At 63.8% G+C, this 56,737-nt stretch carries 53 protein-coding genes and 1 pseudogene (1 of these 54 cut by a window edge); 34 read left to right on the top strand and 20 right to left on the bottom strand.

Going from position 1 to position 56,737, the window contains the following annotated elements:
* Positions 1–615 carry the 3' portion of a quinoprotein dehydrogenase-associated SoxYZ-like carrier gene (locus IVA82_RS03300; protein WP_247382753.1) on the top strand. The gene continues 204 nt to the left of window position 1, outside the view, so the window shows 615 of its 819 coding nt (coding positions 205–819); the start codon falls outside the window, past its left edge; it ends in the stop codon at positions 613–615.
* A gap of 211 nt (positions 616–826) precedes the next feature.
* Here IVA82_RS03300 and IVA82_RS03295 read toward each other — a convergent pair whose 3' ends face one another.
* On the bottom strand, positions 827–1,186 hold the full coding sequence (locus tag IVA82_RS03295) for a hypothetical protein (RefSeq protein WP_247382752.1): 360 nt from the start codon (positions 1,184–1,186) through the stop codon (positions 827–829).
* Positions 1,187–1,273: 87 nt separating this feature from the next.
* On the opposite strand from IVA82_RS03295, the gene IVA82_RS03290 reads away from it, so the two are divergent.
* The 5 genes from IVA82_RS03290 to IVA82_RS03270 are packed head-to-tail and all read left to right on the top strand — an operon-like array spanning position 1,274 to position 4,939.
* Positions 1,274–2,254, top strand: a complete 981-nt coding sequence (locus IVA82_RS03290; RefSeq protein ID WP_247382751.1) for an ABC transporter substrate-binding protein — start codon at positions 1,274–1,276, stop codon at positions 2,252–2,254.
* A gap of 1 nt (position 2,255) precedes the next feature.
* A complete protein-coding gene (locus IVA82_RS03285) occupies positions 2,256–2,993 on the top strand; it encodes an ABC transporter permease subunit (protein ID WP_247382750.1) in 738 nt (245 codons plus the stop codon).
* Positions 2,983–3,723 carry an ATP-binding cassette domain-containing protein gene (locus tag IVA82_RS03280; RefSeq protein WP_247382749.1) on the top strand — a complete coding sequence of 247 codons (741 nt, stop codon included), beginning with the start codon at positions 2,983–2,985 and terminating at the stop codon, positions 3,721–3,723. The genes IVA82_RS03285 and IVA82_RS03280 overlap by 11 nt, the downstream gene beginning before the upstream one ends.
* Positions 3,724–3,770: 47 nt before the next feature.
* Positions 3,771–4,565, top strand: coding sequence for a pentapeptide repeat-containing protein (locus IVA82_RS03275; protein WP_247382748.1), 795 nt, complete (start codon positions 3,771–3,773; stop codon positions 4,563–4,565).
* Positions 4,566–4,591: 26 nt separating this feature from the next.
* The gene (locus IVA82_RS03270; RefSeq protein WP_148738562.1) at positions 4,592–4,939 is read left to right on the top strand and encodes a hypothetical protein; all 348 of its coding nucleotides are present in this window, start codon (positions 4,592–4,594) and stop codon (positions 4,937–4,939) included.
* A gap of 10 nt (positions 4,940–4,949) precedes the next feature.
* On the opposite strand, the gene IVA82_RS03265 is transcribed toward IVA82_RS03270, so the two are convergent.
* The 3 genes from IVA82_RS03265 to pqqA all read right to left on the bottom strand — a co-directional run bounded on the left by IVA82_RS03265 (position 4,950) and on the right by pqqA (position 6,484).
* On the bottom strand, positions 4,950–5,159 hold the full coding sequence (locus tag IVA82_RS03265) for a hypothetical protein (RefSeq protein ID WP_148738561.1): 210 nt from the start codon (positions 5,157–5,159) through the stop codon (positions 4,950–4,952).
* A gap of 139 nt (positions 5,160–5,298) precedes the next feature.
* Positions 5,299–6,168 (bottom strand): hypothetical protein, encoded by an 870-nt coding sequence (locus IVA82_RS03260; RefSeq protein ID WP_247382747.1) that lies wholly within the window; start codon positions 6,166–6,168, stop codon positions 5,299–5,301.
* A 235-nt stretch (positions 6,169–6,403) separates the two neighbouring features.
* Positions 6,404–6,484, bottom strand: coding sequence for a pyrroloquinoline quinone precursor peptide PqqA (gene pqqA, locus IVA82_RS03255; RefSeq protein ID WP_008562446.1), 81 nt, complete (start codon positions 6,482–6,484; stop codon positions 6,404–6,406).
* 634 nt (positions 6,485–7,118) lie between these two features.
* Here pqqA and IVA82_RS03250 point away from each other — a divergent pair.
* The 5 genes from IVA82_RS03250 to IVA82_RS03230 all read left to right on the top strand — a co-directional run bounded on the left by IVA82_RS03250 (position 7,119) and on the right by IVA82_RS03230 (position 11,836).
* On the top strand, positions 7,119–8,783 hold the full coding sequence (locus IVA82_RS03250) for a methanol/ethanol family PQQ-dependent dehydrogenase (protein ID WP_247382746.1): 1,665 nt from the start codon (positions 7,119–7,121) through the stop codon (positions 8,781–8,783).
* A 13-nt stretch (positions 8,784–8,796) separates the two neighbouring features.
* Entirely contained in the window at positions 8,797–9,153 is a 357-nt protein-coding gene (locus IVA82_RS03245; RefSeq protein WP_247382745.1) for a cytochrome c, read from the top strand.
* Positions 9,150–10,079 carry a transporter substrate-binding domain-containing protein gene (locus IVA82_RS03240; protein ID WP_247493159.1) on the top strand — a complete coding sequence of 310 codons (930 nt, stop codon included), beginning with the start codon at positions 9,150–9,152 and terminating at the stop codon, positions 10,077–10,079. The genes IVA82_RS03245 and IVA82_RS03240 overlap by 4 nt, the downstream gene beginning before the upstream one ends.
* Before the next feature lie 205 nt (positions 10,080–10,284).
* On the top strand, positions 10,285–11,274 hold the full coding sequence (locus IVA82_RS03235; RefSeq protein WP_247382743.1) for a tripartite tricarboxylate transporter substrate binding protein: 990 nt from the start codon (positions 10,285–10,287) through the stop codon (positions 11,272–11,274).
* Between the two features lie 136 nt (positions 11,275–11,410).
* Positions 11,411–11,836 carry a hypothetical protein gene (locus IVA82_RS03230; RefSeq protein WP_247382742.1) on the top strand — a complete coding sequence of 142 codons (426 nt, stop codon included), beginning with the start codon at positions 11,411–11,413 and terminating at the stop codon, positions 11,834–11,836.
* Between the two features lie 57 nt (positions 11,837–11,893).
* Here IVA82_RS03230 and IVA82_RS03225 read toward each other — a convergent pair whose 3' ends face one another.
* On the bottom strand, positions 11,894–12,862 hold the full coding sequence (locus tag IVA82_RS03225) for a helix-turn-helix domain-containing protein (protein WP_247382741.1): 969 nt from the start codon (positions 12,860–12,862) through the stop codon (positions 11,894–11,896).
* Between the two features lie 513 nt (positions 12,863–13,375).
* Between IVA82_RS03225 and xoxF5 the strand changes: the two genes are divergently transcribed.
* The 4 genes from xoxF5 to gfa all read left to right on the top strand — a co-directional run bounded on the left by xoxF5 (position 13,376) and on the right by gfa (position 17,554).
* Positions 13,376–15,181, top strand: coding sequence for a lanthanide-dependent methanol dehydrogenase XoxF5 (gene xoxF5, locus IVA82_RS03220; protein ID WP_247382740.1), 1,806 nt, complete (start codon positions 13,376–13,378; stop codon positions 15,179–15,181).
* 110 nt (positions 15,182–15,291) lie between these two features.
* On the top strand, positions 15,292–15,786 hold the full coding sequence (locus IVA82_RS03215) for a c-type cytochrome, methanol metabolism-related (protein ID WP_247382770.1): 495 nt from the start codon (positions 15,292–15,294) through the stop codon (positions 15,784–15,786).
* Between the two features lie 61 nt (positions 15,787–15,847).
* Positions 15,848–16,957 (top strand): S-(hydroxymethyl)glutathione dehydrogenase/class III alcohol dehydrogenase, encoded by a 1,110-nt coding sequence (locus IVA82_RS03210; RefSeq protein ID WP_247382739.1) that lies wholly within the window; start codon positions 15,848–15,850, stop codon positions 16,955–16,957.
* Between the two features lie 33 nt (positions 16,958–16,990).
* A complete protein-coding gene (gfa, locus tag IVA82_RS03205; RefSeq protein ID WP_247382738.1) occupies positions 16,991–17,554 on the top strand; it encodes an S-(hydroxymethyl)glutathione synthase in 564 nt (187 codons plus the stop codon).
* A 13-nt stretch (positions 17,555–17,567) separates the two neighbouring features.
* On the opposite strand, the gene IVA82_RS03200 is transcribed toward gfa, so the two are convergent.
* Complete coding sequence (locus IVA82_RS03200) at positions 17,568–17,708, bottom strand: hypothetical protein (RefSeq protein ID WP_247382737.1); 141 nt, start codon at positions 17,706–17,708, stop codon at positions 17,568–17,570.
* Positions 17,709–18,204: 496 nt separating this feature from the next.
* Between IVA82_RS03200 and IVA82_RS03195 the strand changes: the two genes are divergently transcribed.
* Positions 18,205–18,657, top strand: a complete 453-nt coding sequence (locus tag IVA82_RS03195) for a (2Fe-2S)-binding protein (protein WP_247382736.1) — start codon at positions 18,205–18,207, stop codon at positions 18,655–18,657.
* A gap of 1 nt (position 18,658) precedes the next feature.
* Positions 18,659–20,971, top strand: a complete 2,313-nt coding sequence (locus IVA82_RS03190; protein ID WP_247382735.1) for a molybdopterin cofactor-binding domain-containing protein — start codon at positions 18,659–18,661, stop codon at positions 20,969–20,971.
* 266 nt (positions 20,972–21,237) lie between these two features.
* Here the strand turns inward: IVA82_RS03190 and IVA82_RS03185 are convergent, their stop codons facing one another.
* The 4 genes from IVA82_RS03185 to IVA82_RS03170 form a co-directional block, all read right to left on the bottom strand.
* On the bottom strand, positions 21,238–22,965 hold the full coding sequence (locus IVA82_RS03185; RefSeq protein ID WP_247382734.1) for a methanol/ethanol family PQQ-dependent dehydrogenase: 1,728 nt from the start codon (positions 22,963–22,965) through the stop codon (positions 21,238–21,240).
* Positions 22,966–23,072: 107 nt separating this feature from the next.
* The gene (locus IVA82_RS03180; RefSeq protein WP_247382733.1) at positions 23,073–23,720 is read right to left on the bottom strand and encodes a Rieske (2Fe-2S) protein; all 648 of its coding nucleotides are present in this window, start codon (positions 23,718–23,720) and stop codon (positions 23,073–23,075) included.
* Between the two features lie 248 nt (positions 23,721–23,968).
* A complete protein-coding gene (locus tag IVA82_RS03175; protein WP_247382732.1) occupies positions 23,969–24,433 on the bottom strand; it encodes a group III truncated hemoglobin in 465 nt (154 codons plus the stop codon).
* Between the two features lie 193 nt (positions 24,434–24,626).
* Positions 24,627–25,478 (bottom strand): 3-hydroxybutyryl-CoA dehydrogenase, encoded by an 852-nt coding sequence (locus tag IVA82_RS03170; RefSeq protein WP_247382731.1) that lies wholly within the window; start codon positions 25,476–25,478, stop codon positions 24,627–24,629.
* A 513-nt stretch (positions 25,479–25,991) separates the two neighbouring features.
* Here IVA82_RS03170 and IVA82_RS03165 point away from each other — a divergent pair.
* The gene (locus IVA82_RS03165; protein ID WP_247382730.1) at positions 25,992–26,690 is read left to right on the top strand and encodes an ABC transporter permease; all 699 of its coding nucleotides are present in this window, start codon (positions 25,992–25,994) and stop codon (positions 26,688–26,690) included.
* Here IVA82_RS03165 and IVA82_RS03160 read toward each other — a convergent pair.
* Positions 26,664–27,473 (bottom strand): extracellular solute-binding protein, encoded by an 810-nt coding sequence (locus tag IVA82_RS03160; RefSeq protein ID WP_247382729.1) that lies wholly within the window; start codon positions 27,471–27,473, stop codon positions 26,664–26,666. The two genes, IVA82_RS03165 and IVA82_RS03160, sit on opposite strands and share 27 nt — an antisense overlap.
* A gap of 230 nt (positions 27,474–27,703) precedes the next feature.
* Here IVA82_RS03160 and IVA82_RS03155 point away from each other — a divergent pair, with 230 nt between their 5' ends.
* Positions 27,704–28,810 (top strand): hypothetical protein, encoded by a 1,107-nt coding sequence (locus IVA82_RS03155; protein ID WP_247382728.1) that lies wholly within the window; start codon positions 27,704–27,706, stop codon positions 28,808–28,810.
* 63 nt (positions 28,811–28,873) lie between these two features.
* On the top strand, positions 28,874–29,158 hold the full coding sequence (locus IVA82_RS03150) for a TonB-dependent receptor plug domain-containing protein (protein WP_247382727.1): 285 nt from the start codon (positions 28,874–28,876) through the stop codon (positions 29,156–29,158).
* Between the two features lie 98 nt (positions 29,159–29,256).
* Here IVA82_RS03150 and hutU read toward each other — a convergent pair whose 3' ends face one another.
* The 3 genes from hutU to hutI are packed head-to-tail and all read right to left on the bottom strand — an operon-like array spanning position 29,257 to position 33,723.
* Positions 29,257–30,927: a urocanate hydratase gene (gene hutU / locus IVA82_RS03145; protein WP_247382726.1), complete on the bottom strand. Its 1,671-nt coding sequence runs from the start codon at positions 30,925–30,927 to the stop codon at positions 29,257–29,259.
* 25 nt (positions 30,928–30,952) lie between these two features.
* Entirely contained in the window at positions 30,953–32,512 is a 1,560-nt protein-coding gene (gene hutH, locus IVA82_RS03140; protein WP_247382725.1) for a histidine ammonia-lyase, read from the bottom strand.
* Positions 32,509–33,723, bottom strand: coding sequence for an imidazolonepropionase (gene hutI / locus IVA82_RS03135; RefSeq protein WP_247382724.1), 1,215 nt, complete (start codon positions 33,721–33,723; stop codon positions 32,509–32,511). The genes hutH and hutI overlap by 4 nt, the downstream gene beginning before the upstream one ends.
* An 85-nt stretch (positions 33,724–33,808) precedes the next feature.
* Between hutI and IVA82_RS03130 the strand changes: the two genes are divergently transcribed.
* From IVA82_RS03130 to IVA82_RS03090, 9 genes are all read left to right on the top strand, one after another.
* On the top strand, positions 33,809–35,167 hold the full coding sequence (locus tag IVA82_RS03130; protein ID WP_247382723.1) for a formimidoylglutamate deiminase: 1,359 nt from the start codon (positions 33,809–33,811) through the stop codon (positions 35,165–35,167).
* Positions 35,164–35,892, top strand: coding sequence for a histidine utilization repressor (gene hutC / locus IVA82_RS03125; protein WP_148738535.1), 729 nt, complete (start codon positions 35,164–35,166; stop codon positions 35,890–35,892). The genes IVA82_RS03130 and hutC overlap by 4 nt, the downstream gene beginning before the upstream one ends.
* 115 nt (positions 35,893–36,007) lie before the next feature.
* Entirely contained in the window at positions 36,008–36,946 is a 939-nt protein-coding gene (locus tag IVA82_RS03120) for an ABC transporter substrate-binding protein (protein WP_247382722.1), read from the top strand.
* 74 nt (positions 36,947–37,020) lie between these two features.
* Complete coding sequence (locus IVA82_RS03115; RefSeq protein ID WP_247382769.1) at positions 37,021–37,794, top strand: ABC transporter permease; 774 nt, start codon at positions 37,021–37,023, stop codon at positions 37,792–37,794.
* Positions 37,791–38,576: an ABC transporter ATP-binding protein gene (locus IVA82_RS03110; RefSeq protein ID WP_247382721.1), complete on the top strand. Its 786-nt coding sequence runs from the start codon at positions 37,791–37,793 to the stop codon at positions 38,574–38,576. The genes IVA82_RS03115 and IVA82_RS03110 overlap by 4 nt, the downstream gene beginning before the upstream one ends.
* Positions 38,569–39,801 (top strand): Zn-dependent hydrolase, encoded by a 1,233-nt coding sequence (locus tag IVA82_RS03105; RefSeq protein WP_247382720.1) that lies wholly within the window; start codon positions 38,569–38,571, stop codon positions 39,799–39,801. The genes IVA82_RS03110 and IVA82_RS03105 overlap by 8 nt, the downstream gene beginning before the upstream one ends.
* A gap of 93 nt (positions 39,802–39,894) precedes the next feature.
* Positions 39,895–40,578: a phosphoribosyltransferase gene (locus IVA82_RS03100; RefSeq protein ID WP_346658686.1), complete on the top strand. Its 684-nt coding sequence runs from the start codon at positions 39,895–39,897 to the stop codon at positions 40,576–40,578.
* A gap of 261 nt (positions 40,579–40,839) precedes the next feature.
* Positions 40,840–42,015: an MFS transporter gene (locus tag IVA82_RS03095; RefSeq protein WP_247382719.1), complete on the top strand. Its 1,176-nt coding sequence runs from the start codon at positions 40,840–40,842 to the stop codon at positions 42,013–42,015.
* A 168-nt stretch (positions 42,016–42,183) separates the two neighbouring features.
* Entirely contained in the window at positions 42,184–45,027 is a 2,844-nt protein-coding gene (locus IVA82_RS03090; protein WP_247382718.1) for a winged helix-turn-helix domain-containing protein, read from the top strand.
* Between the two features lie 121 nt (positions 45,028–45,148).
* On the opposite strand, the gene msrA is transcribed toward IVA82_RS03090, so the two are convergent.
* The 6 genes from msrA to IVA82_RS03060 all read right to left on the bottom strand — a co-directional run bounded on the left by msrA (position 45,149) and on the right by IVA82_RS03060 (position 50,347).
* Positions 45,149–45,664 (bottom strand): peptide-methionine (S)-S-oxide reductase MsrA, encoded by a 516-nt coding sequence (gene msrA, locus IVA82_RS03085; protein WP_247382717.1) that lies wholly within the window; start codon positions 45,662–45,664, stop codon positions 45,149–45,151.
* 181 nt (positions 45,665–45,845) lie between these two features.
* The gene (locus IVA82_RS03080) at positions 45,846–46,268 is read right to left on the bottom strand and encodes an OsmC family protein (protein ID WP_247382716.1); all 423 of its coding nucleotides are present in this window, start codon (positions 46,266–46,268) and stop codon (positions 45,846–45,848) included.
* A 104-nt stretch (positions 46,269–46,372) separates the two neighbouring features.
* Positions 46,373–47,221 carry an enoyl-CoA hydratase/isomerase family protein gene (locus IVA82_RS03075; protein WP_247382715.1) on the bottom strand — a complete coding sequence of 283 codons (849 nt, stop codon included), beginning with the start codon at positions 47,219–47,221 and terminating at the stop codon, positions 46,373–46,375.
* Positions 47,222–47,283: 62 nt separating this feature from the next.
* Entirely contained in the window at positions 47,284–48,597 is a 1,314-nt protein-coding gene (locus IVA82_RS03070) for an epoxide hydrolase family protein (protein ID WP_247382714.1), read from the bottom strand.
* A 323-nt stretch (positions 48,598–48,920) separates the two neighbouring features.
* On the bottom strand, positions 48,921–49,607 hold the full coding sequence (locus tag IVA82_RS03065; RefSeq protein ID WP_247382713.1) for a VOC family protein: 687 nt from the start codon (positions 49,605–49,607) through the stop codon (positions 48,921–48,923).
* Positions 49,608–49,675: 68 nt separating this feature from the next.
* Positions 49,676–50,347 carry a sensor histidine kinase gene (locus IVA82_RS03060; protein ID WP_247382712.1) on the bottom strand — a complete coding sequence of 224 codons (672 nt, stop codon included), beginning with the start codon at positions 50,345–50,347 and terminating at the stop codon, positions 49,676–49,678.
* A 342-nt stretch (positions 50,348–50,689) separates the two neighbouring features.
* Between IVA82_RS03060 and IVA82_RS03055 the strand changes: the two genes are divergently transcribed.
* The 5 genes and pseudogenes from IVA82_RS03055 to IVA82_RS03035 all read left to right on the top strand — a co-directional run bounded on the left by IVA82_RS03055 (position 50,690) and on the right by IVA82_RS03035 (position 55,687).
* Entirely contained in the window at positions 50,690–53,533 is a 2,844-nt protein-coding gene (locus IVA82_RS03055; protein WP_247382711.1) for a winged helix-turn-helix domain-containing protein, read from the top strand.
* Between the two features lie 118 nt (positions 53,534–53,651).
* The gene (locus tag IVA82_RS03050) at positions 53,652–54,359 is read left to right on the top strand and encodes a hypothetical protein (RefSeq protein ID WP_249815093.1); all 708 of its coding nucleotides are present in this window, start codon (positions 53,652–53,654) and stop codon (positions 54,357–54,359) included.
* Positions 54,360–54,540: 181 nt separating this feature from the next.
* Positions 54,541–54,876 (top strand): annotated as a pseudogene (locus IVA82_RS03045) (alpha/beta fold hydrolase); the annotation flags it as partial.
* A 78-nt stretch (positions 54,877–54,954) separates the two neighbouring features.
* A complete protein-coding gene (locus IVA82_RS03040) occupies positions 54,955–55,302 on the top strand; it encodes a hypothetical protein (protein ID WP_247382709.1) in 348 nt (115 codons plus the stop codon).
* Positions 55,283–55,687, top strand: a complete 405-nt coding sequence (locus IVA82_RS03035; protein ID WP_247382708.1) for a hypothetical protein — start codon at positions 55,283–55,285, stop codon at positions 55,685–55,687. Before IVA82_RS03040 ends, IVA82_RS03035 begins: the two co-directional genes overlap by 20 nt.
* Positions 55,688–56,737: the final 1,050 nt, after the last annotated feature.

The following is a 56,737-nucleotide window of genomic DNA, read 5'->3' as shown; positions in this document are numbered from 1 at the left end:
ACCTTGCGCAGCAAGCTGTCGCCCGGCGATAGCCGCAGCATCCGCGCGATCACGCTGGTGATCGACCGCAACCCGGCGCCGATGGCGGCGAAGTTCGAGCTTGGGCCGGACGCCAACGTCACGGAAATCTCAACCCGCGTACGCGTCAACAACTACACCGACGTCCATGCCGTGGCAGAGCTCAGCGACGGCCAGCTCTACGTCTCCAAGACCTATGTGAAGGCATCCGGCGGCTGCTCCGCTCCGGCGGGGAAGAACGCCGAGGAAGCCGCGAGCCGGCTCGGCCAGATGCGCTATCGGCAGTTCGCGCGTGAGGCTGCGCCGGCCAGCCGCGTCCGCGAAGCACAGATCATGATCGGCCATCCCAACAATTCCGGCCTCCAGATGGACCAGGTGACGCAGCTCTATATCCCGGCCTTCTTCGTCAACCAGCTCAAGCTGACGCAGGACGACAGCCTTGTGCTCGGGATGGAGGGCGGCATCTCGATCTCGGAAGATCCCAATCTGCGCTTCACCTATGTCTCCAACGGCGCCAAGCGCTTTCGCGCGGAAGCCAAGGATACGGACGGACATATGTTTCGCAACGAGTGGGACGTGGAGAAGCCGGGGACGTAGTGACCCTCGCGCTGAATTTCCCTCTCCTCTTGTGGGCCCCTAGTGGGAGAGGGTGGATCGCCCGCGTAGCGGCGAGACGGGGGTCTATCCGCGCGCGTCTCTCACGATTGAGTACGCCGAAACAACCCCTCATCCGGCGCTTCGCGCCACCTTCTCCCGCAAAGGGGAGAAGGGACAGCACCGTTCGCGCGTCAACAGCTAACGTCAATAGCTAGAAGCACCTCACCTCGGCTTCCGCTTGCGCGCGCCTGAGATCATTCACAGCCGAGTTCGCCTGCTCGGAGGTGCGAAACTGCGTGCCGAGATTGCCGCGCACCTGGGACATGCTGAGCGCGGTCTCCGCGGTGACGTAGCGCTCATAGGGCACGATCGAGGCCACCACGTCGATCGAGCAGGAACATTGCTCGATCGACTGCCGGCTCTCGCCATTGGCTTTCATGCAGCCATAGACGTATTCGGCACGCGCCGAGGTCGGATAATCATTGACCTCGTCGGCTCGCGCCACGCACGCGGTCGCCGCCAGTGCTGCCAATACGGCGACAATCGGTCGTAGCCGTCCCGCCAGATTCATGCGCGTCCTCCTGCTGGTTGCGATCAAAGCTATGCTATGCGTATTGTCCTGAAAAGCATTCCTTCGAGGGAAACGGCTCACAAGGTGATGAGACTTCTTGGTCGAACTTTTGCGCTCGCGATGACGCTGGCGCTGACGCAGGTCGCAACCGGCCGTGCTGCGGATGCGATCCGCCTTGCGGTGCAGAAGACCGGAACATTCTCATGGGAGCTGGCCGCGATCCGCGCCAATGGGCTCGACAAGGAAGCCGACCTCTCGCTCGAGGTCGCCGAGCTCGCAAGTCCCGAGGCCGGCAAGATCGCGCTGCGCGCCGGCAATGCCGACATCATGCTGTCGGACTGGCTCTGGGTGTCGCGCGAGCGCGCGCTCGGCGCCAAGCTGACCTTCTATCCCTATTCCAGCGCTCTCGGCGCAGTAATGGTGCCGGCCGCCTCGCCGATCAAGACGCTTGCCGACCTCAAGGGACGCAAGCTCGGCGTCGGCGGCGGCCCGATCGACAAGAGCTGGCTACTGCTGCAAGCGCGGATGAAGCAGGACGGCATCGACCTGAAGTCGGAGGCAACCATAGCCTACGGCGCGCCGCCCCTGATCGCCGCGAAGGCACTCGACGGCGAGATGGATGCGAGCCTCAACTTCTGGAATTTCTGCGCGCAATTGGAGGCCAAGGGCTTCCGGCGCCTCGCCGGCATCGAGGACATCTTGCCGAAGCTCGGCGCCAAGGGCGCGGTCTCCGCAGTCGGCTATGTCTTCGACGAGAGCTGGGCGGCCAGCCATCGCGAGGCGGTGGCGCGTTTCATTGCGATGACCCGCAAGGCCAAGCAGCTGCTGGCCACGTCAGATGCAGCCTGGGAGAAGATCGCGCCGCTCACCGGGACCACCGATCCGGCCGTGCTCAAGACCTACCGCGAGCGCTATCGCGACGGCATTCCGCGGCGGAGCATCGCTGACGAGGAGGCCGATGCGCGCGTGCTCTACCGCGTGCTGGCCGAGACCGGCGGCCGTGATTTGGTTGGGCCCGCGGCCGAACTCGATCCGGGCACCTTCTATCACGCAGTTCCCGGAGATTGAGGTGCTGCGTCTGGTTTCGTTTGCCCTGTTCCTCGCCGTCTGGTGGACCGCCGCGCTGTTCGTCGGCGGTGCAAAGCTGCCCTCCCCGCCCGCCGTGCTCGACGTCATGATCGCGGAAGCCGCGAGCGGCGCGCTGTTCCTGCATCTCGGCGCCACGCTCGCGCGGGTCGCGCTCGCCTTCGTGCTGGCGATGTCGCTCGGCAGCGCCATCGGCTATCTGATGGGCCGGGTGAAGCTCGCCGACCGGCTCGGCGATCCCTGGCTGATCCTGCTCTTGAACCTGCCTGCGCTGGTGGTGATCGTGCTCGCCTATATCTGGGCCGGCCTGACCGAAGCGGCCGCGATCGCGGCGATCGCCATCAACAAGCTGCCGACCGCGGTCGTCACCTTGCGCGAAGGCACCCGCGCGCTCGACCGCTCGCTCGACGAGATGGCGACCGTGTTCGCAATGCCCCGCTGGCGCGCGTTCCGTCATGTCGTGCTGCCACAGCTTGCGCCCTATGTCGCTGCCTCCGCACGTTCCGGACTGTCGCTGGTGTGGAAGATCGTGCTGGTCGCCGAGCTTTTGGGGCGGCCGAATGGCGTCGGCTTCGAGATCGGGGTTGCGTTCCAGCTGTTCGACACGCCCCGGCTGCTCGCCTATTCCCTGACGTTTGCCGCCGTCGTGCTCGTGATCGAGACAGCACTGGTGCAGCCGTTCGAAGCCCATGCAAACAGGTGGCGGCCCCGTGCGGCTTGAAGTCGGTATTACAGGCAAGACGTTCAGGAGTGCCGCGGGCGGAACGCACGAGGTGCTGGCACCGATCAAGTTTGCGCTTCAATCGGGCGAGGTCGGGGTGCTGATCGGTCCGTCCGGCTGCGGCAAGAGCACAATGCTGCGCATCATCCTCGGGCTCGATCGCGACTTCGCCGGACAGGTCGCGCGCCCGCCGGAGGCGCGGATCGGGATGGTGTTCCAGGAGCCCCGGCTGTTGCCGTGGCGCTCGGTCGAGCAGAACGTGCGGCTCGCGGCCCCCGGTATCAGCGAAGCGAAGCTGTCCGAGCTTTTCAGAATCCTGGAGCTGGAAGCGCATCGCAGCCACTTTCCCGGCGAATTGTCGCTGGGGCTTGCCCGCCGCGTCGCGCTGGCCCGCGCATTTGCGGTCGAGCCCGATCTGCTCGTGCTCGACGAGCCCCTCGCCTCGCTCGACGACGCCCTTTCAGGCCGCCTGCGCGACGAGATCGCGACGCTGGTCGCAAGCCGCCCCGTGATGACGCTGCTCGTCACTCACAGCATCGACGATGCAGTGCGTCTCGGCGATCGACTGTTCTTCCTGTCGCCGCGCCCGGCGCGCATTCTGGCCGAGGTGCCCATTGCCATCGCGCGCGATGCGCGCGGCGACGCCGCGATTGCAGCGATCAAGGCTGGGCTTGCGCGGCAAGTCCAGGGTGAACAGGGCGACGATGACGCCGGGCCGGTTGTCTCATAGGCAGCCGTGCGCCAGGTGTGCTAGACTAGCCGCAGCGGAGTCTGCTGATGACGCGAACAATCGCCCTGACGACGCTTTGCCTCGCTCTGCTCGCGACAACGACGCGCGCGCAGGACATGATGCGCGGCCTCGATCTGACGTCACCCGCCATGGTCTCCGCTGAAATGAGCCGGCAGGAGGTCGAGGCCATGCTGGCCAAAGCGAGCGCTGGCGCGCCTGCCGATTTGACCGGCAAGCGGCTGTCGGGGCTCGATCTTAGTGGTCTTGACCTGACCGACGCCATTCTCCGCGCGGCGCGGCTCAACAAGACGAAACTCGCCCGTGCCCGGCTTGATGGAGCGATCCTCGATCAGGCATGGCTGCTGGATGCGGATCTGACAGGCGCGAGCCTGAAGCGGGCCAATCTGTTCGCGTCGCAGATGGCACGCGCTCGCCTCGACGGCGCCGATCTGACCGGTGCGCGCATCGCGGCCGATCTCAGCGGCGCAAGTCTGGTCGGCGCGTCGATCGCGGATGCGCATCTCGGCGCCGATATGCGCAACCAGTCGATGGGGTTGATGCGCGCCGTGCTGCGATCGGCCAATCTGGCACGGTTGAACGCGCGCAACGCCGACCTGTCGCGGGTCGATCTCGAGTTTGCCTCCCTCACGGGAGCCGACCTGACCGGGGCTTCGCTCAGGAACGCCCAGCTCGGCGGTGCCGACCTGACCGGGGCGACCGTCATCGACACCGATTTCGAGGGTGCCGATCTCACCTCCGCCAGGCTGATTGCACCGATCGGCCTTGACCGCGCCAAAAATTTCGACAAGGCAAAAAACGGCGAGCGCCTGATCAAGCAATAACGGCGCCGCCTTGGGAGGACGATTTGATGCGTTGGGGTCCGGTGTTGATCGCGTTGCTGGCGTTTGCCGGCGAAGCCGCCGCGCAAAGCAAGGGCAAGGGCATCCGCCTCTGGAATCTAACGACCGAGACGATCTCGGGGTTTCAGCTCTCGCCGGCCGGCAAGACCGACTGGGGTCCGAACCAGACCTTGAACGACAAGGACAAGGAGGTCGACCACGACGAGCGGCTGCGGATCACCGGCGCCGAACCCGGCCGCTACGACGCCAAGGTCAGCTATCCCAATTCACGGCAGTGCATCGTCCGCGACATCGAGATCAGGGCCGATGCGGTATTTTCGATCGCCGACAAGGATTTGAAGGATTGCACCAAGTAGCAGCGACGCTTCACGCTTTGTCATTCGGGTGCGGGTATTCGCAGCGCCAACGCACCGCATGCCACTTCGGGTGCTCGCCGATCCATTGCGCAATATATGGCGGCGCGGCCATCGCGCATTGCGTCGGCGACCCTGCATAGGAAAACACCAGATGCTGCTCCTCGCAAGTCGCAGGCGAGAGCACTGCGCACACAGTCACCACCAGATCAATCGGGTTCATACCGCCATCCTCGCGCAAAGGGCAATCAAGATTAGCATAAAGGGTTACGTGCAAGGCGAGCGGAAGTTTCAAACCGGCGTGAGGAATGGGGAACTGCCTCCTATCCTTCTCCCGCTTGCGGCAACAGGTTCGGCCAAATCTAGAAATTCACCCCGAACACCAACCTGGCCTGATGGCGTTCGAAATTGACGAGGTCGAGATTGGCGGCTGATCCGGTCGGGCGGCCCCAGGCCTGCATGCTCCAGCTCAGGGTAAGCCGCGAGCGTTCGGACAGCTGGAAATAGGCGGTGGGACCGACGAACAGCGCCTGGCCCGCGAATTCGCCAAGACCGATGCCATCGTACTGGCGGAAATAACGCAGCTCGCCGCCGAGCAGGATGTTTGGACGCACGCGGGCCATGCCGGCAAAAGCCACGCCGATGGTGGAGCTCTTCTCGGACTGCCCGGCTATCTCGAAGCGCGCCCATTCCGGCTGATAGATCAGGTTGAGCGCACCGATGGCGAAGTTCGGGATGAGTTCGCGGTCGAAGGCGAGCGTAAGGTCGGTGCCGTACATCCGGCCCTTTGCGCCGGAGGTCTCATCGATGCGGTCGCCATGGAACTCGGCGGCGACGGTCAGTCCGAACGGCGCGCGCTCGCGATCGAGCAGGCGATAGCGCAGGTCGAGCGAGGCACCCTGGAAGTTGAGCTGGCGGCGATCGTCGATGTCGGGGACGCCGGTGATGTCGTGCAAGGTGGTGGTGCCGCCGACCTCGATGCGGAAGTTCGGCAGCGGCACGACCTCGATCTCGATCTCCTGCGACAGCGCGCGGTAGGTCCCGCTGCCCTTGCCGAAGCGCCCGGTCGTCTCACTCTGGAGTTCGCGCTCGCCGGGAGTGCCGACATCGGTACCGATCATGAAGCCGAAGATGTGCTCGGTATCAAAGCCCTCTTCCGCGCCGGCGCGCGCCGAGGCAAGCGCGACGCTACAGGCAACCACCGTCCAAAAGCTCAAGGCTGCGACGCGCATCCCGTATCCCGAAGGCGCGCGCCGCCTTGATGCGGCAGCAGCGCTGACTGCCGTCAACGTAGCATACTGCGGACGAAGCGCGGATGAGATTTTGGAGGGAGAGTGCGCCCGACCCGGTGCGGCTTTGCATCGACCGCAAGCGAGAGCACAGGACGATGTCGGCGAAAGCGGTCCGAACACTGCCACGGCTTCGATGGAGTTTGCCATCGAAGCCGCGGCAGGTCGTCGCGTGGTCTTACTTGCGCGAAGCGCAGGCGTACATGTTGATTTCCATGCCGACCGGCACTTCCACGATCTTCGGAGCTTTCCAAGCCATTCGGGGTCTCCCAAGGGATAGAGCGCGACATCGCGCGACCGAAACCTAGGGCTGCGTCAAGTGCAGCGCAAGTCTGGAATCGAAGGCGGGAATGCATCTCTTGCGATTCTCACGCCGACACTTCTCTCTCGGACAAGAGATGTTCACTCTCGGGCAAGAGCCGCATCTTGTGCGATCACCGCCGCAGAATTTCGACTCACGCGCGACTCACGCGCGGCCGCCGCGTTAACAATCCTTGTCCGCAGCTTGCGGACTGGACTTCGCACCTTCCGCCCGATCCGCTGCGGTCGGCTGGCTCTGCATCTGCCGCTGCGCATCTTCGGACGATGCCGCCACTCCGCCGCTGGCGCGATTCATCGTGCTGGTCGGCGGATGCTGGCTCGCCTCGCTCGACGAACTCTGCGACTGCGCATGCGGCGCCGGCCACGCGAGGGCGGCGCTGCTTCGCGTCGCGGAATTTCGCCGGCCGCTCGACGCAAGTCGGAAAACACGGTCGTAAGGTTTCCGTAAGGTGACCGGCATTCGGCGTCCAACATATCGGCATGACGCTTACGACTTTCGTATTGACGGCTTTTGCTTTCCGGCGGAGTGTTACTCCCGCAGCGTCAAAAGGCGCGCATATTGGGAGGAACGGATGAAACGCTTTGCGATGGCCGCGAGCCTCGTCATGCTTGCATCGACGTGTGCAGACGCCCAGACCACCGAGCAACTGGTCAAGGGTGCGACCGATACATCGAACGTCCTCAACTACGGGATGGGGTACAACCTGCAGCGTTTCTCAACGCTGAACCAGATCAACAAGGACACCGTCAAGAACCTCGTCCCGGTCTGGAATTACAGTTTCAACGACGATCGCAGCGAGGAATCGCAGCCGCTGGTCTACCAGGGCGTGATCTACGTGACGTCGCACAACGCGACCATGGCGGTTGACGCCAAGACCGGCAAGCAGATCTGGAAGAGCAAGATCGAATATCCCGCCGAGACGCCGCGCATCATCTGCTGCGGCATCATCAACCGCGGCGCCGCGCTCTACGACGGCAAGCTGTTCCGCACTACGCTCGACGCCAACGTGATCGCACTCGATGCCAAGGACGGCAAGGAGCTGTGGCGGCAGAAGGCGGCCGACATCAAGGAGGGCTATTCGATGACGGTAGCCCCGCTGGTCGCCGACGGCGTCCTCATCACCGGCATCTCCGGCGCCGAGTTTGGCACCCGTGGCTTCATCGACGGCTGGGATCCGGCAACAGGCAAGCACCTGTGGCGCACTCATTCGATCCCTTCGCCGGAGGAGCCCGGCGGCGACACCTGGAAGGGCGACACCTGGAAGCTCGGCGGTGGCTCGACCTGGATCACGGGTTCTTATGATCCCGAGCTGAACACGGTCTATTGGGGCATCGGCAATCCGGGACCGTTCAATTCGGCGGTGCGTCCGGGCGACAACCTCTACACCTGCTCCGTGCTGGCGATGGATCCCAAGACCGGCAAGATCAAGTGGCACTACCAGTTCTCGCCGAATAATCCGTTCGACTACGACGCCGTGGCCGAGATGGTCCTCGCCGATATGAATATCGAGGGCAAGCCGACCAAGGTGCTGATGGATGCCAACCGCAACGGCTTCTTCTACGTGCTGGATCGCACCAACGGCAAGCTGCTCGCGGCCAACCCGTATGTGAAGGTCAACTGGGCCACCAGCATCGACATGAAGACGGGACGGCCGGTCGAAACCGACGTCAGCAAGGATGCGCGCGAGGGCAAGAAGGTCGTCGTCTATCCCTCGCTGCTCGGTGGCAAGAACTGGGAGCCGATGTCCTTCAACCCGCAAACTGGGCTCGCCTACGCCAACACTCTCGCATTCGGCGGGCACTACAAGACGGAGCCGGTGACGTACAAGGCCGGCGAATGGTATCTCGGCATGGACCTGACCGACCTTTGGGACTGGCCCAATGGTCCCCGCGGTCATCTCAAGGCGATTGATCCGCTCACGGGCAAAGCCAAGTGGGAAGCGCCAGCCGACATCCCGAGGTTCTCCGGCGTGCTGTCGACCGCGGGCGGCGTCGTGTTCACGGGTGCGCTGACCGGCGAGTTCGAGGCCTTCGACGCTGACAGCGGCAAGAAGCTCTGGCAGTTCCAGACCGGCTCGGGCATCGAGGGACAACCGGTGACCTGGCAACAGGACGGCGTGCAGTATGTCGCCGTTACGAGTGGGTATGGCGGCGTCTACTCGATCTTCTCCGGTGACGAGCGGCTTGCCACGGTGCCGGCGGGCGGCTCGCTGTGGGTCTTTGCGGTCAAGCAGTAGCCACAGGCAAGACGTGTTGAGGCAGGTAACTCACAAGACGGCGGCGATCCTCGCCGCCGTCGCGGTGCTGACGGTCGCGCTTGCGGCGACCGTTCGTGCCGCAGATGATTCAACTGGCAATCCCGTACAAGCGCAGATCGACCACGGCAAGTCGACCTATGCTTCGAAATGCTCGCACTGCCACGGCCCCAACATGATGAATTCCGGCACCATCACGCCGGATCTGCGCGCCTTCCCCGACGACAAGACGCGCTTCGTCACCACGGTGAAGAACGGCAAGAACAACAAGATGCCGCCTTGGGCCGACATTCTCAGCGACGACGAGATCGGGGACCTCTGGGCCTTCATCTCGAGCCGGAGGAAGCCGTGACGGCCTGGCGCACCGCATGGAGCGTCGCCGCAATCCTCGTGGCGACGGCAACGGTCGCTTATGCCGCCGACGATCCCTTAAGGATTTGTCTCGATGAGGACCGGCCGCCGCTCTCGGTGCATCATCGCGGCAAGCCGGACTCAGGTTTCGACCTGTTGCTGGCGCAGGCGATCGCGGAGCGGATGGGACGGCCGCTGGCCATTCAGTGGTTCGAGAGCAAGCTGGATGAGGATTCGAGCCCGCAGCTCGAGGCCAACGCACTGCTTTCCGACGGGCGTTGCGCGCTCGTGGGCGGCTACGCACTGACGCAGGATTCGCTGGTGGTCCCCGGCATGAAGACGGCCCGGCTGCCGGATTTCGCCGGCGCCAACCGCGATGACCGGCGGCGACGCGTCGCGCTCGGCGTGCTCGCGCCGAGCCAGCCCTATGTTTACTCGCCGATGACGGTGGTGCTCGGGCCGAAGGCGCAGGGCCGCAAGATCGGCGACATCGGCGATCTCGCCGGGCTTCGCCTCGCGATCGAGAGCGGGTCGCTGGGCGATGCGATCCTGATGACCTACGATAAGGGGCGCCTCATCGACAACATCACGCATCTCGTGCCCGGCCGCAGCAACCTGCTCGGGGCGCTCGAGCGCGGCGAGTATGACGCAACGTTGATCGACCTCGGCCGCTTCGACGCCCATCGTGCCGCGCATCCCGATACCGCGATCACCGCCTCCGGCTACTACTATCCAATCGGCGCCAATCGCGGTTATGTCGCGCTTGCGAGCGCGCCTGCCCTGATAGACGCCGTCAACAAGGCGCTGACCGGGCTTGCTGCCGAGGGTAAGATCGCCGAATTCGGCAAACAGGCGGGGCTGACCTATCTGCCGCCGCGCGAACCCGCGATCCTCGGCGACGCCTGGAAGCAGATTATTCAACGGTGATTCAATTGGTCATTCCGGGGCGCCCGAAGGGCGAACCCGGAATCCATGTCTCCGCAGCACATGCGCCAGATGGATTCCGGGCCTGCGTGCTGCGCACGTATCCCGGAATGACGAAGGATGTGGCGAATGCGCCAATCTGTCTCGCCTGTCGGCCATGGCAGCGGCGGCATGATGCAGTACCTTTCGTAAAATCCTGGAGAGAGTCATGTCCACCAAGCTCGATCGCCGCCGCTTCATCGCCACCGGCAGCAGTGCACTCGCGATGCCTTTCGTGGCGCGCAGCGTCTCGGCGCAAGGCGCGTGGCCGTCGCGGCAGATCCGCATGATCTGCAGCTATCCGGCCGGCGGACAGACCGACCTGCTCGCGCGCGCCTTCGGCGAATTCATCTCCAAGCAGGGGGGCAAGACCGTCGTCGTCGAAAACAAGCCCGGCGCTTCCGGCGCGATCGGCACGGCAGAGGTCGCTCGCGCGGAGCCCGACGGCCACACCGTGCTGTGCTCGATCTCGACCACCTACGTGATGAACCGGGTGGTGATGAAGAACCCCGGCTACGACATGGACAGGGATTTGGCGCTCGTCAGCGTCATTCCGGGCGCCGGCCTGTTACTGGTGGCGAACCCGAAAACCGGCATCAAGACACTGGAGGACTTCGTCGCCTTCGCGCGCAAGAGCGGCAGGGTGAACTTCGGCACCTATAGCGCGGGCTCGGCCCCGCACATCACGATCAACGAGCTCAACCAGCAGTATGGCCTTGCCATCGAGCCGATCCACTACCGCGGCGAAGCCCCGATGTGGACGGGGATGCTGGAAGGCACGCTCGATGCCGCGATGGGCAGCTATACGGCAGCGCAATCCGTCTTGCAGAGCGACCGTGGCAGCGTGTTCGCGGTGCATTCGAAGAAGGTCGGCGCGATCCCCGATATCAAGACCCTGCCCGAACAGGACGCGACATCAAAATTCTTCACCGTGAGCGGCTTCACCGGCTGGGCCGTGCCGAAGGCGACGCCGCAGCCGGTCGTCGACCGGCTCGCCGAACTCTGTGTGGCCGCCAACAGCGATCCCAAGGTGAAGGACGTTCTCAACACGTTCGTGCTCGAACCGGCGATCGGTTTCAGGGAGACCAATGCCTTGTATCAGCGTGAGCTGCCGATCTGGATCGAGAGCGCGCAATCCCTTGGCCTGGAGCCGGCCTGAACTTTCGGCATGGCGCCAGCCATCCCTTCGCGGCCCAGCGTCCGACCAAAGCCTAGTGCCGGAGAATCTTTTTCCCGTTATGATTGCGCGACGCTGCCGGAAGACCTCGGCGGCGCGGACGAGAAAGGCCGATCGCATGACATCGGATGGCGTTGCCGTAGCCGTCATGATCATCCTGCTCTTTCCGATGGGCTATTTCTTGCTGGCCTCGCCCGCCTTCCTGCTCGTGAAGCTCGATATCCAGCCTGTCACTCAGCTGTTGCGCGGGATGTTCAATGTCCATTTCCGAATCATGAGCGTTGCCGGCGTCATCGGGGCAGTGGCTTTCATCGTGGCCGGTCGACCGCTTTTCGGGGCAGGCGTCGGCCTGATTGCAGCTTTCGCGATTTGGGGACGCGGCTGGTTCATGCGACGGATGGATGACCAGCTCAACGCCAGGGATGCGGGCGATGCCGACGCTGTGCGCCGGCTACGCCGGCTGCATTGGGGCGGAATGCTGTGCAACGCGGCGCTGGTTGCCGGCCTCCTGGCCAGTATTCCCTACGTCGCCCCAACGGCGTGAGGGTATCAGGCGCAGGCCAGAACCGGCGTCCATGACGAAACGCCGCGCGATGCTCGCCTAATGCCCGTCCGCGCTGGCAGCGGCCTGCTGCCCCTTGTGGATCGAGGACGGCACCACGCCGAAATACTTCCGGAACACGCGGCTGAAATGCGATGAGCTGGAGAAGCCCCAGGAGAACGCGACGTCGGTGATGGTCTTGCCGGCGTGGGCCTCGAGCTCCTGGCGGCAGTTCTGAAGGCGTGCCTGCCAGATGTAATCGCTCACCGTGGTGCCGCGCTCGGAGAACAGCATGTGCAGATAGCGCTTGGAGCAGCCGAGTTCGGTGGAAATCTGGTCGATGCACAGATCCGGATCGCGCAGGTGCTCACGAATGAAAAATTGGGCACGCACATACATCGCCTCCGGCCCGACGCGGTCCAACATCGTGTCGGCTTCGCGCAGCGGCAACAGCAGCAGATCGATCAACGAGTCGGCGACGCCGACCGCGCTGTTCGCCGACAGCTTCGCCGCTTCGTCGAACGTGGCATGGACGAAATCATGGGCGATCCGCCCCGTCCCGGTGCGCGACGACAGCTTGCAGGCCGGCATTCGCTGCGACGGGAATCCGCGATCCCGCAGCAACGCCTTCGGCACGATCACCACGTCGTGGCGCGTGAAGGCGGGGCTGATGATCGAATGCGGACAGGAGACGTCATAGGCGATGATGTCTCCCGGGTTGATCTCGATGTGGCGGCCCTCCTGCTCGAAATAGGACACGCCGTAGGTCTGGAAGTGGATCTTGATGTACGGGTGCTCGTTGGCCTTGGCGCGCGCCAGCGTGTGCGCGATGCGATGCTGGCTGACCTCGATCTGGCAGAGCTTCAGACGCGAGACGGTGGTGTAGTCGATGCGGCCTTCGAGCGAAGATGCCTCGAGCGGATCGACGTCGAAATATCCGCACAGGCTCGTCAAGCCATCGATCCAGCTCTGGATCTGCCGCTTCGGCGTCAACCCTGTCGTCGAGAGCGTGTGAATTGTGTCGGACATTAATCCAGCCACTGCATTGATCCGGAGATTCGACGCGAATCGCGACCAGCGCTGCCGCAGCCCTCAGCCATGATTGCGTGACGTTTACCTCAAATTCAGGGGTCTTTTGGAACGAGCACCATCGTTCCATTGCCACCCTTGAAACTTAATCCTCCGCCTTAGTTGCACGGCCGTCAAGGGGAACCTGAACTGTCGATGGCGGCGCGATGCGACATGGAAGCAGCTGAATTCGCGCCTGCAAAATCAAAAACTTGGCGTCCGTGCGCTGTCGAGCAAATCGCCTTCTCTCTTGGGCAAGTTTCCCGCTGGCGAAGACGTTAGGGATTGCGTCAGGAACAACAAGATCGGGCCACTCCTGCACGTGGACCCGTGGCTCTCATCAGGAGGAGGAAACAGTACAGCATCGTTTCTGGTCCCAATCGTGACCGCCCTGCACGAGCAGACGCCGGACGAAAAGCCCGGCGATTAAGCAATGCTTCGGAAACAATAAACGCGACCAATGGAGGAATGACTATGCGCAAGGTGCTACTGGCGACCTTTCTTGGCTCCGCGGCGGCTCTCGCCGTCGGCGGCGCTTCAGCCAATGACGAGCTGATCAAGATGTCGCAGAACCCGAAAGACTGGGTGATGCCGACGGGCGACTATGCCAATACCCGCTATTCCAAGCTGAACCAAATCAACGCACAAAACGTCGGCAAGCTCCAGGTCGCCTGGACCTTCTCGACCGGCGTGCTGCGCGGCCACGAAGGCGGCCCGCTGATTATCGGCAACATCATGTACGTCCATACGCCGTTCCCGAACAAGGTCTATGCTCTTGACCTTTCGCAGGAGAACAAGATCGTCTGGCGGTACGAGCCGAAGCAGGACCCGAACGTCATCCCGGTGATGTGCTGCGATACCGTCAACCGCGGCCTGTCGTACGGCGACGGAAAGATCTTCCTGCATCAGGCCGACACCACTCTCGTCGCGCTCGACGCCAAGACCGGTCAGGTTGCATGGTCCGCGAAGAACGGCGATCCCAGCAAGGGCGAGACTGGCACGTCGGCACCGATGGTCATCAAGGACAAGGTGCTGGTCGGCATCTCCGGCGGCGAGTTCGGCGTTCAGGCCCATATGACCGCCTACGACATCAAGACCGGCAAGGAGGTCTGGCGCGGGTATTCGGAAGGGCCGGATAACCAGCTCCTGGTCGACGACAAGACCACCGCGCTCGGCAAACCGATCGGCAAGGACTCCAGCCTCAAGACCTGGCAGGGCGATCAGTGGAAGATCGGCGGCGGCGCGACGTGGGGCTGGATCTCCTACGATCCCGAACTCAATCTCGTCTACTACGGGTCGGGCAACCCCTCGACCTGGAACCCGAAGCAGCGTCCCGGCGACAACAAATGGTCGATGACGATCTGGGCGCGCAATCCGGACACCGGCGTGGCCAAGTGGGTCTATCAGATGACGCCCCATGACGAATGGGACTATGACGGCGTCAACGAGATGATCCTCTCGGACCAACAGATCAACGGCCAGCCGCGCAAGCTGCTGACACATTTCGATCGTAACGGCCTCGGCTACACGCTCGATCGCACCAACGGCGAATTGCTCGTCGCGGAGAAGTACGATCCGAAGGTGAACTGGACCTCCGGCGTCGACATGGACAAGAACTCGCCGACTTATGGCCGTCCGAAGGTGCTCGACGCAGCTTCGACCGACAAAGCCGGCGAAGACCACAACGTCAAGGGCATCTGCCCGGCCGCGCTCGGCACCAAGGACGAGCAGCCGGCAGCCTACTCGCCGGATACGCAGCTGTTCTACGTTCCGACCAACCACGTCTGCATGGACTACGAACCGTTCAAGGTGAGCTACACCGCGGGCCAGCCCTACGTGGGTGCGACGCTCTCGATGTATCCGCCGCAGGGTGAAAGCCACATGGGCAACTTCATCGCCTGGGACGGCAAGACCGGCAAGATCGTCTGGTCGAACAAGGAGCAGTTCTCGGTCTGGTCGGGTGCGCTCGCAACCGCCGGCGGCGTGGTGTTCTACGGCACGCTGGAAGGCTACCTGAAGGCGGTCGATGCCAAGACCGGCAAGGAGCTCTACAAGTTCAAGACTCCCTCCGGCATCATCGGCAACGTCACCACCTATGAGAACGGCGGCAAGCAGTACGTCGCAGTGCTCTCCGGCGTGGGCGGCTGGGCCGGCATCGGTCTGGCGGCAGGCCTGACCGATCCGACCGCCGGTCTCGGCGCAGTCGGTGGCTACGCGGCCCTCAGCAACTACACGGCGCTCGGCGGTACGCTGACCGTGTTCTCGCTGCCGGCGAACTAGCCTCGACACCTTATCGCTCCGGCGCGTGGGTCAAATCCACGCGCCGGCTCGTCTCCAACAAACGCCCCGAGGAAATTCTCTTGCGTAAAATCTGCTCTGTTATTGCTGCGATGGTCCTGGTTGCGTCCGGAGGCGTTGCTGTCGCGGACGACGGCTCGGGTGACCCGACTGCCGTCAAGAAGGAAGACGATGGCAAATGGCTCGATAAGGAAGGACTCCCGACCTACAAGATTACGGCCGACGGCAATGTGGACTGGTTTACGTACTCCGGATACCGCCGCTACCACTCGGACTGCCATGTCTGTCACGGCCCGGATGGAATGGGCTCGACCTATGCCCCGGCGTTGAAGGATTCGCTGAAGACGATGAGTTACGGCGACTTTCTCGGTGTCGTCGCTTCGGGTCGCAAGAATATCTCGACCGCGCAGGAGAACGTGATGCCGGCCTTCGGCGACAATCCGAACGTGGCCTGCTACATGGACGATCTCTACATCTATCTGCGCGCTCGCTCCAATGAGGCCTGGGGCCGCGCGCGCCCCGGCAAGCATGAGGACAAGACAGAGGCCTATACAAAGGCCGAAGACTCTTGCATGGGCAAGAAATAACGTCTGGAGGTTCGGCCGAGACACCATCTCGCCGTCTTCCTGAGGATTTGAGGAGTTTACGATGAAGACACGTGCCGCCGTCGCTTTCGAAGCCAAGAAGCCGCTCGAGATCGTCGAGGTCGATCTGGAAGGACCGAAGACCGGCGAAGTCCTGGTCGAGATCAAGGCGACGGGCATCTGCCATACCGACGCCTACACGCTCGACGGCTTCGACAGCGAAGGAATTTTCCCGTCGATCCTGGGCCATGAGGGCGCCGGAATCATCCGCGAGATCGGCCCCGGCGTGACCTCGGTGAAGCCGGGCGATCACGTCATCCCGCTCTACACACCCGAATGCCGGCAGTGCAAAAGCTGCCTCAGCCAGAAGACCAATCTCTGCACCGCGATCCGCGCGACGCAAGGCAAAGGCGTGATGCCCGACGGCACCAGCCGCTTCTCCCACAAGGGCAAGCCGATCTACCACTACATGGGATGCTCGACGTTCTCGAACTTCACGGTGCTGCCCGAGATCGCGGTCGCCAAGATCCGCGAGGACGCGCCGTTCGACAAGAGCTGCTACATCGGCTGCGGCGTTACCACGGGCGTCGGCGCCGTCGTCAACACCGCCAAGGTCGAGCCGGGCGCCAACGTGGTCGTGTTCGGTCTCGGCGGCATCGGCCTCAACGTCATCCAGGGTGCCAAGATGGCCGGCGCCGACAAGATCATCGGCGTCGACGTCAATGACTCCAAGGAGGAATGGGGCCGCAGGTTCGGCATGACCGACTTCGTCAACCCCAAGAAGATCACCGGCGACATCGTCCCGCATCTTGTCAACCTGACCGATGGCGGCGCCGACTACACGTTCGACTGCACCGGCAACACCACCGTTATGCGCCAGGCGCTGGAAGCCTGCCATCGCGGCTGGGGCACCTCCATCATCATCGGTGTCGCCGAAGCCGGCAAGGAGATCGCAACGCGTCCGTTCCAGCTCGTCACCGGACGCAATTGGCGCGGCACTGCCTTCGGCGGCGCGCGCGGTCGCACCGACGTACCGAAGATCGTCGACTGGTATATGAACGGAAAGATCCAGATCGATCCGATGATCACCCACACGCTCAAGCTCGAAGACATCAACAAGGGCTTCGATCTGATGCATGAGGGCAAATCCATCCGTTCAGTCGTCGTGTTCTAGTTCCGAAGCGTCACACCCAAGGAGGATCGACCCATGACTGTTGCACTCCACCCCTCGATCGACAACGGCATCAAACAAGGCAGCGGCCACTTTGCCGGCGGCACGCTGGTCTGCAAATGCAGCGACCATCCGGTCAAGGTCGGCGTGAAGGGCGACGTCGCCCACAACCACGCCTGCGGCTGCACCAAGTGCTGGAAGCCGCAAGGCGCGACGTTCTCGGTGGTCGCCGTTGTGCCGCGTCAGAACGTCACCGTGCTCGAAAACGGCGACAAGCTCCAGATCGTCGATCCCTCGGCTGTGATCCAGCGCCACGCCTGCAAGGCCTGCGGCACGCACATGTACGGTCGCATCGAGAACAAGAACCATGCGTTCTACGGCCTCGACTTCATCCATCCCGAACTGTTCCAGGAGCAGGGCTCGCAAGCGCCGCAATTCGCGGCCTTCGTCTCCTCGGTGATCGAAGCGGGCGTGAAGCCGGAGCAGATGGCGGGCATCCGTTCGCGACTGAAAGAAATCGGGCTCGAGCCTTATGACTGCCTGTCGCCCGCGCTGATGGACGCGATCGCGACCCACACGGCGAAAGCCAAAGCCGCTTGAGCATCAAGGCCGCCTAACCAAAGGCCGCCTGATGTTCGCCACGCCCCGTCCGCTCGCTGGTGCCGACCACCGCCAGCGAGCCGGACGGGCGCGGTTTCCGGATGATCGCGACGACGACGCCTCTTCTCGCCTTTGACGTGCTTGCGAGAATCATCGGCTCCCTCAGTCCTGGTCTCTGAATGACTCCGCAGTGCCGCCAACTTCCTCCTTGAAGCGCGCGCCGCTGCGTTTCTCCCTCCCTCGACTGAGGCATCCTGCTTCGTCCGCACAGTCTGCCTGGCGGACGAAGCTTTTTTTGTCGGGGCTGCATTCGCGGTCGCACATAATACGCGACGTCCCGCCGCGCCCTGCTTTTGACAAATCAAGACTGCAATCTGTTCACGTCGAGGACACCCGGCTGTGAACGCCGGCCTGCCCCGATTCCTGATACGATCGCGAGCATCACGATGCCGCGAAGTTCAATTAATCAAGAACAAAATGGGAGGTATCGAGCACATCCGAACATTGCGATTTCGCATCACCGACTTCCGCCGGGATCTGCCTGCGCGGGATGAGGGGCGAGATACGGGACGACGTGGCACACGGACCATTGCGCCGACCGGCGCCGGCGAAATTTGAAGCGACATGCTTATGAAGAGCGAGGGACGATCATGATCAAGGTGAAGATCAACGGCCAGGAGCAGAGCTGGGACGGCGACCCGGATCTTCCGCTACTCTGGTTCCTGCGCGATGAGGCCGGGCTGACCGGCACCAAATTCGGCTGTGGCCAGGCCCTTTGCGGCGCCTGCACGGTGATCGTCGACAAGGAGGCCGTGCGCGCCTGCATCACGTCGATCAACGACGTCGCCGGGCGCGAGGTCACGACAATCGAGGGGCTGCACCCGAACGGGGATCACCCGGTCCAGAAGGCTTGGCGCCAGGTCAACGTTCCTCAATGCGGCTTCTGTCAGGCCGGCCAGATCATGCAGGCCGCCGCGCTGCTGATGGACAACCCCAAGCCGTCGCATGAGCAGATCCGCGAGGCGATGTCCGGCAACATCTGCCGCTGCGGCTGCTATCAGCGCATCGAGAATGCGGTCCATCTCGCATCGACGGGGGTGTGACATGAATTTCATCGACAATCCCGGCAAACTCCGTGGCTTCGAAAAGAGCATCAAGGTCGAGAAGGTCTCGCGCCGCAGCATCCTGAAGGGGCTCGGCGTCACCGGCGGCTTCGTGCTCGCCGCACCTGTGATGTCGCGCCAGGCTTTTGCTTATGAAACCGGCGCCGGCAAAATGCCGCATGGCGTGGTGGTCGACCCCCGCGTCTTCGTTTCGGTCGCGCCCGACGGCATCGTCACCATCCTCGCCCACCGCGCAGAGATGGGCACCGGCGTGCGCACCAGCCTGCCCCTGATCGTGGCCGAGGAAATGGAGGCCGATTGGTCCAGGGTGAAGGTGCAGCAGGCCCATGGCGACGAGGTCAAATTCGGCAACCAGGACACCGACGGCTCGCGCAGCACTCGGCACTATTTGATCCCGATGCGCCAGATCGGCGCCTCCGCCCGTACCATGCTGGAGCAGGCCGCGGCCAAGCGCTGGGGCGTGCCGGCGACCGAGGTCAAGGCCGTCAATCACGAGGTCGTCCACAGCGCCAGCGGACGCAAGCTCGGCTTCGGCGAACTCGCTGCGGACGCCGCCAAGGAATCGGTGCCGAGCATCGAGGGCCTCAAGCTGAAGGACCCGAAGGACTTCCGCTATCTGACCAAGGGCCAGGTCGGCATCGTCGATCTCCACGACATCACCACCGGCAAGGCGCGTTACGGCGCCGATGTGCGCCTGCCCGGCATGAAATACGCCGTGATCGCGCGTCCGCCGGTGACCGGCGGCAAGCTCGTGTCATTCGATCCGGCTGAGGCGATGAAGATCTCCGGCGTCGAGAAAGTGATGGAGGTGCGCGGCTGGCCGTGGCCGTCGAAATTCCAGCCGCTCGGCGGCGTCGCCGTGATCGCGCGCAACACCGGCGCGGCGATCAAGGGACGCGACGCCCTGAAGCTGGTTTGGGACGACGGTCCGAACGGCAAATACGATTCTGTAGCCTACCGCAAGGAACTCGAGGAGGCCTCGCGCAAGCCCGGCCTCGTGCTGCGCAAGGAGGGCGATGCGGACGCTGCCCTGAAGGGCGCCGACAAGGTGATCGTCGGCGAGTACTACGTTCCCCATCTCGCCCATGTCAGCATGGAGCCGCCGGTCGCGGTGGCCGACGTCAAGGGCGACAAGGCCGAGATATGGGCGCCGGTGCAGAGCCCCGGCGGCACTCGCGAAGACGTTGCCAAGACGCTCGGCATCCCCGAGCAGAACGTGACGGTCAACGTCACGCTGCTCGGCGGCGGATTCGGCCGCAAGTCGAAATGCGATTTCGCGCTCGAGGCGGCGCTGCTGTCGAAGGAGCTCGCGGCGCCCGTGAAGGTGCAATGGACGCGGGAAGACGACCTCCATAACGGATTCCTGCACACTGTCTCGGTTGAGCGGATCGAGGCCGGCCTCGACAAGGATGGCAAGGTGATCGCCTGGCGCCATCGCAGCGTGGCCCCCAGCATCGCCTCGACCTTTGCGGCCGGAACGGTGCATCAGGCGCCGTTCGAGATCGGCATGGGTCTCGTCGACATGCCGTTCGAGATCGCCAACATTAGCTGCGAGAATCCGGAAGCGGCGGCGCATACCCGCATTGGCTGGTTCCGCTCGGTCTCGAACATCCCGCGCGCCTTCGCAGTGCAGTCAATGGTCGGGGAGATCGCGCAGGCGACCGGCCGCGACCAGAAGGAGACGCTGCTCGCGCTGATCGGCAGCCCTCGCATCGTCAAGCCGGCGGTGAAAGACCTCTGGAACTACGGTGAGCCCTATGACAGCTACCCGATCGACACCGCGCGCCTGCGCAAGGTGGTCGAGCTGGCAGCCGAGAAGGGCGAATGGGGGCGACAGGTGCCGAAGGGCCACGGCCTTGGCATCGCCGTGCACCGCAGCTTCGTCAGCTATATCGCGACCGTCGTCGAGGTGGCCGTCGACGATAAGGGCAAGCTGACGGTGCCGCGGGTTGACACCGCCATCGATTGCGGCACCTATGTGAATCCCGAGCGCATCGCATCGCAGATCGAGGGCGCGGCGATCATGGGGCTGAGCCTCGCCAAATATGGCGAGATCACCTTCAAGGACGGCAAGGTCCAGCAGAAGAATTATGATGACTTCCAGGTCATCAGGATGGACGAGTCGCCGCTGGTGACCAACGTCTACATCGTGCCGCCCGGACCCGACGCTCCCCCGAGCGGCGTCGGCGAGCCCGGCGTGCCGCCGTTCGCACCGGCGCTGATCAATGCGATCTTCGCGGCGACGGGCAAGCGTATCCGCTCGCTTCCGATCGGCAAGCAATTGGAGGCGTAGAGCGGAACACAACACGGTCTCGTGCCGTTTTCATTGATCTGACAGCAGCAGATCGATGGCCAACACCTCAAAGGCGCCCGCAGTCTCGCTGCTGTCGGGCGCCTTTCTTTTGCCGACCGCTGGCGCGTTCGCCCAGAGCAACACCACGGCCCCGACCACGGGGGAGACCGGAAGACAGCAGGGCGCACGCAAAATGCGGCGGACATTTCGTCCGCCGCATTCGCTCGCCCCCGCGCCGCTCCGCTTCTTCGATCCGCCCGCGGAGCTTACTTCTTCAGCGCGAACACCCAGATGACGCCGCCCTGCGGCACATTGGCTTCGGTGCCGATATTGTTGGTCACGAGCGCATCCTGGATGCGCTGCGCGTCCACCCCCCAGCCCGACTGGATCGCAATGTATTGCGTCCCGTCGACCTCATAGGACACCGGCATGCCCATGATGCCGGAGTTGGTCTTCTGCTCCCACAATTGCTCGCCGGTCTTGGCGTTGAAGGCGCGGAAGTTGCGGTCGTTGGTACCACCGGCGAAAATGAGATTGCCTGCGGTCGCCGTGACCGATCCGAACAGCTGCGATTTCGGGAAGTTGTGCTGCCACACCTTCTTGCCCGTGACGGGATCCCAGGCCTGGAGCTCACCGAAATGGTCGGCGCCCGGCTTTGTCTTCAAGCCGATGTCCTCCGGCTTGGTGCCGAGCCAGAGTTCGCCCGGCTTGAGTGCAACCTTCTCGCCGGTGAAGCCGCCGCAGAAATTCTCGTTGGCGGGCACGTAGACGAGACCGGTCTTCTGGCTGTAGGCCGCCGACGGCCAGTCCTTGCCGCCCCACAGCGACGGGCAGAACTCGACGCGCTTGCCGATCACCGGCTTGTGCGCGGGATCGAGGATCGGCTTGCCGGTCTCGGCATCGATGCCTTTCCAGACATCGGTGGAGACGAACGGCCAGCCGGCGACGTAGTTGATCTTGGTCGGCGTGCGCTCGAGTATCCAGAAGATCGCGTCGCGGCCCGGATGGACCAGGCTCTTGATGTTGCGACCGTCGCGCTGCAGGTCGATCAGCATCGGCGCATCGACCTCGTCCCAGTCCCAGGAATCGTTCTGGTGGTATTGGTGATGGGTCTTGATCTTGCCGGTGTTGGGATCGAGCGCGAGCACCGATGAAGTGTAGAGATTGTCGCCGGGATGAGTCTCGCCGGGCCACGGCGCGGCGTTGCCGACGCCCCAATAGATCGTCTTGGTCTCCTTGTCGTAATTGCCGGTCATCCAGGCCGAGCCGCCGCCGTTCTTCCAGTCCTCGCCCTGCCAGGTGTCATGACCGGGCTCGCCCTCGCCGGGAATGGTGAAGGTCCGCCACAGCTCCTTGCCGTCCTTCGCATCATAGGCGGCGACATAGCCGCGCACGCCGAACTCGCCACCAGAGCCGCCGACGATGACCTTGCCGTCGACGATCAGCGGCATCAGGGTCATGTACTGCCCCTTCTTGTAGTCCTGCACCTTGGTGTCCCACACCACCTTGCCGGTCTTGGCGTCGAGCGCGACGACATGATCGTCGGTGGTGGCGAGGTAGAGCTTGTCCTCCCACAGGCCGACGCCTCGGCTGGTCGGATGCAACTGGAACAGATCATCGGGAAGCTGCCGCTTGTAGCGCCAGTATTCGTCGCCGGTCTTCGCGTTCAGCGCGATCACCTGCCCCATCGGGGTTGCCACGAACATCACGCCATTGTTGACGATCGGCGGCGCCTCGTGGCCTTCGACCACGCCGGTGGCAAAGGTCCAGACCGGCGTCAGGCTCTTCACGTTCGAGGTGTTGATCTGGTCAAGCGGGCTGTAGCCCTGCCCGTCATAAGTGCGCCGATAGAGCATCCAGTTGCTGGGCTCCGGATTTTCCAGGCGCTGCGCGGTGACCGGCGCGTAATTCTCGATCGGCCCTGACACGGCGGCGGTCGAGGCGAGGCAGGTGAAGGCGACGAAGCCGGACAGTAACCATTGCTTGCTCGTCATGGACGTTTCCCCTTTGATGAATTCGTTTGTGAATTCTTTGTCGTTGTTCTCGTCACCCGCAGCGCGCGGATGCGGCCTGTCGTGGTGCGGGCGCGACCCGCGGACCATCATCCTGGCTGCGCGCCACCTACCTTTCCGACGAAGTTCCCGGCGACGCTGAGCGAGTTCTCAGTGAGCGTCAGAGGCAGCGCCGCGAGTCGCCGCGGTGCCGGCCCGAAAACGACCTGCGCGCCCGCGCGGGGATCGTATTCGGAGTTGTGGCACATGCATTTGAACACTTCCTTGTCGCCGACATCGCTCTTGACCCAGGCGGTGACGGGACAGCCGGCATGGGAACAGATCGCCGAATAGGCGATGATGCCGTCGACGGCGCGCGCGCGCGTCTGCTCGTCGAGCTCGGCGGGATCGAGCCGGATGATCAGGATCTCGTTGAGCCGCGAGGCGCTGCGCACCACCGATGTTTTTGGATCCTTCGGCCAGGCATGGACCGGCGGCGAGCCGGGCGACAGATCGGCCGCGGTGATGACCTTTCCTTCCTGATCGCCTTCGGAGAAGACGAGCAAATCGCCTTTCTGCGGCCGCTCGTCGGAACCCGGCGGATCGTCGCCCGCACGCACCTGCGTGGAACAGGCGAGCCACGTCGTGGTGACGAGCGCCCCAATCAGAAGCGCCCGCCGCTCCGTACAGGCGCCAGCTTGGGATTCCGCTGTGTTGTCGGAGGATGAAGAAGTTGTGTTGAACGATGCACTCGACATGTCTGCAAGCAGGCGCTGGAACTCTGCCGAAAAAATGGCGGAGATTTTTCGCCGCAGTGCATCAATATAGCTTTGCTCGTCCTGATTGAACGCAAAATGCGCGCATTCACGCGCATATTTTGAATTGCAACGTCACACCACGCGACCAGCATGATGATTTTGCAGATCAGATAGATGCTCTTGGTATTGGTGCAACGCGCCCAACGCGCGGCGCGATAGTCAGCGTTCTCAGGCAGGCATTCTGTATTCTAGGAGCGGAGCACGTGGCGCGGTGAAGCGATGCGCCCGGCAACGGTCGCCGACGTCATTTCGAAACTGTCGGCGATACGCCGTGCCCTGTCGATGAACAACGCGGCTGCCGCCGGCGGGCAAGCCTCGCGCGCGGTCTGCTCGAACAGGTCGAGCCAGCGGTCGAAATGATCCCCAATCAGGGCGAGCGGAAGATGCGCGCGCATCGGCGAACCATGATAGCGGCCGGTCATCAGCACGACCGACGACCAGAACCCCCTGAGCTTGGTGAGGTGCTCGTCCCAATCCTGCACCTTCGCAAATACCGGCCCCAGCAACGTGTCCTCGCGCACGCGGCCGTAGAACCGAGTCACGAGTTCCCCGATCATCTCTTCGGTGATCCCGGTACGTTCGATTGCGTCCTGAACCAGCAGGTTGCGCCGCTCGGCCGCAGCTTCCCGCTCGGCCTTTAGTCGATCCGACATGTCCTCTGCTATCCGTTCCGTTGTTCCCACAGCCAGCCGTGCGACATTGTCGGGTCAATCGCGCACGTCGTCTTTGTCGCAGCGCAAATTGCCGGTTCTGGCGGCGGGCGCTATTTCTTGAGCATGATCGTGTCGGAAAACCGCTACACACTTTTCCGAATCCTGCTCTGAACGCCCGCCGCTCGCAGCATGATCAGGCGGCGTAGGTATAAAAGCCCTGCCCGGTCTTGCGACCCAGATGGCCGGCATCCACCATCTCTTTCAGCAGAGGCGCCGGGCGATATTTAGGGTCGTTGAAGCCTTTATAAAAGACCTCCATCACCGAAAGCATGGTGTCGAGCCCGACCAGATCGGCGAGCGCCAGCGGCCCGATCGGATGGTTGCAGCCGAGCTTCATGCCGGCGTCGATCTCTTCGGCGGTCGCGATCCCTTCCTGAAGTGCAAAAATAGCCTCGTTGATCATCGGGCAAAGGATGCGGTTGACGGCGAAGCCTGGGCTGTTCTTCGCCGTGATCGCCACCTTGCCGACACGCTTGGCAAAATCGAGCGCCTTGACGTGGGTGTCGTCGGAGGTCTGCAAGCCGCGGATGAGCTCCAGCAGCGCCATCACCGGCACCGGGTTGAAGAAATGCATGCCGATGAAACGGTCGGGACGATCGGTCGCCGCGGCGAGCTTCGTGATCGAGATCGACGAAGTGTTGGTCGCGAGCAGCGTGCGCGGCGACAGTGTCGCGCAGAGGTCTTTCAGGATCTTGACCTTGAGCTCTTCGTTCTCCGTCGCGGCCTCGATCACCAGGTCGCAATCGGCGAGCTTGGCGCGATCGGTGGTGCCGGTTATCCGATTGAGCGTCGCCTCGCGATCCGCCGCCGACATCTTCTCCTTCTTGACCAGCCGCTCGAGGCTGCCGCCGACAGTGGCGATACCGCGTCCCACCGCCGCATCGGAAATATCGACCATGACGACCGAAAGACCGGCCGCAGCGCAGATCTGCGCGATGCCGTTCCCCATGGTCCCTGCCCCGATGATGCCAACGGTATTGATCATTGCTTCACATCCTTCTCATCTGCGGGCGCAACCGGCCCGACCCCTTTGGTCCTGCATCAGGGTCTAGCACCGCTGGCGACCGGTTGCGACCCGATCCTGCTCCCTCCCTAAAGCATCCATCGCGGGAATAAAGCCCCGCTGGCCGGAGCGGACGGTATAGACGCGCTCGCCTTGAGGAGATTTGCTGGCGCCACCTGGCCGATCAGTCGTATTCTGCTGTCCGATTCTTGGCCCCTGTTCGGATTGGCTGACTCATAGGCGGCGATCCTGATGGTCTTCCTGATCCTGAGATACGTTGGCTCAACGCCCACTTTGCCAAGTTCTGGAAAGGATCCTCCCCATAAGCCCGGCAATCGAAAGCCCTTGGCGCGAACCAAGGGTATCGACCATATTACTGACCGGCCGCCGCTTTGCTCCAACAATGACACCTAAGGACCAGCCCGTGAAGCGCCTCTGCAGCTCCGACCTCGACGATCCGGAGTTGCCCGGCCGCACAGCGAAGTTCGCCCGCGGATGAACGACTTCGCGCGCTCCATCACCACCGCCTTCTCGCTCATCGGCTCGGCTGACCCGGAGCTCATCGGCATCGTCGCATTGTCGTTGCGCGTCAGCCTGACCGCCAGCATCCTCGCGCTATTGATCGGTGCACCCTTCGGCGCCTTTCTTGCGATCGCCCGTTTTCGCGGGCGGCAGGTCATCATCGTGCTGACCAATGCGCTGCTCGGTCTTCCGCCGGTCGTGGTGGGGCTTGGCCTCTATCTGCTGGTGTCACGGTCCGGCCCGCTCGGGGCAGCCGGACTGTTGTTCACGCCGACCGCCATGGTGATCGCGCAGACGCTGCTCGCCGCGCCCATCGTGGTGGCTCTGGTGCACAGGCCGGCGAGCCTGCTGTGGTCTGAGTATGGCGATTTGGCACGGATCGACGGACTGTCGGTCCTGCGCAGCATAGCCCTGCTGTTCGCGCTCGGCCGGACGTCGCTGCTGACGGCGTTCCTTGCCGCCTTCGGGCGCGCGATCGCGGAGGTTGGCGCCATCATCGTCGTCGGCGGCAATATTCGCGGCTTCACCCGCACGATGACGACCGCGATCGCGCTGGAGACCAGCAAGGGCGACCTGCCGCTAGCACTCGGGCTCGGGCTGATCCTGCTCGCGCTCAGCGTGGCAGTGTCGACCGTCGCCTTCCTGCTAGTGGGACGCGTTGGGGAAAAATAGCTGCTCGCCGTCGATCTTGTAGCCCGCGATCGCGTCCTGTCCCTTCGGCGAGATCAGCCAGTCGATGAAGGCCTGCCCGTCCTGCGCCTTTACATTCGGATGCTTTGCCGGATTCACCAGCATGATGCCGTATTGGTTGAAGAGCCGCTTGTCGCCCTCCGTCAGGATCGCAAGCTCGCCGCGGTTCTTGAATGACAGCCAGGTGCCGCGGTCCGACAGAACGTAGGCGTTCGACGACGAGGCCATGTTCAGTGCCGGCCCCATGCCCTGGCCGATCTCGCGATACCAGCCGTCCTTGCCGGCACCGAGGTCGACGCCCGCCTCCTGCCACAGCCTCAGCTCGGCCGCATGCGTGCCCGACTTGTCGCCCCGCGAGACGAACGCCGCCTTCGCCGCCGCGATTTTTCGCAGCGCCTCGGTCACGTCCTTGCCGCCGGCGATGTGCGCGGGATCGCTCTTCGGCCCGACAATGACGAAGTCGTTGTACATGACATCGAAGCGCTTTACGCCCTGCCCTTCGGACATGAACTTGTCTTCGGCGAGCCTGTCATGGACGAACACCACGTCGGCATCGCCCCGCCTTCCGATGTCGAGTGCCTGACCGGTGCCGACGGCAACCACCTTCACATCGATGCCCTCGGCTTTCGAGAACAAGGGGAGCAGATAGCCGAACAGGCCCGACTGCTCCGTCGACGTCGTCGAAGCCATGGTGATCGTGCGATCCTGCGCCAGCGCAAGTGTCGACCAGAACAGGACCGCTCCGATGGCGGCAATTCTTCTCATGCGTCGTCCTTAGATGTCGAGCGATCCAGGTTACCCACCCGAGGATGATACGGGAACCCCGAAGTTCGGCACGATGCACTTTGCGACCTGATGGATGTTCTGCAATTGGTCCCACCTACATTGACATCGGTGTGACAGCCGGGGCAGTTTTTTGCATTGCTGGCGAATCAGCAATTGCCTCACGCCGAGGACCTCTTGGACAACTCCCAGTGCTATCGAGACTGATATCGTTGCTGCGCCGCATTCCCGCGGTGAAATGGGCGTTCAACCGGCTTCGGCCTCTGCCGCACAGCGGCGGCATCGATGTGGCGCCAATCGCTGCGGACGAACCTTCTGCCATCATCGATATCGCCGAATCTGCTCCGGCTCTCGACACCAACGCCGATCCTTTGCACAACGACGCACACAGCGCGGTCACGGCTCCAATCACGGAGAATGACGCGGCTATTTCTGTCATCGCGGAGAGCCCGTCGGCGGTCCCGTCCGATATCAATGTCAGCGACGATTCATCTCGAGCGCCGCCCATAGAAGGTGATCCGATCGCGGTGGAGGAGCCTTCGGGCTCGTCTGACGTCGAAAGTGAGCCGATCGAAGGCTCCGATCTCGTTATTGGCAGCGATACTTCCCCTGACCTCTCCGTGTGCGTCGAGCCTATCGTCGCAGACGGGATCTCAGTTTCATCTGCCGACCTCGAGAGCACTCCGATCGGTGGTCCTGACGTCGTCATCGACGCCGATCCCTCTCACACCGTTCTCGCAAATGTCGCCCCAAGCGTCGTAGACGACTTGTGTGTCGCCTTGGTCGACGCCGAAGCCTCTGCAGCTGATGCCCCCGAGGTCAGCACCAAGAGCAATCCATCTTCGGGTATCGCGCTAGAGATCGAGCTGATCCCTGCAAACGACTCTCACGTCGCTGCAATCGCCACTATCGAGCCTACCAGCATCGATCCGGCCCCGGCTGTTATGGCCCTCTCGCCGGAGACCAGCGCACCGAAGGCTCGGGCAAAAGTCGCGGAACCGATCGATCGTGCCACGCTGATCCGACGACGCTGGGCGGAAACCGGAAGCAGAATGTGGAATCCGCGGCTCCACGGCACTGGCGATGCGACGCTGAACATCCAGGGGCGCGTCGAGCTGCTACCGCCCGCGGCCGGCGAGACGATGCCGCGCTACGACAAGATGGAATTCAAGATGCTCGGCGGGCAGATCGTCTGCGAGGGCGTCATCGTCGAGGCGCCCGCGCAATCAAGCCAGCGCAGCTTTACCCGGCTCGCCGAACCGCGGAACCCGGAGCGGGCCCACGAGACGGTGCGGGAACGGCAGGCAGCTCTCGCCTGAACCTTTTCCGATTCGGCGAACCTCGCGTTTGTGCTAAGGTGACGTCCCGATATGGGAGATCGCATGCCTACAAAATTGCTGCGATTTGTCGTGATCGCCGTCCTCTGCTTGTCGCAAGCCACTTTTGCCGCTTCGGGCAAACACCCGCGCCATGTGCCTGCAACCGCGCCCGCGACAGACCCTGCTGCGCCCTATAAGGCCGATCGGCTGTCGTCGTCGCGCGGCGAACCGATCCTCAACACGCCCGGGCAGACCACCGTACTCACGCGACAGGTCCTCGATGACAAGAACGCGACGAGCCTCAGGGACGCCCTGCGCTCGACCGCCGGCTTAACGATCGGACGGTAAGAGGTCTGCGTTGCAGCGGGCGCAGTTATTCCGCGCGACCAAAAAAATCACGTGAAGCGGTGCTCGCAAGGCCTGCAGAGGCGGAAGGAAGGCCGCAGCTACTTCGCCAGGCTCGGCAGATCGAGTCCGCTGGCGCGGGCGCACTCGATCGCGGTGTCGTAGCCCGCATCTGCGTGCCGCATGACGCCGCTGGCGGGATCGTTCCAGAGCACGCGCTCGATCCGACGCGCCGCGTCCGGTGTGCCGTCCGCGACGATGACCATGCCGGCATGCTGCGAATAGCCGATGCCGACGCCGCCGCCATGATGCAGCGAGACCCATGTCGCGCCGCTGGCGCAATTGAGTAGCGCGTTGAGCAGCGGCCAATCGGATACCGCATCCGAACCGTCGCGCATCGCCTCGGTCTCGCGGTTGGGGCTTGCCACCGAACCGCTGTCGAGATGATCACGGCCAATCACGACCGGTGCCTTCAATTCACCGCGCGCCACCATCTCGTTGAAGGCGAGGCCGAGCCGGTGACGATCACCAAGACCGACCCAGCAGATCCGCGCCGGCAGGCCCTGGAACTTGATGCGGGCCTTGGCCATGTCGAGCCAGTTGTGCAGATGCTTGTCATCGGGCATCAGCTCCTTGACCTTGGCGTCGGTCTTGAAGATGTCCTCGGGATCGCCCGACAGCGCGGCCCAGCGGAACGGACCGACACCGCGGCAGAATAGCGGACGGATATAGGCCGGCACGAACCCCGGGAAATCGAAGGCGTTCTTCAGGCCCATATCCTTCGCCATCTGGCGGATGTTGTTGCCGTAGTCGAGCGTCGGGATTCCCAGCGCGTGGAAATCCAGCATCGCCTGGACGTGATCGACCATGGACGTCTTCGACGCGCGCTCGACCGCTTTCGGATCGGAAGCGCGCTTGGCCTCCCACTCGGCGAGCGTCCATCCTTTCGGCAGATAGCCGTTGATCGGATCATGCGCGCTGGTCTGATCGGTGACGATGTCGGGCTTGACGCCGCGGCGCACCAGTTCCGGGAAAATCTCGGCGGCATTGCCGAGCAGGCCGACCGACACCGGTTTTTGCGTCTTTGCGGCTTCCGTCATCATCGCCAGCGCTTCGTCGAGCGTCGCGGCTTGGCGGTCGAGATAGCCGGTGCGCAGCCGCATCTCGATGCGGCTCGGCTGGCATTCGACCGCGAGCATCGAGGCGCCAGCCATAGTCGCGGCCAGCGGCTGCGCGCCGCCCATTCCGCCGAGACCGGCGGTGAGGATCCATTTGCCGGCAAGGCTGCCGCGATAATGGCGGCGGCCGACCTCGACGAAGGTCTCGTAAGTGCCCTGCACGATGCCCTGGCTGCCGATATAGATCCAGGAGCCAGCGGTCATCTGGCCGTACATCATCAGGCCCTTGCGATCGAGCTCGTTGAAATGATCGAGCGTCGCCCAGTGCGGCACCAGATTCGAGTTCGCGATCAGAACGCGCGGGGCATCCGCGTGGGTGCGGAACACGCCGACCGGCTTGCCGGACTGAACCAGCAGCGTCTGGTCGCCTTCGAGCTTGCGCAGCGACGCAACGATGCGGTCAAAACTCTCCCAGTCACGCGCAGCGCGGCCGATGCCGCCATAGACCACGAGCTCGCTCGGGCGCTCGGCGACTTCGGGATCGAGATTGTTCATGAGCATGCGGAGCGGCGCTTCCGTCAGCCAGCTCTTGGCGCTGATGTCGCTGCCCCGCGGGGCGCGGATGGTGCGGTCATTGTCCAGTCGGCGGTTCATGAAAGCCTCTTCAAGCAAATCTTATTCAGATAAGTCTCGGAAACGGGTCGGTCGGAAGCGCAGCGATCGCAGCCGCTGGCAAGGCGCCGGCTTCCACGAGCGCGGCCGCTCTGGCGAGATCGTCCGCCATGTAGCGATCGGCGCCGAGCGCGGGCACTTGTTCGCGCAAAGTGGCGATGACGGCGACGAGCGGCGTGCTGGTCGCATGCGGCGCGCGCAGCGTGATGCCTTGCGCGGCGACCAAAAGCTCGATGCCGAGGATGGCGGCAAGATTGTCGGCCATGTCGGAGAGACGACGGGTGGCATGCGCAGCCATTGAGACGTGGTCTTCCTGATTGGCGCTGGTTGGCGTCGAGTCGATCGAGCAGGCAGCCGCGCGCTGCTTGTTCTCGGCATAAAGCGCGGCCGCCGTGACCTCGGCGATCATGAAGCCGGAATTGATGCCGGGGTCGGGCGTCAGGAACGGCGGCAACCCGAAATTCAGCGCCGGATCGACCAGCGTCGCGATGCGCCGCTCGCTGATTGCGCCGATCTCCGACAGCGCCAGCGCGATTGCGTCCGCGGCAAACGCCACCGGTTCGGCGTGAAAATTGCCACCCGAGACGATCTCGCCGGTCTCAACGAGGACTAGCGGATTATCGGTGACGGCATTGGCCTCGACGATCAGGGTGCGCGCCGCCTGCGTGATCAGGTCGAGCGCGGCGCCTGTGACCTGCGGCTGGCAGCGCAGGCAATAGGGATCCTGCACACGCTCGTCGCCTTCGAGATGCGACTGCCTGATGTCGCTGCCGTCGAGCAGGGCGATCAATGTTGCCGCCGCGGCGATCTGCCCGGCATGGCCGCGCAACGCCTGGATTTCCGGGCGGAACGGCGCCGTTGACGCCATCGCCGCATCGACCGACAGCGCGCCGGTCACGAGCGCGGCGCAAGCAAGACGAAACGCGCGGAGCACGCCGGAGATGGCGTAGGCGGTTGAGAATTGCGTGCCGTTGATCAGCGCGAGCCCCTCCTTGGGGCCGAGCGTCAGCGGCGTCAAGCCGGCGATGGCGAGTGCCTCGCTGCCGGATACGACCTTGCCGTTGACGAGCGCCTGCCCCTCACCGATCATGACGGCGGTCATGTGCGCGAGTGGCGCAAGATCGCCGGAGGCACCGACCGAACCCTGCTGCGGCACCAGCGGATAGACGCGCTGCGCCAGCATTCGCTGCAACTGCTCGATCACTTCGCGCCGCACGCCGGAGGCGCCACGTCCGAGCGAAACGATCTTCAGCGCCATCATCAGCCGCACGATCGGCTCGGGTGTCGCCGGCCCGACGCCGCAGCAATGCGAGACGATGAGGTTGCGCTGAAGCAGCGCGGTCTGGTCGGGCGGAATGCGCTTTGAGGCGAGCTTACCAAAGCCGGTATTGATGCCGTAGACCGGCGCGTCGGCGCGCGCGGCTTTCGTGACGATCGCAGCGGCCGCCTCGACGCGCGGCCAGAATGCCGGATCAAGAACGATGGGAGCCCCGGTCAGCACGCGCGCGAGCTCGTCGAGGCTGACCGTACCCGGTTTGACGATGATCGGCGTGCCGGCGTCCGTCACTGTCCCCTCCACAACCGACGATGCAGCGGATTGAAACCGATGCGATAAACGAGCTCGGCGGGACGCTCGACGTCCCAAATCGCGAGATCGCACCATTTGCCGGCTTCGAGCGTGCCCGTTTCATGGAGCACGCCGAGCGCGCGGGCGCCTTCGCGCGTCACGCCGGCGATGCATTCGGCGACCGTCATCCGGAACAGCGTCGCGCCCATGTTCATCACGAGCAGCAACGAGGTCAGCGGCGAGCTGCCGGGATTGCAGTCGGTCGCAAGCGCCATGTTGACGCCGTGCTTGCGGAACGTCTCGACCGACGGCTTCTGCGTCTCGCGGATGAAATAGAAGGCGCCGGGCAGCAGCACGGCCACCGTGCCGGCTTTTGCCATCGCGGCCGCGCCGGGCTCGTCAGTATGCTCGAGATGATCGGCAGAGAGCGCCGAGAATTTTGCGGCGAGCGCCGCACCGCCGAGGTTCGACAATTGGTCGGCGTGCAGCTTGACCGGCAGCCCCAGCGCGCTCGCGGTCTCGAACACCCGCGCCGTCTGCTCACCGGAGAAAGCGATGCCTTCCATGAAGGCATCAACAGCATCGGCAAGGCCAGCCTTCGCCACGGCGGGCAGCATCTCCTTGCAGACGAGATCGATGTAGCGGTCCTTGTCGCCTTCGGCCTCCGGTGGCAGCGCATGTGCGCCGAGGAAGGATGTCCGGATCGCAACCGGCCGCTGGCGACCGAGGCTGCGGGCGGCCGCGAGTTGCCGCAGTTCCGTCTCGGTGTCGAGGCCATAGCCGGACTTGATTTCGATGGTGGTCACGCCCTCGCCGATCAGCGCATCGAGCCGTGGCAATGCGCTTGCGACGAGGTCGGCTTCGCTGGCCTTGCGGGTCGCAGCCACCGTCGAGACGATGCCGCCGCCGGCGCGTGCGATCTCCTCGTAGCTTGCGCCCTTCAGGCGCAGCTCGAACTCATGCGCGCGGTCGCCGCCGTAGACAAGGTGGGTGTGGCAGTCGACAAGGCCGGGCGTGATCCAGCGTCCTTCGCAGTCGGTCCGCTTGATCGCGTCTGCATCCGCAGGGAAGTCCGCCTCTGCGCCCGCATAGACGATGAGGCCGCCACGCGCGGCGATCAAGCCGTGCTCGATCTCGCCGAGATCGGGGCGGTCGGCCCGCAGCGTGGCGAGCCGGGCATTGTGCCAGATGCGGTCGAAGCGCTCTGCCATGCGAATATCCATACGCCGTGGGATGCTTGACTTATATGTCTAGACATATAATCGTGTCGCGGTTCTGTCCAGCCGGCTTGTAATCATGACCCGACTGCATTTCGCCTCCGCGCTCCTGCCTGCGGGCTGGGCCAATGACGTGCGGGTGGTCGTCACCGCCGGCGCGATCGCCGCAGTGACGCCGGGCGCGGCGCCGGCCGCCGGCGACGAGCGCCACCACATCGCGCTTCCGGGACTGGCGAGCCTGCACAGCCACGCCTTTCAGCGCGGCATGGCGGGATTGGCCGAACTGCGCGGTAGCTCGACCGACACGTTCTGGACCTGGCGCGAGACGATGTATCGGTTTGCACTGGAGATGACGCCAGACGACGTCGCCGCCGTTGCAACATTGCTCTATGTCGAGATGCTGGAGCAGGGTTTTACTCGCGTTGGCGAATTCCATTACCTGCATCACGATCGCGACGGCTCGCCCTACGCCGATCTCGCCGAGATGGCCGCACGCATCGCGCAGGCTTCTGAGGCGTCCGGCATCGGCCTTACATTGCTGCCCAGTTTTTATGCGCATGGCTCCTTCGGCGGCGCAGCGCCGCATGTCGGCCAGCGCCGCTTCATTTGCTCGGTCGATCTGTTCGCTGCACTGATGGCTGCGTCGCGCAAGGCCATTGCGAAACTGCCGGGCGCCAATATCGGCATCGCGCCGCACAGTTTACGCGCGGTGACGCCGGAGGAACTTACGGCGATCATACCGCTGGCGGATGGCGGCCCGGTGCATATTCATGCGGCCGAACAGGTCAAGGAAGTAGAGGATTGCCTGGCATGGTCGGACCGCCGTCCAGTGCAGTGGTTGCTGGAGCACGCGCCCGTCGATCAACGCTGGTGCCTCATCCACGCGACCCACACGACGAGTGAGGAAGTCAGCGCGTTCGCTCGGACCGGTGCGGTCGCCGGCCTCTGCCCCATCACCGAGGCGAGCCTCGGCGACGGGATCTTTCCCGCGCGCGAATTCCTCGACGCCGGCGGCGCGTTCGGCGTCGGCACCGATTCCAACGTCCTCGTCGGCGTCGTCGACGAGTTGCGCCAGCTCGAATACGGCCAGCGTTTGAAGCATCGCGAGCGCAACGTGCTCTCGGGCGGTCCCGGCGTATCGACTGGACGCGCGCTGTTCGATCATGCACTCGCGGGCGGTGCCCGGGCGCTGGCGCAGGAGACGGTCGGCCTTGCGCCGGGCGCGCGCGCCGACATCGTCACGCTGGATACCGCACATCCGTCGTTGGCGGGGCGTTCGCGCGACGCTGTCATGGACGGCTGGATTTTCGCGGCAGGCAGCGGCGCGATCGATTGCGTCTGGGCCGGCGGTACCAAGGTCGTCGAAGGCGGCCGACACAGACTGCGCCAATCCGCGCGCGAACGCTTCAACGCATCGGTGCGGAGGCTCGTCGCATGAGCCTTGCCACTGACGCCGCCGACAAGCCGACGCTCTACAAGCGCATCCGGGCCGACATCGAAAAGCGGATCCTGACCGGCGAATGGCCGCCGGGTCACCGCATTCCGTTCGAACACGAACTGGTCGCGCGCTATGGCTGCTCGCGCATGACGGTGAACAAGGCATTGTCGGAGCTCGCGCAGGCCGATCTGATCGAGCGGCGCCGGCGCGCCGGCTCCTTCGTGCGCCGGCCGCAGCATCAGTCGGCCGTACTCAAGATCGCCGATATCCGCGCCGAAATCACCGCGCTCGGCCGCAGCTATGGCTACGAGCTGATTCATCGCAAGCTGCGCGCTGCGACTGCTTCGGACCGCGAACGTCTGGGCGTGAAGAAAGCCGGCAAGGTGATCGCAATCGCCTGCCGGCACAGCGCCGACGACGTGCCGTTCGCCGTCGAGGACAGGCTGATCGATCTGTCGTCCGTGCCGGAAGCGGCCACCGCGGACTTTGTGCGCGAGCCGCCCGGCTCCTGGCTGCTGCATCATGTCCCGTGGACGGAGGCCGAGCACACGATCAGCGCTGTTGTCGCGGACGATCGCGCGGCGGAAGTCCTCGACATCGCCATCGGCGCGCCCTGCCTCGTGATCGACCGCTATACATGGCGCGGCCCGCGCACGATCACGGCGGTGCGGCTGCTTTATCCCGGTGACTCTCACCGCCTTGTCGCCCGATTCAAGGGAGGCTGAGAGAACAATGTCGGCACAATTCGTGCAACGCTTCGGGCAACGATCCATGCAATCCGGATCGAAACCAAGAGATCAACAGGACGTCAATCCATCGATCGACAAGAGGACGACCATCATGCGTAAAGTATTTGCGACAATCATTGCCCTTACGGCCGCCACTCCGGTGCTTGCCGACGACGTCAAGGTCGGAATCGGTATTTCTGGATGGACCGGCTTCGCGCCACTGACGCTGGCGAAGGAGGCCGGCATCTTCAAGAAGAACGGCCTCGACGTGACGATCAAGAAGATCCCGCAGAAGGACCGCCACCTCGCCATCGCCTCCGGCGATGTTCAATGCGCGGCGACGACGGTCGAGACCTGGATCTCCTGGAATGCGAACGGCGTTGCCACCAAGCAGATCTTCCAGCTCGACAAGAGCTACGGCGCCGACGGTATGGCCGTGCGCAATGACGTCACAGCGATCAAGGAACTGAAGGGCAAGACGGTCGCAGCTTCCGCGCCGGGCACCTCGCCGTATTTCGCGCTGGCCTGGATGCTCAAGAAGAACGGCCTCACGGTGAAGGACGTCACGGTGGTGAACCTCGAGCCGGCTGCAGCCGCGCAGGCCTTCGTTTCGGGTCAGAACGATGCTGCCATGACCTATGAGCCGTATCTGTCGACCGTGCGCGGCGCGCCCGACAAGGGCAAGATCATCGCGACCACGCTCGACTACCCGATGGTCATGGACACCTTCGGCTGCACGCCGAAGTTCCTGAGCGAGAACCCGAAGGCGGCGCAGGCGCTGGCCAACAGCTATTTCGAGGCGCTCGAGATGATCGCCAAGGATCAGGCCAAGGCCTACGAGATCATGGGCGCCGACGTGAAGCAGTCCGGCGAGCAGTTCGGCAACTCGGCCAAATATCTGCGTTGGCAGGACAAGGCGGCGAACCAGAAGTTCTTTGCCGGCGACTTCCTGACCTTCAACAAGGAGGCCGCCGAGCTCCTGCTCGAGATCGGCATCATCAAGGCCGCGCCGAAGGTCGAAGACCTCTTCGACGCCAGCTTCATCAAGTAAACCGCCGAGAGCCGCCGGTCCCGTGCCCAAGGCAGGCCGGCGCTCTCATCGAACACCGCCCGGATAGTGGTTTGATGCGTCCCCTGGATCCCGTGACATCGAAGCAACGCGCGGCTTACGGCCTCGCGTTCTTCGTGCTGTTCGTCGCCCTCTGGTCGTGGGCGACCTTCGGCGGCCATGTGTCGAAGACCTTCCTCGCCAACCCGCTGACCATGGTGGAGGAAGGTGTCGAGCTCCTCAGCAAGCACGGCTTCCTGTTCGACATCGGCATGACGATCTGGCGTGTCCTCGGTGGTTTCGTGCTGGCCGCGATCATCGCGGTACCGCTCGGCGTGCTGATGGGGGCCTACAAGCCGGTCGAGGCCTTTCTCGAACCGTTCGTCTCCTTCGCACGCTACCTGCCCGCCTCAGCCTTCATCCCGCTCTTGATCCTGTGGGCCGGCATCGGCGAATTGCAGAAGCTGCTGGTCATCTTCATCGGCTCGGTTTTCCAAATCATCCTGATGATCGCGGTGACCGTCGGCGCCACCCGGCGCGATCTGGTGGAGGCGGCCTATACGCTCGGCGCCCGCGACCGCGGCATCATCCGCCGCGTGCTGCTGCCCTCGTCCGCGCCCGAGATCGCGGAAATCCTGCGGCTGGTGCTGGGCTGGGCATGGACCTATGTCATCGTCGCCGAGCTAATCGGCTCGTCCTCCGGCATCGGCCACATGATCACGGACAGCCAGGCGCTGCTCAACACCGGCCAGATCATCTTCGGCATCATCGTGATCGGATTGATCGGCCTCGTCTCCGATTTCCTGTTCAAGGCATTCAACGCCTGGCTGTTTCCCTGGAAGCTCGCATGACGACGCTGAAGATAGAGCAGGTCTCGCGGACCTTCCCAGCACGGCACGGCAACGCGCCGACCAGGGCGCTGGAGCCGACCGACCTCACCATCGGCAACAACGACTTCGTCACCATTCTCGGCCCCTCCGGCTGCGGCAAGTCCACGCTTCTTCGCATCGTCGCGGGACTCGACCGTCCGACCGGCGGGCGTGTCAAGCTTGACGGCCACGAGGTGACCGGCCCGGGCGCCGATCGCGGCATGGTGTTCCAGTCCTACACGCTGTTTCCCTGGCTGACCGTGCGCGAGAACATCGCCTTTGGCCTGCGCGAGCGCGGCGTGGCGCAGGCCGAGCGGTACAAAATCGCCGACGCCTTCATCCGCCAGGTTGGACTGTCCGGGTTCGAAAATCACTGGCCCAAGCAACTGTCTGGCGGCATGCAACAGCGCACGGCGATTGCGCGGGCACTTGCCAATGATCCAAAGATCCTGCTGCTCGACGAGCCCTTCGGCGCGCTGGATAACCAGACCCGCGCGCTGATGCAGGAGATGCTGCTCGGGATCTGGGAGCGCGACCAGAAGACCGTTCTGTTCGTGACCCACGACATCGAGGAAGCGATCTTCCTCGGCAGCCGCGTCGTCGTGATGAGCGCGCGGCCCGGCCGCATCAAGGCCGAGATCGCGGTGGACCTGCCGCATCCGCGCTCCTACAAGATCAAGACCACGCCCGAATTCGTCCAGCTCAAGGAACGGCTGGTCGAGGAGATCCGCACCGAGGCGTTGAAGGTTGCCGAACATGCCTGACACACGGTCACGTGCCGATGGCGCACGCGTTCTCGCCGATCTCCATGCGCTACGCGCGATCGGCGCCTACAAGACCGGCGTGCACAAGCCGACCTTCTCCGAGCCGCACAGGCAGTCGCTGGAGTGGCTGGTGCGGAAGCTGCCCGAAGCTGGCCTCACCGCTACGATCGACGGCATCGGCAACGTCTTCGGCATCAGCACGAAGCACGGGCCGAAGCTGCTGGCCGGATCGCATCTGGAAAGTCAGAACTACGCCGGCTGGCTCGATGGCCCGCTCGGCGTCGTCTATGCGCTGGAGGCCGCGCGTGTGCTCAACGCCGATCCTTCGCTCAAAGGCGTGGTCGAGGTCGCGGCGTGGTGCGATGAGGAAGGACATTTCGGACACTTCCTCGGCTCGCGCTCCTATGTCGGACAGCTGACCGAGGCCGACATCGACGCCGCGCGCGACCGCACCCACGGCCGGACCATGCGCGATGCGCTCGCCGACATGGGGCTCGCCGGGCGTCCGCGCGTCACCGCCGAGCCGGGACGGCACGTCGGATATCTGGAGGCGCATATCGAGCAGGGCGATACGCTCGAAAGCGGCGATCTTGCGATCGGGGTCGTGACCTCCATTGTCGGCATCTGGCAGTACCAGATTAATTTTGTCGGCGAGCAGAACCACGCCGGCACCACTCGCATGGCCGCGCGGAAAGATGCGGGGTTGGCGCTGGCGAAATTCTGCGTAGCCATCAACGAGCGCTTTCCCGCAGCATGCGGCCCACGCACGGTCTGGACCACCGGCCGCATCACGCTCGATCCCGGCGCGCCGAGCATCATTCCGGGTGCCGCCGAGATGCTGTTCCAGATTCGCGACGACGATCCGGCCGTGATTGCAAGGCTGGAGGATCTGTTGCGGACGATAGCGAACGAGGTCAACGCGCAGGGGCGCTGCTCCGTGACCGTGGAGCGGATTCGCACTGGCGCTCCTGCCATGATGAACTCGCGCTTTCAGGATGCTATCGAGGCCGCGAGCAAAGACCTCGCCGGAGGGCGATCGCTCCGCATGCCCAGCGGCGCCGGTCACGATGCGCAGACGCTCGCCGCGATCATGCCCGCGGGCATGCTGTTCGTGCCGTCGATTGGCGGCATCAGTCACCACTGGACCGAAAACACCGCCGACGCCGATATCGTCACGGGCGCGCAGGTGTTCGTCGACGCCTGTCGGCGTATCCTCGGAGGCTAGGCAGAATGCGGCTCGCCTTGTGCCCAGCCTTCCCCCCAAGCGCTGCCAGATCATGACCGCGAGTGAACATTACACCGAGTCTACGACCGGCTACTGGCAATATCTGACGCCACAGATCCCCGCACGCTTTTCGGCGACGCACCTTACCGCTTCGGCTATCCCGCTCCTCTGCCTTGCGGCCGCATCCTCGTCTTGCCGCTGCGCCAATTGCCTGATGGTGATCGCGCCGTCGCTTCGCTTATCGCCAACCAAGCCTCGAATCTCGTCGTCGCGGCGCTGGCAGACCATATGGCGACACAGGCGCGCGTCTTCGACGCCGAGATCATTGTCGGACTACCGACGCTGGGTCTTGCGTTTGCATCTCTTGTGGCCGAACGGCTCGGACAGGCTCGCTATGTCCCGCTCGGATATTCCCGCAAATTCTGGTATGATGACGCGCTGTCCGAGCCCGTGACTTCGATCACCAGCCCAGAGGCCGGGAAAAAGTTACGGCTGGATCCGAACCTGCTGCCCCTGATCGAAGGCCGCCGGGCGGTGTTGGTCGATGACGCAATCTCGACCGGCGCGACCGCAGTCGCCGCCGCGCGCCTGTTGCAGAAGATCGGCGTCGAGATTGCCGGCATGGTCGTCGCGATGAAGCAAACCAATCGTTGGGAGGTGACGACTGCGGCCCTTTCCGCGCCGTTTCCGGTTCGTGCGGTATACGGGTGTCCGCTCTTCCAGCGCAGCGAGGCCGGCTGGATGCCGCTGATGGAGACACAGCCTGCCATTCCTTGATTGATCGGACATCTGCTCTTCGTCGCCTGAAGCCCGCAGCATGGACGAAACGGCGGGATCCGGCTTCGGCCTTCGATCACGCAGGCGATCGTGACCGCGCATGACGGAACGCTGCTGCTGCTCGACAACGAACCGAGAGGTCTTCGCATCCGCCTGCTGCTCTCCGATGCCGACCGCGACAATTCGTGCACGCCTCGGACATAATGGCGCAGCAATCTTCTGGCTTCTCGACCGCGCCACTACCCCTCCCTGGAGTTCCTCATGTCTTCTGCTGACCGGCCGGCGACGCGCCTTGCGACCCGACTCGCCTTCCTGGTCGCGGGCTTCGGCATCGCGTGCTGGGCGCCGCTGGTACCGTTCGCGAAGGCGCGACTCGCCGTTGACGACGGCATCCTCGGCTTGCTCCTGCTCAGCCTCGGCATCGGCTCGGTCGTCGCGATGCTCTTGACCGGCGTCATGAGCGCACGCTACGGCAGCAAGCCGATTATCATCGCCGGCGGGCTTGGTCTGGCGCTGGTCCTGCCGCTATTGGCAATCGCAGGCTCGCCGGTGACACTGGCACTGGTGCTGCTGGCATTCGGCGCAGCGCTTGGCTCCATCGACGTCGCCATGAACATCCACGCCGTGGAGGTCGAGCGCGCCGCGGGGCGCCCGCTGATGTCCGGCTTTCATGCGCTGTTCAGCATCGGCGGCTTCGCCGGATCCGCCCTGATGACATTATTGCTCTCGCTGCATCTCGGCGCGCTCGCCTGCACGCTGATCTGCTCCGTCCTGATGCTGATCGCCACGCTGATCGCGTGGCCACGCCTGCTTCGCTCGACCAAGGCGCAGCAGGAACTGCTGTTCGTGCTACCGCACGGATCGGTGCTCCTGCTCGCGCTGCTCTGCGCGATCACTTTTCTGGTCGAAGGCGCGATGCTCGATTGGGGCGCACTGCTCGTCATCGGCGCAGGGCTTCTCTCCGAAGCGCAAGGCGGGGCCGGTTACATCGTGTTTTCGATCGCCATGACCGCCGGGCGGCTCGGCGGTGACGCCGTCGTGGCCCGTGTCGGAGATCACGCGACATTATTCTGGGGCAGCCTGCTTGCGATCGTGGGCTTTGCGGTCCTGCTCACCGCCTCCGTCGCCGCGGTCGCCATGAGCGGCTTTCTTCTCATCGGCTTAGGGGCTTCGAACCTCGTGCCGGTGCTATTTCGCCGGGCAGCCACACAGACGGTGATGCCTACAGGTCTCGCCGTCGCGGCCATCACGACCGCCGGCTATGCGGGCATCCTCATCGGCCCCGCCGGCGTCGGTTTCGTCGCTCGGGCGGTCGGGCTGCCGGTAGCGTTCTGGCTCCTGGCGGCACTGATGGGTCTCGTCACGCTTTCAGCGCGCATCGTCGCAGCAAACCCGCGCCAAACGGCCCAGCCCTTCTCGCCGCCACAACGCGACTGACCTAAGCTGCTAGTTTCAAAGCGATATTTCGTGCACGGCGGGACTGAGAATCAAGCGGCCCGGCCGGAAACGCGGAGGCGCCCACTGCTTTCGGCCAGTTTACTCAACGTCTCGATCTGCTAGACCAGATGCAACCAATTTCGACTCCCGTCGAGGCGGCAACGGCGCGTGCCAGATCGTACTGACGAAGACTCGGCCATTTCATTTGGACCATTCCGGCTGCTTCCAAGGTCCCGGCTCCTGGAGAAGGATGGCGCGCCGCTGCATCTCGGCGGCCGCGCGCTGGATATTCTGATCTTTCTCGCCGGGCGCCCCGGTGAAGTCGTCGACAAGCGAGTGCTGGTCAAGCGCATCTGGGCCAACGTCAATGTCGACGAGGGCAGTCTGCGCTTCCATATCGCAGCGCTGCGCAAGGCGCTCGGCGATACCGGCAAAGCTGCCCGTTATGTGGTCAATGTGCCCGGTCGCGGCTATTGCTTCGTCGCTTCCCTCGCGCAAGCTCCCCCGTCGGTCGTCCCGCCCACCGCCGAAATCGTCCGTCCGCGCTCCCTTCCAGCGCCGCTCGCAAAAATGGTCGGACGCGAGGAGGTCGTCGAGAAAATATCGAACGGGCTTTCGCTCCATCGCTTCATGACCGTGGTCGGCCCGGGCGGCATCGGCAAGACCGCGGTCGCAGTGGCCGTCGGGCATCGCCGCTCGGCGGACTTCGGCGGACGCGTCTTCTTTGTCGACTTCGGTCCGCTAAGGGATGCCAGCCTCGTTGCAACCACCATTGCCTCCGCACTGAGATTGACCATCAGCTCGGAGGATCCGATGCCGGGTCTGCTGGCGTTCCTGAAGGCAAGCCCGGTCCTACTGATCCTCGATGGTTGCGAACATGTGCTGGATACATTGGCACCGCTGGTCGAGCGCATCGTTCGCGATGCGCCGCGAGTTCACGTTCTCGCAACCAGCCGCGAGTCGTTCCGGAGCGAAGGGGAACGGATCTTCCGGCTATTCCCACTGGATTGTCCGCCCGAGCGCGACGGACTGAACGTCGCCGAGGTCCTTGCCTACCCTGCAGCCCAGCTCTTCGTCGAGCGCATTGCGCAGAGCTCAGGTCCATTCCAGCTCAGCCCAGAAGAGGCGCCCCTCGTTGCCAATATTTGCCGGCGCCTCGATGGCATTGCGCTTGCGATCGAGCTTGCGGCGGGCCGCGTCAACGCATACGGCATCGCGGGCACGGCGTCCCTGCTCGACAGCCGCTTTTCACTGCAATGGCGGGGGCGACGCACCGCTGTTCCGCGACACCAGACGCTCGCCGCGGCGCTCGACTGGAGCTACGACCTGCTGTCCGCGGCCGAGAGCGCCACCCTGCGACGTCTGTCGGTCTTCGTCGGGCCGTTTACTCCGGAAGCGGCTGCCGCGGTCGCGTCGGGCGACGGCCTCAGCACATTGCAAACTCTCGAAGCGATCGACAGCCTGGTCACCAAATCGCTGATCTCGCCGTCCGGCTCACGGATGCTGCGCCATCGTCTGCTCGACACCACGCGCACCTATGCGCTCGGCAAGCTGAACGAACTCGGCGAAACAAGGCAATTCGCGCGGCGCCATGCCGAGCATTTTCGCGACTTCTTCGAGGCGGCGGAATCCGACACATCAGCTCCGCTGCCGGAATGGCTGAGCATCTATGGCTCGGAGCTGGACAACGCGCGTGCGGCGCTGGATTGGGCTTTCGCGCCCGATGGCGACTCTGCGCTGGGTATCGCACTGACGGCGGCGACGGTCACGCTGTGGGTCCGTCTTTCATTGTTCGCCGAATGCCGCGAGCGCGTCAGAATTGCGCTCGCTGCGCTTGGAGACACCGGCGGCGATGACCGTATACGCATGCAGCTCCTCTCCGCACTCGGCTGGTCGCTGATGTACGGCGAGGGGCGCGCACGCGAGGCGCGCCCGATCCTCGAGACGACCCTCGAATTGGCTGACCGGCTCGACGACAAGGATTTCCGGCTTCGCGCGCTCTGGGGATTGTGCATCGACCAGTTCAACAACGGACAATTCGGCAAGGCGCGCGCACTGGCCGATCGCTTTGCAGAGGCCGCGGCGAACTCGTCCGACAAGACCGATCTGATGCTGGCGGATCGGCTGATGGCGGTCGCTCTGCATTATCTCGGAGACCAGACGGACGCGCGGCTGCGTATCGACCGGGTGAACGCATCGTTGCATGTGCTCGTGGAGAAGCCCAAGATCTTCCCGCTCGATCTCAGGATATCGACGCAATATTTCCGGGCCCGCATTCTATGGCTACAAGGCCTGGCCGATCAGGCCCAGGCGCTCGCCGCCAGAAACATCGAGGAAGGCCGCGCCAACGGCCACGCGCTGACCTTCTGCAGCGTGCTGGGGCAAGCCGCCTGCCCGATCGCCTTCCTGGCCGGCGATTTCGACGCCGCGGAACGCCACGGCACCGAGCTGCTCGAGCACACCGAGCGCCACGCAATCCGGCTGTGGGGCCTGTGGGCGCGGGCATTCAACGCGGCGGTCATTGCGAAGCGGGGCGACCTCGCCACGGGCCTGCCGCTATTGCGCGAAGAGCTCAATCGCGCCGGCGATGCGCGCTTCCTGCCGCGCTTTCTTCCGCTCCTTGGCGAGCTTGCGGCGTGTTTCGGAGAGGCCGATCAGGCCGAACGTGGCCTTGATATGATCAAGGACGTCTTAGCCCGTTGCAACGACCGTCAGGAGCGCTGGTATCTGCCCGAGCTGATCCGCATCAAGGGAGAGCTGGTGCTCAAGCAGGCGAAGAACCTGCCGGCCGCCGAAAAATGTTTTGGCGAGGCCATGGAGATCGCCACGCAGCAGGGTGCACGGTTCTGGGAGCTCAGATGCGCGATCAGCATCGCGCGGTTCAGAATTGGACAGGGACGGAATGCAGACGCCAGGTCAGTTCTGGAGAACGTCTGCGGGTCATTTGCAGAGGCCTCGGACATTGCCGACATGCGTGTCGCGTACGACCTGATCGCGCAATTGCAGACCTGACGGCGCGGAGCCGGAAAGGCCTCAGCGCTATCGGACTCATCGATCAAGACACGCGCTCCTTCGGCGAGATCGTCGCAACGCCGTCCTCAGGCCAGAGCCGGCCATCCGAGTGCGGCCCGCCCTAACCTGCCGCAGCAGCCCCGCGCCGCGGCAGCTTCCAGTTTGGCCGGATGAAGTGGCAGGTGTAGCCATCGGGATAGCGCTCGAGATAATCCTGATGCTCGGGCTCGGCCTCCCAGAATTCGCCGACGGGCGAGACTTCGGTGACCACCTTGCCGGGCCACAGATGCGATGCCTCGACATCGGCGATAACGTCTTCGGCGACCCTCTTCTGCTCGTCAGTGGTGTAGAAGATCGCCGAGCGATAGCTCGTTCCCATGTCGTTGCCCTGGCGATTGAGGGTGGTGGGATCGTGGATCTGGAAGAAGAACTCCAGCATCGTCCGGTAGCCCGTCTTCGCGGGATCGAAGATGATCTCGATCGCTTCTGCGTGGCCTTCGTGATTGCGATAGGTGGCGTTCTTCACCTTACCGCCGGTGTAGCCGACGCGGGTCGAGATTACGCCGGGCTGCTTGCGGATGAGATCCTGCATGCCCCAGAAGCAACCTCCAGCCAAAACTGCACGCTCTGTTGTCATGTGTCAGCTCCCAATGGATCGGCCTGTCCGTTCAGCACCGGTCGCACCACAAGCTCTGCGCCGCGCGGCGTGAGCCGGCCAAGTTTGGATGTCCATCCGGTTCCTCTCGAAGTGACGATGACGCCTCGAAGATTCAGCTTCCTCGACCAGGACCGGATGGGCACGATGTTGCAAGCTCGCATTAGATAAGCTTGGCGTCGAGCGTGATCTCAACATTGAGCACTTTCGACACCGGACAGTTCTTCTCGGCCTCACCGGCGATGCGGGCGAAACCGGCATCGTCGAGGTTCGGCACCTTGGCGCGCAAGGTCAGCGCAGACTTGCTGATCTTGAACCCCTTGCCTTCGGGCTCGAGGCTGACCGCCGCTTCCGTGGAGAGCTCGGTCGGTGTGAAGCCGGCCAGCTGAAGGCCGAAGGCCAGCGCCATGGTGAAGCAGCCGGCGTGCGCCGCCGCGATCAATTCTTCGGGATTCGTCCCCTTCTCGTTCTCGAAGCGGGTCTTGAATGAATAGGGCGTCTCCGCGAGCACGCCGGATTCACTTGACAATTGGCCGCTGCCATCGCGGCCGGTGCCCTTCCATACTGCCTTCGCCTTGCGGATCATCTCACTTCTCCCTGTTTATTCTCGGCACCGGCGCTCCGGTGGAAGGCGGCTTCGGCGTTACCACCTGTCGCCTTTTCAACCGGTCGAGCACCGCAGCGGTTCCGTCAGGTGCCGATCTGTCCGACGTGGAAGCCAAGCCGGTTCTCGACGTCACCGGCGCGGTGGAAGCCTCGCGACATCAGCGCCCTGATCCTGGTCTGGCTTGCTGGACGGCCGAGCGAGGCCAGGAATGCGTCCCATTCCGGCTTGATCTCGACGTCCGGCGGCAGGCTCGCGACGTCGACGAGGCGCTTGGTCTCGGCAATGGCATCCTTATCGAACGAGGCAATGCGCATGGCGAGCGTCTCGACGAAGCCGTCGAGTTCGGCATCCGGCAACGAACGGTTGACGTAGCCATAGCGCTCGGCGAGGTCACCATGGATGTCGTCGGCACCGAGCAGCACCTCCAGCGCGCGGCCGCGGCCCATCAGGCGCGGCAACCGCGCCATCGGTCCGCCGCCGGGCACAAGGCCCGCGCCGACTTCCCATTGCGACAGCATCGCCTTCTCGCGGCTGGCAAAGCGCATGTCGCTTGCGAGCGCGAGCTCGCTACCGACGCCGGTCGCGCGGCCCCGGATCGAGGCAATGGACACCACCGGCGCGCGGCTGAGGCGTACCAGCATATCGGGCAGCGCCTGAAGGCCTGTCGGTCCCGGCGGGACGCTCAGGGACTCCTGCAGCGGCGCGAGAAAGTCGTAATGCGTGATGAAGAAACCCCCGACGGCGCTGTCGAACACGACAACCTTCACCTCAGGGTCGGTCTCAATCGCGGTGATGATGTGATTGAGTAGGGGAAGATGTTTGGGCCCGAAGATATTCACCGGGGGCATATCGAAAGTGACACGCCAGTATGACGGCAGGCGGCACTCAAGCCGGACGTCTTCGGTCGTGAAGCTGCGCTCGGGACGGTTCATGGCTTTGCTCCTGATCTGCGTATGAAGGACGGGACGCGCGGAGGGCGCGTCCCGTCGGGGGCTCAGATCGACTGCCGCAGTGGCCGGAACGCGGTGCGCATTTCCGCAGAGAACAGCGCGGGCTGCTCCCAGGCGGCGAAGTGGCCGCCCTTGTCGAGACGGTTGTAGTGGATCAGCTTCGGATAGGCCTTCTCGGCCCAGCTGCGCGGCGCGGCGTATATCTCGTCCGGGAAGACGCTGACTGCGACCGGGATCTTGACGTGCTTGGGCTCGAAGAACACCAGCTTGTTTTCCCAGTAAAGCCGCGCCGACGACACCGCTGTATTGGTGAGCCAATAGAGTGTGATGTTGTCGATGACGTCGTCCCGCGACAGGCCTTCGGTCTTGCCGTCGAACACCCGCGCGATCATCGCGGCACTGCGCGCATCGTGATCGAGCATCCAGGATGCAAGACCCGCCGGCGAATCCACCAGGCCATAGAGCGTCTGCGGCCGGTTCGACATCTCGATCGCATAGCCGAGACCATGCTTGTAGAAATCGTCGAGCTGATCGTAGGCGTAGCGCTCCTCGACCGAGAGGCCTGCCGGCCGCGAGCCGCCGGGCTGGAGCACCTTGGCGATGTCATCGGGAACGGTGGCGGGCATGTTGGTGTGAATCCCGAGCAGCTCCGGCGGCGCCAGCAGCGCCATCTGCTCGGTGACGGCATTGCCCCAGTCGCCGCCCTGCGCCACGTAACGGCTGTAGCCGAGGCGCTTCATCAGCACGATCCAGGCGCGCGCGATGCGCTGCGGATCCCAGCCGAGCGCCGTCGGCTTGCCGGAGAAGCCATGACCTGGCAGCGATGGGATCACCAGGTCGAACGCGTCCGCCGCTTTGGCACCATGCGCCGTCGGATCGGTGAGCGGGCCGACGATCTTGATCTGCTCGATGATCGAGCCCGGCCAGCCATGCGTGACGATCATCGGCAGCGCATTGTCGTGGCGAGACTTCACGTGAATGAAGTGGATGTCGACGCCGTCGATCTCGGTAACGAATTGCGGCAAGGCGTTCAGCCGCGCCTCCATCTTGCGCCAGTCATAGTCGGTCTGCCAGTAGCGCACGAGCTGCTGCACCGTCGTCAATTGCACGCCCTGCGATTGGTCGGCGACGACCTCGCGATCCGGCCACCGGGTCGCCGCCAGACGCCGGCGCAGATCGTCCAGATCCTCTTCGGGCACGTTGATGTTGAACGGGCGGATCGCTCCGCCTGCGGCCCCCTTGGCCGGATGCAGCGGCAGCAGGCTCGCAACGCTGGCGGCGACCGCACCCATCGCGGCCTGGCTCAGCAGTTGACGGCGATCGGGGTTGAGGATGTCGGTACGGGCTTGCGTCGGCATGTGGATCTCCCTGGCTTTTGTCGGTGACGTTGACCGAATTCGAAATCGACATCTCGGTTCGTCCTGCAAAGACATTGGCGCAGGCGTCTTCAATTTGCTCGTTATGGATTGTTAGAGTGCGTTAGCCGTTGCGAGTCCGCGCGATCTGCAGGAGCGATCGACGAAGTGCGCTACAGGCAGTGCAAATGCAACGCGGCGCGCGACGAGTAAACCATCGCGCGCCACGTTGTCTAATCAGGAGCCGCACACACCGCGAGAGCTATAGGCGCCGCGACCAGACGCGACCAGAGAGGCCGTGGCACGTCGAGCGAATCCGCTTCCAGCTATGGCAGCGGCTGTCCAGCCTGCTCGCGCACCATGTATGCGGCGTACCAATCGGCCCAGTTCTCGTCGTGCGCGCCGGTGCGCTTCTCATGTTCACCATGCGCCACCGCTGCACGGCGCAGTGCCGCGGCCAGTTCGGTCTGCGAAGCGAACGCCGTACCGTCCCCCTCAATGCGCCCGGGCAGTCGCGCAGTAACCTCCTGGAGCAGCCAGCCGTTGCCATCGGGATCGCTGAATGCGGCAAACGAGCTATAGCTACCGTGTTCCGGGTCAACACCGCTGACCCGAACGCGACCGAACAGATACGGCTCGTCCGGCCCCACGTGAATATCGCCGGCACCGTGGAATGGCTCGCTCACCTCAATGCCCCGACCGAGAATTTCTTTTCGTGCCGCCTCCAGATCGGAGACGATCAGGTACAATCCTTGCGCCGAACCAGGCACCGCGGCGGTGACATTCTTGCCGAAGATTACCGAACAGGCCGAGCCCGGCGGCGTGAACTGGATGACGCGCCAATCGTCCCCCGAGGCAAAATCGGCGTCCAGCCTCCAACCGAGGCGCGTGTAAAACGCCTTGGCACGGTCGACATCGGACACGGGGATGACGACGATCTCCAGCTTCAAATCACCCCCGCGAGCCTTCGAGGACTTGGCGCTGGCTTCGCGATCTGTCTCGATGACTGTCATGTCGAACTCCCTGTTTCGGTTGGCATCTGTTAGTTGTTGCGAGCGAGCAGAGCAGAACTCGGCCGTCCTCAGGCCGCTGCGGCCGGCATCACGATAGTCACGCGCGTGCCGCCCTCCCCCGCCTCGCCGTTGATCCGGGCGCGGACGCTGCGTGCGAGCCCTTCGAGGATCCGGCTACCGGTGCCCTGAAGCGGGCCGGTCGCACCGATCCCGTTGTCGGCCACCGTGCACAACCAAGCGCCGTCGCGGTTGGCCATTTCGATGCGGATCAGTGCGTTCTTCTTGTTGGGGAAGGCGTGTTTTGCCGCATTCGTGATCAATTCCGTCAGCATCAGCGCGAGCCGGTGGCATTGCGATGCCGGCAGCGTACCGCTTTCGATCGCAGCCTCGCAGCGGATGCCCGCTGGTTCCAGCACAGCCTCCGAGACAGCTCCGCACAGGTTCTCGAAAAAGGCCGCAACGGAGACTGTCGAATGATCATCGTCACTCGACAAAAGTTGATAGAGCCTGCCAAAGGCGACGACGCGCCGCTCGAACCGGTCTACCGCAAGTGACATGTCCCTGGTGCCGGCCCGCGTGAAGTCGCGGCGAACTGACGCACCCAGCAGTGTCAGCGTGTTCTTCATCCGGTGGTGGGATTCACGCAACACGAGTTCCCAGTCACGCGATTGATCGTCCAGGTTGGTGACATATTGAGATCGGGCGACATTGTCGTGCGACCGAGAACCGAGCGCGGGCATGATAGCCTCCCCCGTTGAAAGTAGGATCTAACTCCAAGGCCATACTGGAGGAGAGCTCCGACTTACGCTCGTTAGGCGTTGCAAGATGTTGTTATGATCGATGGCAGGCGAGGATTGCACGGCAAACGCCGTTTTGGCCGTCAGAGGCTTCGCCGCGTCTTCCCGATTGCCGCATAAGCCGTTCGCCTTTAAGCGAAATTTGCGACATCTAATCTTTGTACCTTTGGCTTATCTCGGTCCCGTTACGTGATTTCGCCGTTTTCGGCCCGTTTACTCAAGGCCTCATTCGGGTAGATCAGACGAGCCGACAGCAGCACTACCTTTTCCTTGGAATCATGGCCCGTGCCAGACACTAACGACCAGGACTCGGCGATTGCCTTCGGGGCCTTTCGGCTGTTTCCCAAGTCGCGGCAGTTGGAGAAGGATGGCGCTCCGCTTCACCTCGGCGGTCGCGCGCTCGACATCCTGATGTTTCTCGCCGAACGACCGGGCGAGGTCGTTGACAAGCGGGAGCTGATCAAGCGCGTCTGGGGCGAGGTCAATGTCGACGAAGGCAGCCTGCGCTTCCACATCACGACGCTACGCAAGGCTTTAGGCGATACCGGCGAAGGCGCCCGCTATGTCGTCAACGTCCCCGGACGCGGCTATTGTTTCGCAGCCCCCCTGCTCCGGGCCGCAGCTCCGGAGACCCGGTCGAGCCTGCCGGTCTCCTCGCCGCGCTCGCTCCCCTCACCCCTTGCGAGGATGATCGGGCGAGACGATGCGGTCGAGAAGATTTCCGCCGAGCTTTCCCTGCATCGCTTCGTGACCATCGTCGGTCCGGGGGGCATCGGCAAAACCTCCGTCGCGCTCGCCGTCGCGCACGGCCAGCTTGCGGGCTTCGATGGCCAGGTGAGCTTCGTCGATCTCGGCGCGCTGACGGATGCCAGGCTCGTTCCCGGCACCATTGCCGCCGCGCTTGGCCTGACCGTCAATTCCGAGGACCCGATACCAGGCCTGCTGACATTCCTGCGCAGCCGGCGGATGCTGCTGGTTTTCGACAGCTGCGAACACATCCTCGACGAGCTCGCGCCGCTGGCCGAGCGCATCGTGCAGGAGGCGCCCGAGCTGCATATTCTCGCCACCAGCCGCGAGTCCTTTCGCACCGAAGGTGAGCGCGTCCATCGGCTGTTTCCGCTCGATTGCCCGCCCGAGCGCGACGGACTGAGCATGGCCGACATTCTCGCCTATCCAGCAAGCCAGCTGTTCGTCGAACGCATCGGCGAGAGCCTGAGTGAATTCGAGCTGAGCGAGGACGACGCACCGCTCGTGGCCGAGATCTGCCGGCGGCTGGACGGCATTGCGCTCGCGATCGAGCTGGCTGCCGGACGCGTCAATGCTTATGGAATCGCCGGCACAGCCTCGCTGCTCGACAGCCGCTTCTCACTGCTATGGCGGGGGCGGCGGACCGCGATCCCGCGGCACCAGACCCTGAGCGCGGCGCTTGCCTGGAGCTACGACCTGCTGCCGGCAGCCGAAAGCGCCACGCTGCGCGGATTGTCGGTGTTCGCCGGCCCCTTCACGCTGGAGGCCGCTCTTGCCGTCGCCTCCTCCCAAAGCATCAGCGAATCCGAAGCGGTCGAGGCCATCTCGAACCTGCTCTCGAAATCCCTGATTGCGACCTTCCCCGCCGAACGGCGGCTGCGATATCGCCTGCTCGACACCACCCGGGCCTTCGCGGCGGACAAGCTGATCGAGAACGGGGAAGCTGCTCGGGTCGCGCGCGCCCACGCCGAATATTTCCGCGACGTCCTGCGCGATATTGCCCTCAAATCGATGGGCATGCAGAGCACCGGCGGCTTTCTTCCCTACGCCGACCACCTGCCCAATGTCCGCGCCGCGCTGACCTGGAGTTTTTCCGAGGGCGGCGACCGGGCGGTCGGCGTGGATCTGGCGGCGTCGACGGCGCAGTTCTTCCTCGAACTGACATTGCTGACGGAGTGCTACCGTTGGACGCAGCAGGCACTGACAGTTGTCGATATGGCTTCCGTCGACAGCCGACAGGAGATGACGTTGCAGGCCGCTCTCGGCGTCTCCGTGATGTTCACGCAGGGCAATACCGAAGCGGTTCGCTCGGCGTTCACGCGAAGCCTTCAACTCGCGCGGGAGCTCGAGGACCTGCACTGGCAGCTGTGGCTGCTGCGCGGATTGCACATCTACATGACCAGGGTCGGAGATTTTCACGGCGCACTCGGGACCGGCGAACAGGGCCAAAGCGTTGCGCGGAAGTTGAACGATCCCGCCAGCACGCTGAACGTGGAATGGATGCTGGGGGTGGCGCATCATCTGATCGGCAACCAGGACAAGGCCGTACAGTTCTGCGAGAGCGCGATGGTACACAATCCCGGCTCGCAGCGGCAGAATATCGGCCATCTCGGCTATGACGACCGTATCGTGGCGCTGGTGGCGCTGGCGCGGGGGCTCTGGCTCACCGGCCGGTCCGATCGCGCGATCGAAGCGGCCAGATACACCGTTCGCGAGGCCGAGCAGCTCGAGCAGCCGCTCACGCTCGGCATTGCCCTGATCTGGACGATCTACGTTTTCCTCTGGGTCGGTGACTGGGCCAACGCCGAAATCATGATCGAACGGCTGACCAATCATGCCGAGCGGCACTTCCTCGGCCCCTATCACGCGGTCGGAATCGGCCAGAAGGGCGAGCTTCTGCTGCGCCGCGGGGATGTCGCCGGCGGCATCGAACACCTTCGCCGCAGCCAGGTGACGCTGTACGCGACCCGGCACCGGATCATGACGACGGTGTTTGCGACCGCGCTGGCGGAGGGTCTCGCGTCCCAGAACGAATCCGACGAGGCCCTGCGCACCATCGACGACGCCATCGCCCAGATCGGCGATCACGGCGAATCCTTCGACATGCCGGAGATGCTCCGGGTCAAGGGGGACATCCTCGCGGGGGCGGGCGACGCCGTGGCGGCCGAGGACTATCTCCAGAAATCGCTTGTCCTGTCGCGCCGGCAATGTGCGCTGGGCTGGGAGTTGCGGGGGGCCATCAGCCTCGCCCGCGTCTGGCAGCGCGCCGGACGGACGGGCGATGCACGCACCCTGCTCGCGCCGATCGTGGCGCAGTATCAGGAAGGCATCTCGACCCGTGATCTGGTCACCGCCAATGGGCTCCTAGGCAGCCTGAATTGAAAGCATCTTCAACGGGATACCGCCAAATCAGGCGCTTGCAACTCCTAACAACTTCTAACACGCCAAGCCGCACCCGCCCCGCCATGGTGGTTACACTTCACGGTGGATGCGGCGAAACATGGCACTTCTTGACGACGTGATCGAGGCCAGCGGCGGTTTGGCCCGCTGGAACAGTTTGAGCCGGTTCACGCTGCATCTTTCCGTTGGGGGAACACTGTTCTCCGGCGCCGGACATGCCCGTGAATTCAAGGATGTGACCGCGGAGGGATCGACGCGAACGCAATCGGTCCGCTTCACCGGCATTACCGGGGGAGAACAGTCCGGCTCGTTTCAGCCGGACACGATCACGATCGAGAGCCTGGAAGGCAAGGTGCTGCGATCCTGGCGCAACCCGGACCTCGGATTCGCCGAGGCCGATGCACACAGTCTGGCCGACGAGCTGCAACTCGTCTTCTTCTGTGGCGTCGCCATCTGGAGCTATCTGACCAGTCCATTTCTCCTCGCCCATCCCGATGTCGTGATTGAGGAACTGTCGCCCTGGCGTGAAAACACCGAGACCTGGCGGCGCTTGCGAGCACAATTTCCGCAGAACCTCATCACTCTCGCGCGCGAGCAGATCTTCTATTTCGATGAGCGCGCCCTGCAGCGGCGGACGGATCACGAACTCTTTGGAATGAAGGTCGCACATTCATCCTGGGCCCATGACAGCTTCGGCGGCATCGTGGTGCCGACGCTTCGGCGTACACAGACTCTGCGGCCTGATGGAACCGTGATCGCCAAGCCGGTGCTGGTCGATGTCGAGATCTTCGACGCCGTCTTCGAATAGAGGCGACGAGTCGCGGGGCGCTCGCAACGTCTAACACCAGATAACGAGCCAACGGCGCCACTTGGGTGCAGATTGGTCTTGCGAGCAGCGAACCAACGCACGAGCTCGCTGCGGGCGACTGACGATGTTCTTGGGCGCGGTTGCTCGCTTCCGTGGACACGCCTCTCAGGGACGCAATGATATGAACATACCAAGCTTGCTGACGGTCGCGGCCGCCATGGCCTGCATGGCGCTTCCGGCATCGGCGCTCAATTCGAGCCGGCGCTCGATCAGCTATCACACCGTCGATGTCCAGGGCCTCAAGATATTCTATCGCGAGGCCGGGCCGGCCGACGCACCGACCGTGCTGCTGCTGCACGGCTTTCCGTCCTCGTCGCGGATGTGGGAGCCCCTGCTGCCGCTGCTTGCCGACAACTTTCATCTGATCGCCGCCGACTATCCCAGCTTCCGCAACCGCAGCGCGCCGGCTCCGTCGGATTTCACCTACATCTTCGACAACATCGCGGGGCTGATGGGTGTTCCTCTGCGCAGACGCGGATCATCGGCAGACGCAGCCGCGCCATTGCTTCAGTGGCGCGGCTGCAGGGGTGTTTGAATGAGCGATGCCGTTGAAGAACGTGACGAGTATGACGACTTGCTTGCGGCGCTCGGGCGAACCGAGGAGCAGGATCGGCGGATTGCGGCGCACGAAGCTGGGCATGCGCTTTGTGCGCGTCTGCTCGGTCATCCTCTTGGCGGTGTGAGCGTGACGCCGAACCCTGCTATTGGCACAGAAGGGGTATGCTGGGGTATGGGCCATGCCGCGGCATTCAAGGATGGTCGCGGCGACGCGTCCGAGGTTCGTCGGACGCTTGCGTCCTTGATGCCGAATTCTGGCGAGGGCCGATGTCTTTGCCAGCATTTATTCTCACATATGCAAGCTGATGGCTGGCCGCGCTGCTGAGCGCATCTTGTTGGGTGATGAGCACGCTGGACCTGCCGCCGATGATCTACGGCAGGCGCGTGAGCTCGCCCTCCTCATGTGCCGCAGCGAAGAAGCAATCGAAACGTTCCTCGCGCATTGCGAGATCGCCGCACGTGATTTGCTCATGCCGTATGGCGACATCCTGATGGTGCTTTCCACGGTGCTGCGGATCAAGCGGACGCTGGATGGTGCGGAGATCGACAAGATCATCTGGGACGTGGAGGCGCGTAAGGGGTTGGCGGCGGAGCGTCAACGCCGCGCCGAATGGCGCAAGCGCGAACTGGCAGCAAATGCTTCCGAGAAGATTGTCGTCGCGGCGATGCCGCAGCCCGTGCCACATTCTGAGCCAAATCGGGTGCGGTAATCGGTGACATCAAAGACCGGAGAGCACGGCGGATGTACCCGAGCCTAATGATCTTGAAGGGCCCCGACGTGCGAGCGTCGGGGCCTTATTCATAGTCCCCAACGAACGGATTACGAACCCAGAGGGGTCGATCCAGAACCAACATACCGAGTTCGGAGTTTTACACTGGGGTAGGTTCGTAGAGATGAGTGTGCGCCATGAAGCGCCTGCGGTTCATACGAAAAGCCTCGTTAAAGGCTCGGCTTGATCTAGAAGCTCAACAGCTACGTGATGAAGCCCGGTCATGCCCGCCAGGACACAAACGAGACAGTCTGCTTAGGAACGCCCGCCAGAATGAAATCGCGTCTCACATAACCGAGTGGCTGACCTTGCCAAGATGGCAACCGCCGAAATAGCGCCGCCTTGGTTGGCAGCGTGAGTGCTCGCTCAAACGAGCATCCACATCGTGAATGCGGCGCACAGGCAGATTATGCCCACGACGGTCATTCCGGCAAAGAAGCGCTCGGTTCGATCCATGTCGATCACCTTCCGGATCGGTCCACGCCTATAAACGTTTAAAGCGGCACGTTGGCTCCCGCTTGCGCGCGTCGTAATCTGTCAGAGCTTATGTCCCATTAGGACGGTGCGAGCGCACTGCGAACTGCCATTCCAGCAAATTCCATCTGAGTAGTTCGAAACCAGTTGAACCAGCTGGTTGTTAGCAACAATGGACGACCACGATCTGCAAGCCCGCACGGAGCAAGCTCTTGTCGTAGTGACCCTGAGTACGGCAACGCTGATCGCGTGTGTCGGGCTCTTGGTGTCTACGTCGTTACAGTGAGTGACCGAGGCGAGGCGGAAAAAGACCGCCCGAGGGCGGTCCAACCTGCTCGGATGAGCAGATTAAAGTTTTCGAGAGTAAAATCGGGATAGGGGGAGTCTCGCGACTCTCCCCTCCCACACCACCGTACATACGGGTCCGTATACGGCGGTTCACCGGATTGAGCGCGAACGGCTTGTTTTGCGTCCGCGCCAGAGGTTCAGATGGTGGACTCCGTCACGTCGGCTTCG

The organism is Bradyrhizobium sp. 142 (genome assembly GCF_023074015.1).
Classification (GTDB): domain Bacteria; phylum Pseudomonadota; class Alphaproteobacteria; order Rhizobiales; family Xanthobacteraceae; genus Bradyrhizobium.
This window is presented reverse-complemented; position numbering and strand designations above follow the sequence as displayed.

What these genes read in the sequence shown, in the direction of transcription:
- IVA82_RS03295 (WP_247382752.1), bottom strand. Translation starts at nt 1,186, where the DNA reads ATGAATCTGGCGGGACGGCTACGACCGATTGTCGCCGTATTGGCAGCA.
- IVA82_RS03290 (WP_247382751.1), top strand. Translation starts at nt 1,274, where the DNA reads ATGAGACTTCTTGGTCGAACTTTTGCGCTCGCGATGACGCTGGCGCTG.
- IVA82_RS03275 (WP_247382748.1), top strand. Translation starts at nt 3,771, where the DNA reads ATGACGCGAACAATCGCCCTGACGACGCTTTGCCTCGCTCTGCTCGCG.
- IVA82_RS03270 (WP_148738562.1), top strand. Translation starts at nt 4,592, where the DNA reads ATGCGTTGGGGTCCGGTGTTGATCGCGTTGCTGGCGTTTGCCGGCGAA.
- IVA82_RS03265 (WP_148738561.1), bottom strand. Translation starts at nt 5,159, where the DNA reads ATGAACCCGATTGATCTGGTGGTGACTGTGTGCGCAGTGCTCTCGCCT.
- IVA82_RS03260 (WP_247382747.1), bottom strand. Translation starts at nt 6,168, where the DNA reads ATGCGCGTCGCAGCCTTGAGCTTTTGGACGGTGGTTGCCTGTAGCGTC.
- pqqA (WP_008562446.1), bottom strand. Translation starts at nt 6,484, where the DNA reads ATGGCTTGGAAAGCTCCGAAGATCGTGGAAGTGCCGGTCGGCATGGAA.
- IVA82_RS03250 (WP_247382746.1), top strand. Translation starts at nt 7,119, where the DNA reads ATGAAACGCTTTGCGATGGCCGCGAGCCTCGTCATGCTTGCATCGACG.
- IVA82_RS03235 (WP_247382743.1), top strand. Translation starts at nt 10,285, where the DNA reads ATGTCCACCAAGCTCGATCGCCGCCGCTTCATCGCCACCGGCAGCAGT.
- IVA82_RS03230 (WP_247382742.1), top strand. Translation starts at nt 11,411, where the DNA reads ATGACATCGGATGGCGTTGCCGTAGCCGTCATGATCATCCTGCTCTTT.
- IVA82_RS03225 (WP_247382741.1), bottom strand. Translation starts at nt 12,862, where the DNA reads ATGTCCGACACAATTCACACGCTCTCGACGACAGGGTTGACGCCGAAG.
- xoxF5 (WP_247382740.1), top strand. Translation starts at nt 13,376, where the DNA reads ATGCGCAAGGTGCTACTGGCGACCTTTCTTGGCTCCGCGGCGGCTCTC.
- IVA82_RS03215 (WP_247382770.1), top strand. Translation starts at nt 15,292, where the DNA reads ATGGTCCTGGTTGCGTCCGGAGGCGTTGCTGTCGCGGACGACGGCTCG.
- IVA82_RS03210 (WP_247382739.1), top strand. Translation starts at nt 15,848, where the DNA reads ATGAAGACACGTGCCGCCGTCGCTTTCGAAGCCAAGAAGCCGCTCGAG.
- gfa (WP_247382738.1), top strand. Translation starts at nt 16,991, where the DNA reads ATGACTGTTGCACTCCACCCCTCGATCGACAACGGCATCAAACAAGGC.
- IVA82_RS03200 (WP_247382737.1), bottom strand. Translation starts at nt 17,708, where the DNA reads ATGATTCTCGCAAGCACGTCAAAGGCGAGAAGAGGCGTCGTCGTCGCG.
- IVA82_RS03195 (WP_247382736.1), top strand. Translation starts at nt 18,205, where the DNA reads ATGATCAAGGTGAAGATCAACGGCCAGGAGCAGAGCTGGGACGGCGAC.
- IVA82_RS03190 (WP_247382735.1), top strand. Translation starts at nt 18,659, where the DNA reads ATGAATTTCATCGACAATCCCGGCAAACTCCGTGGCTTCGAAAAGAGC.
- IVA82_RS03185 (WP_247382734.1), bottom strand. Translation starts at nt 22,965, where the DNA reads ATGACGAGCAAGCAATGGTTACTGTCCGGCTTCGTCGCCTTCACCTGC.
- IVA82_RS03180 (WP_247382733.1), bottom strand. Translation starts at nt 23,720, where the DNA reads ATGTCGAGTGCATCGTTCAACACAACTTCTTCATCCTCCGACAACACA.
- IVA82_RS03175 (WP_247382732.1), bottom strand. Translation starts at nt 24,433, where the DNA reads ATGTCGGATCGACTAAAGGCCGAGCGGGAAGCTGCGGCCGAGCGGCGC.
- IVA82_RS03170 (WP_247382731.1), bottom strand. Translation starts at nt 25,478, where the DNA reads ATGATCAATACCGTTGGCATCATCGGGGCAGGGACCATGGGGAACGGC.
- IVA82_RS03165 (WP_247382730.1), top strand. Translation starts at nt 25,992, where the DNA reads ATGAACGACTTCGCGCGCTCCATCACCACCGCCTTCTCGCTCATCGGC.
- IVA82_RS03160 (WP_247382729.1), bottom strand. Translation starts at nt 27,473, where the DNA reads ATGAGAAGAATTGCCGCCATCGGAGCGGTCCTGTTCTGGTCGACACTT.
- IVA82_RS03150 (WP_247382727.1), top strand. Translation starts at nt 28,874, where the DNA reads ATGCCTACAAAATTGCTGCGATTTGTCGTGATCGCCGTCCTCTGCTTG.
- hutU (WP_247382726.1), bottom strand. Translation starts at nt 30,927, where the DNA reads ATGAACCGCCGACTGGACAATGACCGCACCATCCGCGCCCCGCGGGGC.
- hutI (WP_247382724.1), bottom strand. Translation starts at nt 33,723, where the DNA reads ATGGCAGAGCGCTTCGACCGCATCTGGCACAATGCCCGGCTCGCCACG.
- IVA82_RS03130 (WP_247382723.1), top strand. Translation starts at nt 33,809, where the DNA reads ATGACCCGACTGCATTTCGCCTCCGCGCTCCTGCCTGCGGGCTGGGCC.
- hutC (WP_148738535.1), top strand. Translation starts at nt 35,164, where the DNA reads ATGAGCCTTGCCACTGACGCCGCCGACAAGCCGACGCTCTACAAGCGC.
- IVA82_RS03120 (WP_247382722.1), top strand. Translation starts at nt 36,008, where the DNA reads ATGCGTAAAGTATTTGCGACAATCATTGCCCTTACGGCCGCCACTCCG.
- IVA82_RS03115 (WP_247382769.1), top strand. Translation starts at nt 37,021, where the DNA reads ATGCGTCCCCTGGATCCCGTGACATCGAAGCAACGCGCGGCTTACGGC.
- IVA82_RS03110 (WP_247382721.1), top strand. Translation starts at nt 37,791, where the DNA reads ATGACGACGCTGAAGATAGAGCAGGTCTCGCGGACCTTCCCAGCACGG.
- IVA82_RS03105 (WP_247382720.1), top strand. Translation starts at nt 38,569, where the DNA reads ATGCCTGACACACGGTCACGTGCCGATGGCGCACGCGTTCTCGCCGAT.
- IVA82_RS03095 (WP_247382719.1), top strand. Translation starts at nt 40,840, where the DNA reads ATGTCTTCTGCTGACCGGCCGGCGACGCGCCTTGCGACCCGACTCGCC.
- msrA (WP_247382717.1), bottom strand. Translation starts at nt 45,664, where the DNA reads ATGACAACAGAGCGTGCAGTTTTGGCTGGAGGTTGCTTCTGGGGCATG.
- IVA82_RS03080 (WP_247382716.1), bottom strand. Translation starts at nt 46,268, where the DNA reads ATGATCCGCAAGGCGAAGGCAGTATGGAAGGGCACCGGCCGCGATGGC.
- IVA82_RS03075 (WP_247382715.1), bottom strand. Translation starts at nt 47,221, where the DNA reads ATGAACCGTCCCGAGCGCAGCTTCACGACCGAAGACGTCCGGCTTGAG.
- IVA82_RS03070 (WP_247382714.1), bottom strand. Translation starts at nt 48,597, where the DNA reads ATGCCGACGCAAGCCCGTACCGACATCCTCAACCCCGATCGCCGTCAA.
- IVA82_RS03065 (WP_247382713.1), bottom strand. Translation starts at nt 49,607, where the DNA reads ATGACAGTCATCGAGACAGATCGCGAAGCCAGCGCCAAGTCCTCGAAG.
- IVA82_RS03060 (WP_247382712.1), bottom strand. Translation starts at nt 50,347, where the DNA reads ATGCCCGCGCTCGGTTCTCGGTCGCACGACAATGTCGCCCGATCTCAA.
- IVA82_RS03050 (WP_249815093.1), top strand. Translation starts at nt 53,652, where the DNA reads ATGGCACTTCTTGACGACGTGATCGAGGCCAGCGGCGGTTTGGCCCGC.
- IVA82_RS03040 (WP_247382709.1), top strand. Translation starts at nt 54,955, where the DNA reads ATGAGCGATGCCGTTGAAGAACGTGACGAGTATGACGACTTGCTTGCG.
- IVA82_RS03035 (WP_247382708.1), top strand. Translation starts at nt 55,283, where the DNA reads ATGGCTGGCCGCGCTGCTGAGCGCATCTTGTTGGGTGATGAGCACGCT.